Origin of the sequence: Bradyrhizobium algeriense, from assembly GCF_003062295.1 — a bacterium.
Classification (GTDB): domain Bacteria; phylum Pseudomonadota; class Alphaproteobacteria; order Rhizobiales; family Xanthobacteraceae; genus Bradyrhizobium; species Bradyrhizobium algeriense.
This window is the reverse complement of the sequence record NZ_PYCN01000001.1, coordinates 189801-247328: the sequence shown is the minus strand read 5'-3', so window position 1 is coordinate 247328 and position 57528 is coordinate 189801. Positions and strand designations below refer to the sequence as shown.

The following is a 57528-nucleotide window of genomic DNA, read 5'->3' as shown; positions in this document are numbered from 1 at the left end:
CGACGTCGCGGTATTGGCCTTGATCAATGCGCCATCCACCGCAGACGTGACGGCCTTGATGTGCTCGGGCGATCCCTTGGCGGGTGTCTGCGCCAGCGCGGCGCTGCAGGATAGCGTCAGGCCCAGCCCGATTGCGATCGCGGTCTGCGCAAGGCGCGCCGGTCGACGGGAAGTAACGGCAATTTCAGGAAACAAACGGCAAGCGGAATCAACGCGCGGCGAACGTGTCATCTCAATCCCCTCCCAGTGATCTCTAGCGGATCTGCCGGAATGCTATGCCGGTGAGAAGGATCGCGTCAATCAAAGCGAGGCGTGAAATGAAAAAGAGAAAATTCGTCTCGGCATGTTTCACCGAAACGAATGCAATCGGGCATACCGGCTGCAGCGCACCATCGGTCGTGAGGCAGGGAAGATCATGCAAAGAAAGCAGATTGTTGCCGACTGTCGCCGTGCAACATTTGCGCGCCGTCAGTCGGCGCGATCGGGTGATCAGTCGGCGGAGACAGCCAGATAGCTTACGACGAGCGGAGCCACAGGGTTGTTGCCCCCAGCGGCGAGCAGGGGAGAATCGGCGAATCGCATCACGCCGTGTTCGCCGATTGCAAATGTCGGCCGGTAGTTTCTGACGTGCGAATCCTCGACCATCGCCATGCGGCGGTTGTCGAGCATCAGCCATCGCCCGTCCAGCCGCGCGGCGGCCACCGCATGGTCCTCGCCGCGGATGGTATCGTGCAGCACCATGATCCTGAGATCGTCGGGCGCGAGGCCGGCGCGGCGCAAGGCGACGAATTTCGCAATCGCATAATCCTCGCAATCGCCGCCGCCCCGTTCGAGCGTGGCGAGCGGCGACGTCCAGACGTCGATCTGGCCGTGATGAGCGAGGTCGCTCATCGGCCGGATGGCGAGATTGATGGCGCGGTTGATTTCGCCGAGCCGGGCGCGACCTTCGCGCGACTGCGCGGCGTCGACGATGTCGAGGAATTTCAGCGCGGCCGGCGACACGCAGCCGTCGCGGTCGCCCTCGCAGAGCGCAAGCTGCACCATTTCGTCGTCGAGCCGGCGTTGCACGCCAAGCCATTTGTCGCGCAGTCCGCCGCTCGGGAGGAGAGATGCGGCAAGGCCGAACGGCTCGGCCGATCGCTGGATCAATTCCGCCGGCGCGGACGGCTCCGCTGTCTCGGCCCGCAGGTCGGCTGGTCCGAACCAGGCCAGACCGCACGCGACGATGCCCGCACGCCATGCGCGCGAGGTGACTGACAACCCCATCTGACGCCCCTTGTCCGGGCATCGGCGGGCGTATTCTGCCTGCGCGTGACCGGATCATTTTGCAGGGGCAGGATGGGCGGAGGTACTTTTAATCCGCTTAAAACGGGGGGAGGCTGGCCGCGAAGTGCGAAACAGCCCAAAATAACCACCGCCGATTTGGCGAGAATTTTATCGATCGAGTTAAGCAAGCTGCGCGCGCGGGCTGTTGGAAACAGCCTTTAACTGCGTCTTGTGGTTGATTTTCGGTTAATGTGACTTTTTTGCTGAAAATTGTATGATTTGTTAGCTGGTTCACAGTTTGAACTTCAAAAATCGCATCATAGTCCCCCGTGGAACCACGGGGAAACAGTGCCAAGTATATTTTTCAAATTTATACTTCGAATACATGAAGTAATGCTGTCCGGACTGGAGAATTCCGCCCGTATTGTTGCCAGGACAACCCCAAGACAACCCCAGGACAACCAGCGATATCTGCGATCTCTGGGGGAATTTCACGAAGACCAACCCGCCAGGCGTCGCTTTCCGCGATATTAAGATATTAACAAGCATTGGGTGGTTCCGCGCGGCACCTTCCAATGATATGCAAGCTTAGACATTTCAATATTGTATAAATATTAACCTTAGCGGCAACGGTGCCATTTTGAGCTTGGCCGGTAAATTTACCGATGTGCTGTCGGACGCCCATGGTTCGCACCCCCATGGTTCCGTCCGCGTCGACAGCGTTTCGACGCATGCGCCGGTCGACGCCATTATCGTTCCTGATGCCCACCTGCTGTTCACCGGCGACTTCAAGCGCTCGGGCGTCGACCTGGTCCTCACCAGCGGCGACCGCGAACTCGTCCTGCCCGATTACTTCAGGGGCGAGAAGCGCGCCGCGCTGGCCTCGCCCGATGGCGCCCACCTCACCGGTGACATCGTCAACGCGCTGGCCGGGCACATCCAGTTCGCGCAGGCCGACGGCAGCGCCAGCGCTGCTCCCGCTCTCATCGGCCATGTCACCAAGCTGACGGGCAGCGCAACCGCGATCCGCAACGGCGTGTCGATCATCCTGAACCAGGGCGACACCGTCCACAAAGGCGACGTCGTCCAGTCCGGCTCCGATTCGACGCTCGGCATCACGTTCATCGACGGCACCGTGTTCGGCCTCGCGTCGAACGCCAAGATGGTGCTGAACGAAATGATCTACGATCCCAACGGGTCGGACAACAAATCGCTGCTCAGCCTGGTGCAGGGGACGATCTCGTTCGTCGCCGGCGCCACCGCCAAGAAAGGCGACATGAAGGTCGACACGCCGGTCGCGACCATGGGCATCCGCGGCACCGCGGTGCTGGTCGAGATCGATTTCGAGGTGCCGTCGCACGGCGGTGCGCCGCCGGCGAAATTCCAGGTGCTGGTCGAACCCGACGGCACCACCGGCTCCTACATCCTGTTCGACAAGACCACGCTGACGCCGATCGCGACCGTCAACCGGGCCGGCACGCAGACGATCATCAACGGCCAGGGCTCGGTCAGCTTCCAGTCGTCGGTGCAACTGTCGCCCGAGACGCAGAAGCTCATCACCGACGTGTTCTCGCAGAAGTTCACCGACCTGAACAACCCGAACACCAAGCTGACGACCAACTTTACCGACTCGATCGTTCCGCAAACGTCGTTCCTCAAGCTGGCCAGCAATGACTTAGTCCCGGTTACGTTTCAGTTCGTCAACGTCCCGGACAAGCCTGCTCCATTGCCTGGCACGGGTCCCGGTCCCACGCCTGATCACATTCCCGGGCCGCCGGCGGCTGCCGCGCACGGCAGTTCGTTTACCGAGCGCACCGACATCACCGCCAGCGCCGCCGTGGACAGCGTGTCCGGCACGGTCAGCTATGCCGACATCAACCCCAACGACGTTCCGAGCGTCCAGGCCGCGTTTTCCTCCTTCACTTACGCGAACGCGCAGAAGGCCGACGTCACGGCGACGCTGACGGCGGAGCAATTGGCTGCGATCAAGGCGGTCGAAGTGCCGCTTTCCGTGGTGCAGGACCCCAACGGCAAGAACACCGGCCAGGCTACCTGGACCTACAATATTGCCGATGGCGCCTTCGACTTCCTCGCCTCCGGCGAGACGCTGACGCTGACCTATATGGCGCGGGTCGACAACAACTACGCGCCGAGCAACGAGACGACGTTCGTGCCGTTTACGATCGTTATCACCGGCACCAACGACAAGCCGACGCTCTCCGCAACCGGCGGCACGATCACGGAGCGGATCGGCACCGGCAATACGGCGGTCGATACCGTGACCGGTACCGTCACCTTCGCCGACGCCGACCTGACCGACCGGCCCGTCGTCAGCGCCGCGATCTCCACGACCGATCCGTTCCGCTATTACGATGCAGAGGGTAACGACGTCACCGCGACGCTGACGCCGGCGCAACTGGCGGCGATCCTGGCCGTCGAGGTGCCGCTCTCCGTGGTGCAGGCGGCCGGAAACACCCACAACGGTTCGGCGACCTGGACCTACAGCATCGAGGACAGCAAGTTCGACTTCATCGCCAAGGGCGAAACGCTGACGCTCAACTACGTCGCCCAGGTCGATGATGGCCATGGCGGCGTCATCTCCACGCCGATTACGGTCTCGATCCACGGCGCTGACGTCGTCGTCACCGGCACCAACGACCTGCCGACCATCGCCACGACGAGTGCCGCCTTTGCCGAGTTTTCGAACCTCGACCAGCCGAACCCGACGGGGTCAAATGCGCTCCATGTCGCAGCCGGCACCATCAGCTTCACCGACGTCGACCTGACCGACCGGCCGGTGGCGAGCACGGCCTTTACCGCGTTCAGCTACCTGAACGCCTACAGCGTCGACGTCACCTCACAGCTCACGGCCAAGCAACTCGCGGCGATCGCAGCGGTGGATGAGCCGCTGACGGTGGTGCAGAATTCTGGCAATACCAATAATGGCTCGGCGAGCTGGAGTTATAGCGCCGCCGACAGTGCATTCGATTTCCTTGCCGACGGCGAAATCCTCAACCTGACCTACACGGCAACCGTGAATGACGGGCATGGCGGCGTGGTGACCAAGCCGATCACCGTCACCGTCACCGGCAGCAATGATACGGCCGAAATTACCAGCGACGAGCAGGCGGCGACCATCTCTGAGCGTGCCGACACCCACGATTCGGCGACACCGGATACCGCAAGCGGTGCGATCACGTTCAATGATGCCGATCTGACCGATACGCATGATGTCGAGATCGCCAGCGTCAATGCCTCCGGCGTGTTGACGGGCCTCGCCAACGGCACGGTCCAGCTCAGTTGGCTGTCGCTCGGGCCGCTCGCCGATTCCACCGATGGCGTGCGGGGCTCGAAGAGCTGGTCGTTCTCGGCGCCGGATAGTTATTTCGACTACCTCGCCGATGGCGAGGCGGTCACGCTGACCTACACGGTAGAGGTCGACGACCACCATGGCGGCGTCACCTCGCAGGACATTGTCGTCACCATCAACGGCAGCAACGACGCGCCTTTGATCGTGGGTGAGGTGGATCCCCCCGTGCAGACCGTCATCCTAGCCGCTCCGACCCAGCCGATCGTGCTTGCTTCAGGCGTGAGCGTAAACTCGCTCGGCCTGAACACGGAGACGTTCGACAGCCTGTCGGCGGGCTCGCCATTCAACAACGGCGCCGGTTATGGCAATTTCCAAAGCACTGCGCTCGGCGCCACCTTTGCGGCGTCTGGAAATGCTGGAATCGTTAATGGCTTCCCCACAGCTACGACGACCCACGCACCGTCACCTGGGAACCAGCAGCCGACAAACTATCTGAGCATCGGCGGCGGTGGCACCGAGACCATCACCTTTGCTTCGGAGAAGAACGCCTTCGGCCTTTACTGGGGTTCGCTTGATTCCTACAACACCATCAAATTTTACGACGGAACGACGCCTGTCGCCTCCTATACCGGCAACGATATTTCCCCGCTGTTCCCGACCGGCAACCAGAGTTCATTCTCCTCGAACGGCTATGTGGAATTCTCCGGCCTGCCGCCCTTCAACAAGGTCGTGCTCAGCAGCAGCTCGAACGCATTCGAGATTGACAACATTTCCGCCGGGAACGTTCCGGGGCCCGATACCGGGCTTTCGGGGCCGATCAAGGGTACGCTCAGCGTCTACGATGGCGACATCGGCGACACGTTGACGGCCTTTGTGAAGGGCAATGCCACGATCGAATACAATGGATCGGCGTCAGTGCCGGGCAGCATCGACATATCGGCCTTGGTGGATGCCGCTGACGTGACGTTCGATACCGCGCCGAGCAACGGCGGAACGGTTGTCCTGAACTGGAGCTATCAGCCGATCAATGCCAATCTCGACTTCCTGCATGCCGGCGACATACTGAAGATCAAATTCGTCGCAGAGGTCAGTGACGGTCATGGCCATACCGGAAGCCAGCCGCTGACTATTACCCTCATCGGCGCCAACAGTACGACGAGCGGATCGGGCAGCCTCGCCGCCGGGCCGGTGATCGGAACCGACGCGTTCAGCATCACCGAGAATGGCGACGGGACGACGACGGTGTCGGGCCTGTATGTCTCCGACAGCGACGCCACCGCGCCGAATGATACGTTCACGATTCATGCGGCAGCCAACAGTGCCAGCGGTAGCGTGATCCCGCCGACGGGCGACGGCTCGCTCGCGGTCGTCAACGCAGCGCTGGATAACGGCATTGTTTACGATCCCGGCAACGATCCACCGCAAACCGACATGGTGACGCTGACCGTCTCCGACGGCCTCGGCCATTCCGATACGGTGCATTTCGTGTTCAACGAGGCCGCACAGAGACCCCTGACATTGACCGGCACATCCGGCAAGGACGTGATCTTCGCGACCGGTTCTAATGATACGCTCACCGGCGGAGGCGCTGGCGACCAGTTCGTGTTTGCGCCGGAGCTTACCATCAATAGCGATACGATCACGGATTTCGATGTCACTCGCGACAAGATCGATGTCAGGCAGTTCGGCAATATCAATTCCTGGACCGACATAACGGCCGTTCAGCAGGGCAACGATACGGTCATCACGCTCGACAATAACACCAGCGTATTGTTGAAAAACGTGGTTGCCAGTAGCCTGCATGCCAATGACTTCATCGTTCACGGCTAGTAGCGCCACCTGAAGCGGGCGTGCAGTCTCCCCGGCAATCCAAACGCGAGGTGCGCTCAATTGAATCACTCCGTCCGTCCGTGATATCCAAACAGAATGAAGCGATTGCGGGTATTGCGAAGGTGGTTCCAGCGGCGCTTTGGCTATGCCCGGCTGCTGTGCCTTGCGCTGCTGATCGGGTTCGCAGCGCTTCGCGCCGCCGACCCGGCCCCCGTCGAGGAAATTCGGGTCAGGACCTTTGATTTCTTCCAGCGCATCGATCCCCGCCAGAAGACAGCGAGGCCGGTAACGATCGTCGATATCGACGACAAGAGCCTGGAAAAGATCGGCCAGTGGCCATGGCCGCGGACGCGGATCGCCGATCTCATTACCGAGCTGACCAGGCTGGGCGCCGTCGTGATCGCGTTCGACGCGGTGTTTCCGGAGCCGGACCGACTCAATCCCTCCGATGCGGCCGATACGTTCCGCAACCTCGATGAGGACACCCGCGCCAAATTGCGGGCGCTGCCGAGCAACGACGAGGTCTTCGCCGAAGCCATCCGCAAGTCGCGCGTGGTGCTTGGTGAATCGGGGGCCGCGGAAGAACTGGCCGCGCTCGACAAGACACTTCCGGTGACGGGACTGGCGATGCTGGGCGAGGAGCCGCAACGCTTCATGTTCCAATTCCCGGGCCTGCTGCGCAACACCAAGGTGCTGGAACACGCGGCTGCCGGGCGCGGCCTGTTCACGATCAAGCCCGAGCGTGACGGCATCGTGCGGCGCGTGCCGATGATCATGCTGGCGCAGGGCCAGACCATGCCCTCGCTGAGTTTCGAGATGCTTCGCGTCGCCACCGGCTCGGGTACGATCCTGATCAAGTCCGAGAAGGCCGGTATCAAGAGCCTCGGCATCAAGGGCTTTCAGCTTCCGACCGATGGCAATGGCCAGCTTTGGGTTCACTATGCCCGCCAAGATCCTTCGCTCTACGTTCCGGTAATCAACGTGCTGCAAAAGACAGTTGCGCCCGAAATGATCGCGGGCAAGCTGGTCCTGATCGGCACCTCGGCCGTCGGTCTCAACGACATCAAGACCACGCCGGTTTCGCAGAACATGCCGGGCGTGGAGATCCACGCCCAGATTCTGGAAAGCGCGTTGACCGGGGCGGTGATCTCCCAGCCGATCTACGGCATTGCGGTCGAATTCGCGACCGCGCTGCTGTTTGGGCTTCTGGTGATCGCGTTCGCGCCGTTGTTCGGTCCGATCACGCTGGTCGCGCTTGGCGGGGCGTTTGCGACCGCCCTGATCGGAACGTCGGCATTTTTCTACACGCAGCACAGGCTCCTGATCGACTTCACCTACCCCTTGATGTCGACCACGGCGATCTACCTCACGCTGATCTTTTCCAGCTTCGTGCGCGAGCAGCAACAGCGCAAGCAGATCCGTGGCGCCTTTGCGCAATACATGTCGCCGGTGCTGGTGGAACAGCTCGCGCAGTCGCCGGAAAGGCTGGTGCTCGGCGGCGAGGAGCGCGAGATGACCATCATGTTCTCCGACATGCGCGGCTTCACCTCGATCTCGGAGACCTACAAGAACGATCCGCAAGGCCTCACCGCGCTGATGAATCGCTTCCTGACACCGCTCACCAACGCGATTCTCGCGCGCAAGGGCTATATCGACAAATATATGGGCGACGCCATCATGGCGTTCTGGAACGCGCCGCTGGACGACAAGGGCCACGAGCTCAACGCCTGCGAGGCCGCGCTCGACATGCTGGAGCATGTCGACGAACTCAATCAGGCGCGCGAGCAGGAGGCAAAGGAAGAAGGGCGTCCGTTCATTCCGCTCAATGTCGGCGTCGGTCTCAATACCGGCATCTGCGTGGTCGGCAACATGGGATCCGATCTCAAGTTCAATTATTCGGTGTTCGGCGATAGCGTTAATCTGGCCTCGCGCCTTGAGGGGCAGTCGAAGGAATATGGCTTCCCGATCATCGTCGGCTCCAGGACCGCGCTGGCGGTCAAGGACAAGTTCGCAATCCTCGAACTCGACTTCATCATGGTGAAGGGCAAGAAGGAGCCGGAGGTGATCTACGCCATCGCCGGCCGTGAGGACGTCGCGCAGTCCGGCCGCTTCCAGCGCCTGCGCAACCTGACCATCGAGATGCTCTCCTGCTATCGCACACGCGACTGGGATGGCGCGCTGGCGGCGATCGCACGCGGCCGCAAGACCGACGAGGCGCGCTCGCTGGAGCTGCTATACAATTTGTACGAAGCCCGCATCCGCGGCTATCTCGAAAATCCGCCGCCGGAAGACTGGAACGGCGCCTTTGCGCTGCTGACGAAGTAGTTCACTCGCAATCGTCATCACCCGCCTTGTGCGCAATTGCGCACTGGGGCGGGTGATCCAGTACTCCGGGGCGTCAGCGGGTTGACCGAGAGGCTGCGGCTCACTGGATACTCCGCCTTCGCAGAGTATGACGACTGTTGTGAGGGGCGCGACTGCCTCAATTAGCTCCTCACTCCAGCCCGATCTGCGTCAAATCCTGAAACCAGTGCTGCGCCTGCACGAACTTCTTCACTTTCGGCGACAGCGCGTGCGGGTTGGTGTCGTGCACGACCCAGACCAGCGTGGCGTCGTCGACGATCAGCGCATGGGCCTGCGCCAATAGCTCGTCCTGCTTTGCGACATCAAACGTCTGCTTGGCCTCGTCGATCAGCGCGTCGACCTTGGGGTTCTTGTAGCCGCCCCAGTTGACGCCGACCGGCGCGATCTGGCCGGAGTGGAAGAAGCGGACGATCGCGTAGAGCGGATCTGACGTGACATAGGCGATGTTGTTGGAGGTGATGCCGGCGTTCATCTCGTCGGCCGCGCCCTTGCGCCATGCCGTATAGAGCGTCTCGAGCTCGACCACCTTGAAGTCAACATCGATGCCGATTTCCTTAAAACTCTGCTGCAGGAATTCGTTCATCGGCAGCGACAGCATCTGCCCGGTGCCGCCCTGCGCGATGATGAAGGTCGCCTTCAGCGGCTTTTCCTTCGAATAGCCCGCTTCCTGCACCAGTTTCTTGGCGGCTGCGACATCGTATTTGATTTCAAAGGACGGCTTGCCGAACCACGGGCTCGACGGGTCGACCTGACCCTTGGCGGGCTTTGCCAGACCATTCATCAGCCCGACCACGGCCTCGCGGTCGATCGCGAGATTGAGCGCCTTGCGAAGCCTGACATCGGTCCAGGGCGAGCCGGGCAATACGCTCAAATGATAGTTCCAGACATGGGGCGTGACGTTGTCGACGATCTTCATGCCGGCGGATTTAAGCTGCGGCACCGCGTCCGGCGCCGGTGTCTCGATCAGATCGACCTGGCCTGCCAGCAGCGCATTGGTGCGCGTCAGCGCTTCCGGCATCGGGATCAGCACGATCTTGTCGGCCTTCGGAAGCCGCTTCTTGTCCCAATAGTCGGCGTTCCTGGTCAGTTCAGCCAGTTCGCGCGGGACAAGTTTGGTCAGCTTGAACGGTCCGGTGCCGGAAGGCTGGCTGGCGAACTTGTCCCAGTCCTTGCCGAGCTTTTCATATTGCGTGGGGCTGGAGACCAGGAACCACAGCATCTGGTAGGGGAAGAAGGAATCGACCGCCCTGGTCGTGATCTCGATGGTCGAATCGTCGATCTTGGCGTAGCTCGCCACAGAGGGTAGGCGGGTTTTCACCTGCGCGCTCTGGCGCTTGTCGAACTGCGGTGCCTTGTCATTGAGCACCTTGTCCAGATTCCAGATCACCGCGTCGGCATTGAATTCGCTGCCATCGTGGAATTTGACGCCCTTGCGCAAGGCAAAGCGCCATTTCTTCTTGTCGCCCTCGTCGACTTTCCACTCGGTGGCCAGGCCCGGCACCAGCTTGCCCGGCCGGTCCGACACGTCCATCTCCCAGGCGACCAGCGGATCGTAGATCGTATAGGCCGAGAACTGATAGGCGCCGGCGCCGCGATCCGGCTGGCCGGTGGTCAGCGGGATATCCGCCATCGAAATGCCGTAGCGCACAACGGTTTCCGCCCGCGCCGAAATCGTAGGCAGGCCTAAAGACAATCCGAGGATTGCCGCGGCAGCAAGAAGCATCGAATTTCGGGTGCGCATGAATTAAGCTCCATCGGGCGGGGTCTGGAGCCAGAAAATGCAAGGTTGGTGCCAGATTGAGCATAGAACCTGCGCGTGCATGCGCATTCACAGGGAGTTGTGCGGCTAATGGCCCCTCAACAAGCGCCTGCCTCAACGCCTGCCTTGGCACAGGCGTTGCATACCTTTGCATAAGAATTAGTCACCCAAGTCGAGAAGGAATTGCTGCATATGCGTAACGACAAATCGAAAAAGACGGCCACCGCGTGGCTGCTGGCAACGGCGCTGGTCGTGGGACTGCCGCAGATCGCCGGCGCCGAAACGGTGCTGCGGATCGGCATGACGGCTGCCGATATTCCGCGCACGCTCGGCCAGCCCGATCAGGGTTTTGAGGGCAACCGCTTCACCGGCCTGACCATGTATGACGGGCTGACGGCATGGGACCTCTCGTCGGCCACCAAGCCGAGCGTGATGATCCCGGGGCTCGCGACCGAATGGAAGGTCGACGAGGCCGACAAGAAGAAATGGACCTTCAAGCTGCGTCCCGGCGTCACCTTCCATGACGGCTCGCCGTTCAACGCCGATGCCGTGGTCTGGAATGTTGAAAAGGTGCTGAAGCAGGACGCGCCGCAATTCGACGCCAGCCAGGTCGGCGTCACCGCCTCGCGCATGCCGACCTTGGCCTCTGCCCGCAAGATCGACGAGATGACGGTCGAGCTGACCACGAAGGAGCCGGACAGCTTTTTGCCGATCAACCTGACCAACCTGTTCATGGCCAGCCCTTCGAAGTGGCAGGCGTTTTATGACAAGGCCGAAGGCGCCGACGCCAAGGCGAAGTCGCAGGCCGCCTGGGCGGCATTTGCGAAGGAAGCCTCGGGCACCGGCCCCTGGAAGATGTCGAAGTTCACGCCGCGCGAGCGGCTCGAACTGGTCAAGAACGAAGGCTATTGGGACAAGGGTCGCGTGCCCAAGGTCGACAAAATGGTGCTGCTGCCGATGCCGGAGGCCAATGCCCGCACCGCGGCATTGCTGTCCGGTCAGGTCGACTGGGTCGAGGCGCCGGCGCCCGACGCGGTCAAGGAAATCAAGCAGCGCGGCTTCCAGCTCCAGGCCAATGAATCGCCGCATGTCTGGCCGTGGCAGTTCTCGCGCATCGAAGGCTCGCCCTGGAACGACATCCGCGTCCGCAAGGCGGCTAATCTGTGCGTCGATCGCGAAGGCCTCAAGGAGGGCCTGCTTGCCGGCCTGATGGTGCCGGCCACCGGAACGTTCGAGGCCGGTCATCCCTGGCGCGGCAAGCCGACGTTTGAGATCAAGTACGACAAGGCCGCTGCCCAAAAGCTGATGCAGGAAGCAGGCTTTGGCCCGAGCAAGAAGCTGACGGTGAAGACCCAGACCTCCGCCTCGGGATCGGGCCAGATGCAGCCCTTGCCGATGAACGAATACCTGCAGCAGGCGCTGGCCGAATGCTATTTCGACGTCCAGCTCGACGTCATCGAGTGGAACACGCTGTTCACCAACTGGCGCCGCGGCGCCAAGGATCCCACCGCCAACGGCGCCAACGCCACCAACGTCACCTATGCGGCAATGGACCCGTTCTTCGCGCTGGTGCGCTTCCTGCAATCGTCGATGGCGCCGCCAACGTCGAATAATTGGGGTTACATCAACAATCCCAAGTTCGACGAGCTGGTGACGAAAGCGCGCCAGACCTTCGATCCCGCAGCGCGTGACGCGGCACTCGCCGAACTGCACGCGGCCTCGGTGGATGACGCGGCGTTCCTCTACGTCGCCCACGACGTCTCCCCGCGCGCGATGAGCCCGAAGGTCAAAGGCTTCGTGCAGCCGAAGAGCTGGTTCGTCGACTTCTCGCCGGTGTCGATGGCGCCGTAAGGTCAGGAGCGTGATGCTTGCTCACCCTCTCCCCTTGTGGGAGAGGGTGGCTTCGATGCGCAGCATCGAAGACGGGTGAGGGGTTCTCTCCGCGGATACGCGTCCCTCGTCTGAATGTCTGCGTCCGCGGATAGAACCCCTCATCCGGCGCGGACTACGTCCACGCCACCTTCTCCCACAAGGGGAGAAGGGAAGAAGAAAAAGTGACTCGTGTTTGCTTATATCGCCCGCCGTATCGTCTATGTGATCCCGATCGTGGCCAGCGTGGCGCTGGTGTGCTTCCTGCTGGTGCACATCACGCCCGGCGATCCGCTAGTAGCCGTGCTGCCGGCAGACGCATCGCAGGAACTCGCCGCGCAACTGCGCACCGCCTACGGCTTTGATCGTCCGCTGCCGGTGCAGTTCGGGCTTTGGCTGTGGCGCGCGCTCCATGGCGATCTCGGCAATTCGATCGCTACCGGGCGTCCGGTGCTGTCGGAAGTGCTGCGCGCGGTCGGCAACACCGTGACGCTCGCGATTGCTGCAGCCCTGATCGGCTTCACGCTGGGGCTCTTGTTCGGCCTGATCGCCGGCTATTTCCGCGACACCTGGATCGACAAGGTCGCGACTTCGATTGCGATCGCCGGCGTCTCGGTGCCGCATTACTGGCTCGGCATGGTGATGGTCATCATCTTCTCGGTGCAGCTCAACTGGCTGCCCGCAGTCGGCGCCGGTCCCGGCGGCTCCGGCGCCTGGGGGTGGGATTGGGAGCACATGAAGTATCTGGTCCTGCCCGCGATCACGACCTCGGTGATCCCCATGGGCATCGTCACCCGCACCGTGCGCGCGCTCACCGGTGACATCCTCTCGCAGGATTTCGTCGAGGCGCTGCGCGCCAAGGGCCTGCGCGAACTGGATGTGTTCAAACATGTCATCAAGAACGCCGCGCCAACCGCGCTCGCGGTGATGGGGCTGCAACTGGGCTACATGCTCGGCGGCTCGATCCTGATCGAGACCGTGTTCTCATGGCCCGGCTCGGGACTACTGCTCAATTCCGCGATCTTCCAGCGCGACCTGCCGCTGCTGCAGGGCACGATTTTGGTGCTGGCGCTGTTCTTCGTGGCCCTCAATCTCTTGGTCGATATCGCGCAGGCCGCGATCGATCCGCGCATCAAGCGGGGCTGATTCATGACCGTGATGTCGGATACCGCCCTGCAAGCCGCACCCGCCACCAAGGCGCGCGGCTATTGGGCGACCGTTGGCCGCCGCATCTCACGCGACAAGGTCAGCATGGTCTGCGCGTTTGTGCTGGTGCTGATCTTTCTTTCCGCGCTGTGCGCGCCTTGGCTGGGCCTTGCCGATCCCTACCAGGGCTCGATGATCCGCCGGCTTCGCCACATCGGCACGCCGAACTATCCGCTCGGCACCGACGAACTCGGCCGCGACATGCTGGCGCGGCTGATCTATGGCGGCCGGCTGTCGCTGATAATAGGCATTCTGCCCGTGATCCTTGCCTTCATGATCGGCACCTCGCTCGGGCTCGTCGCCGGCTATGTCGGCGGCAGGCTCAACACCGCGATCATGCGCACCATCGACGTGTTCTACGCGTTCCCGTCGGTCTTGCTGGCGATTGCGATCTCCGGCGCGTTGGGCGCGGGCATCGTCAACTCCATCGTGTCGCTGACCATCGTGTTCGTGCCGCAGATCACCCGCGTGGCGGAAAGCGTCACGACTGGCGTGCGCAACATGGATTTCGTCGAGGCCGCGCGCGCCTCCGGCGCCGGGCCCTTCACCATCATGCGGGTGCACATGCTGGGCAATGTGCTCGGTCCGATCTTCGTCTACGCGACGGGGCTCATTTCGGTCTCGATGATCCTCGCCGCCGGTCTCTCGTTCCTCGGCCTGGGTACAAAGCCGCCGGAGCCGGAATGGGGCTTGATGCTGAACACGCTGCGCACCGCGATCTATGTCAATCCATGGGTGGCGGCGCTGCCAGGCGTCATGATCTTCGCGGTGTCGATCTGCTTCAATCTGCTCAGCGACGGCATGCGCAGCGCCATGGACATCAGGAACTGACGCGATGAGTGAGACGAGCCCGTCAGTCGCACTACTGGAACCGGTCGCAGACGTCGGCGGCGCCGCGCAGCCGCTGCTGCAGGTCACCGGCCTCACCAAGCATTTCCCGGTGCGCGGCGATCTGTTCAGCCCTCGTAAAACCGTGCGCGCGGTCGATGATGTGTCCTTCTCCATCGCCAAGGGCGAAACCGTCGGGATCGTCGGCGAATCCGGCTGCGGCAAGTCGACCACTGCGCGGCTTTTGATGCATCTGATGAAGCGTGATGCCGGCGACATCGTCTATGACGGCATGCAGGTCGGCCGCGCGCTGTCGCTGCGCGAATTGCGCCGCGGCATGCAGATGGTGTTTCAGGACAGCTATGCCTCGCTCAATCCGCGCCTGACGATCGAGGAATCGATCGCGTTCGGTCCGAAAGTTCACGGCATGGCTGATGGCGCCGCGCGCACGCTGGCGCGCGAACTGCTCGGTAAGGTCGGCCTCCGCCCCGAAACTTTTGCCAACCGCTACCCGCACGAGATTTCCGGTGGCCAGCGCCAGCGCGTCAACATCGCACGTGCGCTGGCGCTGTCGCCGCGGCTCGTGATCCTCGACGAGGCGGTCTCGGCGCTGGACAAATCGGTCGAGGCCCAGGTGCTCAACCTGCTCGCTGATCTCAAGCGCGAGTTCGGCCTCACCTACCTGTTCATCAGCCACGATCTCAACGTGGTGCGCTATATCAGTGATCGCGTGCTGGTGATGTATCTCGGCGAGGTGGTCGAACTCGGCCCGGTCGATAAGGTCTGGGATGCGCCGGCGCATCCCTATACGCGGGCGCTGCTGGCGGCGATGCCGTCGTCCGATCCGGATAACCGCACCGAGACGCCGCCGATCTCGGGCGATCCGCCCAATCCGATCGATCCGCCGCCCGGTTGCCGGTTTCACACCCGCTGTCCGTTTGCGGAGCCGCTCTGCGCAAATGCGACGCCAAAACTCAGCGATGTCGATACAATGGGCCATCAGGCGGCGTGCTACATGGCCATTGCCGGCTCCGGGCACAGCCGCGCGCCGGCCAAACAAAATGATGAGGGAGCAACCGCCGCATGACAAGACCCGATCCCAAGCAGGTCAAGGTAATGACCGAAATCGCCGGCGTGCCGCAGGATTCTGAAGTCTCCGCGCGCATCGCCAATTCCATCGGCCCGGCGTTCGATGGTTTTGCGCCCGTCGCCGGCACGCTGCCGATGGATCTCGAGCCTGCGAGCTTTCTCGTGGTGCAGCGCGCGATGGTGTCGAAATGAGCGGCGAACCGGCCCTGATGTCGCTGGTATCGGTTGCGAAAGCGATCGCGGCTAAGAAATTGTCCTCGCGCGAGGTCACGCAATCCTGCCTCGACCGGATCGCGCAATGGCAGCCGCGCGTCAACGCATTCATGGCGATCGAAGCGGATGGGGCGCTCGCCGCTGCAGATGCCGCCGATGCCGCGCTCGCCAAGGGCAAGAATCTCGGCCCGCTGCACGGTGTGCCGATGGCGCACAAGGACATGTATTACGACGCCGGCAAGGTCGTGACCTGCGGCTCCAGGATACGCCGCGATTACGTCGCGACGACAACATCGACCGCGTTGCAACGCCTGAAGGACGCCGGTTCCGTCAGGCTCGGCTCGCTGCAGATGGTGGAATTCGCCTACGGCCCGACCGGCCACAACGTGCATTACGGCGCGGTGCGCAACCCCTGGAACGTCGATCACATCACCGGCGGCTCGTCGTCCGGCTCGGGTTCGGCGGTCGCGGCGCGGCTGACCTTTGCGGCGCTGGGCTCTGATACCGGCGGCTCGATCCGGATGCCCGCGCATTTCTGCGGCGTCACCGGATTCAAGACGACCGTCGGCCTGATCAGCCGTGCCGGCGCGATGCCCTTGTCGCAGTCGCTCGACACCGTCGGACCGCTCGCGCAAACGGTCGAAGACTGTGCGCTGCTGGTGGGGCTGATGGCGGGCGCTGACCCTGAGGATCCGACTACCTCATCGCACCCGGTGCCGAACTACATGGCCGCGACCACAGGCTCTCTGAAAGGCCTCAAGATCGGCGTGCCCACCGCCTTCTATGTCGATGATCTCGACCCCGAAGTGGCGCGGGTCCTCGACGAGACCATCGCCACCCTCGGGCGCGAAGGCGCCGAGATCGTCAAGGTCGAGCTGCCCGATCAGCGTCAGCTCACCGCCGCCTGCCAGATCGTGCTCGCCACCGAAGCCGCTGCCTTCCACAAGCGCTGGATGATTGAGCGGCCGCAGGACTACGGCGCGCAGGTGTTGATGCGGCTGCAGAACGGGCTTGCGATTCCCGCCGTGACCTATCTCGAAGCGATGCGCTGGCGCGGTCCCGCGCTTGCGGCGTATCTCGCAGCAGTGGCCGGCACCGATGCTGTGATCGCACCGGTCGCGCCGATGCCGGCGGCAACCATTGCCGAGAGCGATGTCGGCAACAGCCTCGATGCGGAGGCCGTGATCCAGCGCATCACAAAATTCACCCGCCCGATCAATTATCTCGGCCTGCCGTCGCTCTCGATTCCCACCGGCTTCACCGCAAAGGGCTTGCCGGTCGGCATGCAGCTGATCGGCCGCCCCTTCGATGAGGCAGGGCTAGTGCGGATCGGATCAGCATTCCAGCGCGCCACCGACTATCACCTCCAGGTACCGAAAGCTGTATGAGCAACCTCGTCGAAATTCGCGACCTCAACATCCGCTTCACCGGCGAGCGCACGGTTCATGCCGTCAACGACATCTCGCTCTCGCTTGGCGAGGGCGAGGTGCTCGGCCTGCTCGGTGAATCCGGCTCCGGCAAGAGCGTGACCTTGCGCGCGCTGATGCGGCTGCTGCCGAAGAAGCGGACGCAGATTTCGGGCACCGTGAACGTGCTGGGCCGCGACGTGCTGGCGATGAACGACGAACAACTTTCGGCGTTCCGCGGCCAGACCGTCTCCATGATCTTCCAGGAGCCCGCGCTGGCGCTCGATCCCGTCTACACGATCGGCCACCAGATCGCGGAAAGCGTGATACGCCATGAAGGCAAGAGCCAGAAGGAAGGGATGGCCCGTGCGCTGGAAATGCTGGAGGTGGTGCGAATTCCCTCCGCCAGGCGCCGTCTCGATGCCTATCCGCACGAAATGAGCGGCGGCATGCGGCAACGCGCAATGATCGCACTGGCGCTGGCCTGCAAGCCGAAGATTCTTCTGGCCGACGAGCCGACCACGGCGCTCGACGCCACCGTGCAGATCCAGATCCTGCTGCTGTTGCGCGAATTGCAGCGCGAGTTCGGCATGTCCGTGATTTTCGTGACCCATGATATCGGCGTCGCCATCGAAATCTGCGACCGTGTGGCCGTCATGTATGCCGGCCAGATCGTGGAGCAGGGCAGGTTGCGCGACATCGTCCGCACGCCGGTTCACCCTTATGCCAAGGGGCTGCTGGCCTCGACCGTGCACGGCGCCAAACGCGGCGCGCGGCTGGAGACCATTCCGGGCACACCGCCTTCGCTAGACAAGGCACCCTCAAGCTGCTCATTCGCGCCGCGCTGCAGTTACGCGCAGCCGCGCTGCAGCGAAGGATTGCCGCCCAATGTGCAGGTATCGCCGGATCGAACTGCGCGATGCGTGCTGGCGGAGGCGGCGGAAATTTCTGCTGCTAGCTGATATGATGAGGCTCGGCTCCGCGGGGCGTTCCCCGGATGCTGCGCAGCGTGCCGCACTTTGCGGCGTGGTACGCTGCTGGTCCGGGGTCCAGATGTCGCGGCGGTAGGTCCCGGCTCTGCGGTGCACCCGTTTCGCGCGTCCGGGACACGAGTGAATGATTCAGCCACCCAGTCCCGGATCGGCCCAGCGCTCGATCTGCGCCGGCCCCACGACCTGCTTCGGCTGATGGGGATTGAGCGTGCCCGCGCTGGCGGACCAGCCCTTGGCGAGAATTTGCATCGCAAAAAGCTTGGCGTCGATTTCAGATTTAAAGGTGCGGGTCGAGCGCGTCATGCTCTCCGCCGTCTCGTCCGTCTTGTCCGGACCAAAGGTCACATACCAAATGTCGCCATTCTTCATGCCGACATAACGCGGGTGACGCAAAAAAGTTTCACTTTGCAGGCGTTGTTGGAGGGCGTGCGGATTGCGGCTCGTCACATCGGACAATGATGGATAGGCTGTCGTCCGGCCTGCGCGTCGTGAACCTGGGGGACTTCAAATGCAGATTTCCAACGAAGGCATTCTCGTCATTCTCTTCGTCGGCCTGGTTGCCGGCTGGCTCGCCGGCAAGATCGTGCGCGGCACCGGCTTTGGCATCATCGGCGACATCCTCGTCGGCATCGCCGGCGCGCTGCTCGCAAGCCTGCTGTTTCCCAAGCTCGGCATCCGCCTCGGCACCGGGCTGGTGTCCGAGATCGTCTACTCCACCATCGGGGCCATCATCTTGCTGTTGATTGTGCGGCTGCTCCGCACCGGCGGGAGGTTATAGGTACAGCCCGATGGCTTGAAGTCATCTGCAGGGACTTGCGCAGGTCGCATGGCACCTTCGGAAAGCCCGGTCGGAGCGCTTAAGACGGCGGGCGGGTTCGGCGCCGGAAGTGGCGTGCGATCCCGGCCTCCATGTCGAAGTCGGCCGGGTCTCGATGTCCGTGATTCCAGTCCCGTTTCCGGGCAGCCTGAAGCCCCCAACCCGCCAAGTGGCTGGTGCCGGCGTCAAATTTGCAGCCCAAACAGGCGGTTTCCGTCTTCACCCCCTCTTCACGGGCATGAACCGGATTGGGGTTAACGTGACTTAAAATAGACGGTGCCCGAAAACATCGGTAAAACCAGCCCGTCACCTGATCCTTTTGAAGAGACACGCATTTATGGCAGTCGCTCCGGTCCGGCGGTCCGAACTCGGTGAAGCGCTGCGCGCCTGTCGCAACGCTTTTATCGGCGTCGGCGTCATGAGTTGCATGATCAATCTGCTGTACCTCACCGGCTCGATTTTCATGCTGGAGGTCTACGACCGCGTGCTGCCGAGCCGCAGCGTGCCGACCCTGGTTGGCCTCGTGATTCTCGCCGGCGGCCTCTACATCGCGCAAGGCGGCCTCGATCTGATTCGCGGTCGCATTCTCGGCCGCATTGGAACTGCACTCGACGAAGCCCTCAACACGCGCGTGTTCGAAACCGTGGTGCGGCTGCCGCTCTTGGTAGGCAGTCGCAACGAGGGCCTGCAGCCGCTGCGCGATCTCGACAATGTCAGGTCGTTTCTCGGCAGCATGGGGCCGGGCGCATTCTTCGATCTGCCGTGGCTGCCGTTCTACCTCTTGATCTGCTTTGCGTTTCACTGGCTGCTCGGCGTCACCGCTCTGGCCGGCGCCATCATTCTGGTGGCGCTGACGCTGATCACCGAGTTCCTGTCGCGGACGCCGGCGAAGGAGGCGATGACGCTGGCGGCGCGGCGCAATGACCTCGCCGCCACCAGCCGGCGCAACGCCGAAGTGCTGGTCGCGATGGGCATGTCCGGACGCCTGATGAAGCGCTGGAGCGAGGCCAACGAAACCTATCTGGCGGGCAATCAGCGCGCCAGCGACATCGCCGGCGGCCTGGGCGCGGTCGCAAAAGTCTTGCGCATGATGCTGCAATCGGCGGTGCTCGCGGTCGGCGCCTACCTCGTGATCCACCAGGAAGCCACCGCCGGCATCATCATCGCGGGCTCGATCCTCAGCGCCCGCGCGCTGGCGCCGGTCGACCTCGCCATCGCCCACTGGAAAGGTTTCGTCGCCGCGCGCCAGAGCTGGCATCGCCTCTCCAAGCTTCTGGAACAGGTCCCGGCTTCGAACCAGCAAACCCTGCTGCAGGCCCCGACCAAGCGGCTGTCGGTCGAGGCCGTCAGCATCGTGCCGCCGGGCGATCAGCGCGTCATCGTGCAGGACGTCAATTTTGCCGTCGAGGCCGGCAGCGGCGTCGGCGTCATCGGCCCGAGCGGATCGGGCAAATCGTCGCTGGTGCGGGCGCTGGTCGGCGTCTGGATGCCGGCCCGCGGCAAGGTGCGGCTCGACGGCGCGGCGCTCGACCAATGGTCGTCGGACGTGCTCGGCCGCCACATCGGCTATCTGCCGCAGGATGTCGAACTGTTCGCCGGCACCGTGGCGCAGAACATCTGCCGCTTCGATTCCGAAGCGAAGTCGGACGCGATCATCGCTGCCGCCAAGGAAGCCGGCGTGCATGAGATGATCATCAAGATGCGCGAGGGCTACGACACCCAGATCGGCGAGCAGGGCGCAGCATTGTCAGCCGGGCAGGCCCAGCGCGTGGCGCTGGCGCGGGCGCTCTACGGCAATCCGTTCCTGATCGTGCTCGACGAGCCGAACTCCAATCTCGACAGCGAGGGCGATGAGGCGCTGACGCGTGCCGTGCGCGGCGCGCGCGAGCGCGGCGCCATCGTGGTCGTGGTGGCGCACCGGCCGATCGGCATCGAGGCGGTCGATCAATTGCTGGTGCTGAAGGACGGCCGCATGCAGGCGTTCGGTCCGAAGGAAACCGTGCTCGGCCAGGTGCTGCAGCGGGTGCCATCGCCGCCGCCGATCAAGATCGTTTCCGACGCAGGAGCTGCGAAAAAATCATGACCGCCGAGCTGAACGCCGCGCACCGCTCGATACGCGGGCACCTGATCGTCGGCCTCTCGCTGATGCTGGTGCTGGCCGGCGGGTTTGGCGGTTGGGCCTCGACGGTGCAGATTTCGGGCGCGCTGATCGCGCCGGGCTCGGTGGTGGTCGATTCCAACGTCAAGAAGGTGCAGCACCCGACCGGCGGCGTGGTCGGCGAAGTTCGCGTGCGCGACGGCGATATCGTCAAGGCCGGCGATGTCGTGGTGCGGCTCGACGAGACCGTGGTCAAGGCGAGTCTGGCCATCGTCGTCAAGACGCTGAACGGATTGTGGGCGCGCGCGGCGCGGCTGGAGGCCGAGCAGCGCGGCCTCGACAAGATCAAATTTCCCCCACAGCTCACCGACCGCGCCGACGACCCTGACGTCCGTGACATCATGGCGAGTGAAACCAAGCTGTTCGAGGTGCGCGTATTCGGACGCGCCGGGCAGAAATCGCAGTTGCGCGAGCGGGTGGCGCAGCTCAATGAGGAAATCGCAGGGCTGACGGCGCAGGAGCAGGCCAAGGACAAGGAAACCGCGCTGGTGGAGAAGGAGCTGGTCGGCGTGCGCCAGCTCTATGAGCAGCGCCTGATCCAGATCTCACGCCTGACGGTGCTGGAGCGCGATCACGCCCGGCTGTCGGGCGAGCGCGCGCAATACATCGCCGCGCGTGCGCAGGCGAGGGGCAAGATCACCGAAACCGAGTTGCAGATCATCCAGGTTGACAAGGACGTGGTAAGCGAGGTCTCCAAGGATCTGCGCGAAACCAACGACAAGATCGGCGAGTTCGTCGAGCGCAAGGTCACCGCCGAGGATCAGCTCCGCCGCATCGACATCCGCGCGCCGCAGGACGGCGTCGTGCTGCAGTCGACGGTGCACACCGTGGGCGGCGTGATCACCGCCGGCGACGCCATCATGATGGTGGTGCCGCGGGCCGACGATCTCTCGGTCGAGGCCAAGGTCAATCCGCAGGACATCGACAAGCTGCAGATCGGCCAGAAGACGCTGCTGCGGCTATCCGCCTTCAACCAGCGCACCACGCCGGAACTCAATGGTGTGGTGACGCGCGTCTCCGCCGACGTCACCACCGACCAGCGCACCGGCCAGAGCTACTACACCATCCGCGTCTCGCTGCCGCCGGCCGAAGTCGCCCGCCTCGGCGACAACGTCAAGATCATCCCGGGCATGCCGGTGGAAGCCTTCGTCCAGACCGGCGACCGCACCATGTTCTCCTATCTGATGAAGCCGTTCAGCGACCAGCTGATGCGCTCGTTTAGGGAGAGGTGAGGGTGGTGCGCAAATCTCTCCGCTCGTCGTCCCTGCGAACGCAGGGACCCATAACCACCGGCTTTGGTTGTCGAACGAAAGCCGTCGAACAGCGTCTCTGAACACATGCGACACGGCGTATGGGTCCCTGCGTTCGCAGGGACGACAGTGCGCCCTGTGCCTCTATCTCCGATCGTACTCATCCGGGCCCATCGCCCACGCCCACTGCTCATGACCCGGCGCATACGTCCGGTTGGTCTCGGCCGGGTTGCGGTTGACCAGCGGGCGCATGAACATCGGGTGCGTGACGCTGCGCACCTCGTGCTCGACGGTGAACAGGTGCCTGCCGCCGTCGAGATCGATGATGTCGCGAAAGCGGTATTGATACTGGTTGTCTTCCTGCGAGATCAGGCCGCGCTCCCGCAGGCGATGGTAGGGACCTGAGAAGTCCGTGATGTAGATCTGCACGTGATGCCCGTCGAACTCCGGCTGCGCGCGGTCGGTCTCGCGGAACTGCAGATATTGATCCTTGCCGGCCTTGACCCGCGCCACGGCGTTATCGCCGTTCAAGAACTCGGCCTGCATCCCCATGATCGCGGGATAGAAGGCGCAGATCGCTTTCGCGGTGCCGACTGGTACGTCGAACTCGACATAGGGAATGCCGAGCGTGATGCGTCCGAAGCGGGCGGCGTCCGGCTCATAGCAGCGCACGCGGTTGCCCCAGGGGCAGATCGCCTCGACATGGTCGTTATGCTCGGTGAACGCGAACGACGTTCCTTCCAGCTTTTTCGCGACCGACGCCAGCCGCGCCAGCAGCGCTGCGCGGCCTGATATGACGATGCCGGTATGGCCGCGCAACACCTGCGGCGGGCCATCAGGCAGATGAAACTGGCTCCTGCCGACATTGACCCACATGTTGCTGTCCGACACCATCAGATAGGGATCGCGGGTCAGTCCGAGGCCGGCGATATAGAACAGCGTCGCCAGCCGCTGATCGGGGATGGTGACGTTGACATGCTCGAAATGGATCGAGTTGCCGAGATCTTCTGCGGCGCGGTCGAATTGTTGTGGCATGGATAGTCCTCGGGTCAATACCTGTAAAATCTCGGTCGTCGTCCCTGCGAAAGCAGGGACCCATACGCCGTGTCGTTTGTCGTAAGAGACGCTGTTCGACGCCTTTCATCCAACAACAAAGTGCGGTGGTTATGGGTCCCTGCGTTCGCAGGGACGACAGCTCACTTCAACAGATTCTCCAGCAGCAGATTTAGCGCCGTCTTCGCAAACGCCTGCATGTTGGCCTGCCGGTCGGCGCTGCCGGTTTCCAGCGTGAACACCGATTGTGACGGCCCCGCCACCGCCATGCAGCTATGGCCGGCGGCGTCGCCGTAACGGTTGCCGGTCGGTCCCGTCGCGCCCGTCTCCGACAAGCCCCAGTCGGTCGCAAAGCGCTGGCGGACCTGGCTTGCCAGCAGTTTCGCGTAGGGCTCGGACGCCGAGCGGATGCCCTTCATCGCCTCGTCAGGAATATCCATCAGCAGCCGCCGCGCATCGCGCGTGTAGACCACGGCGCCGCCGAGGAAATAGGCGGATGCGCCCGGCACCGAAAGTAATGCCGCCGAAACCAGGCCGCCGGTTGAGGATTCCGCAACCGCAATCGTCTGTTTGCGCGCGATCAGTTGAGCGGCAATCTTTTCGGCGATTGTCACGAGCTCTTTCATTTCAACTCCCTAAAAATTCCCGCCAGTCATGTCCTCCTAGCACAGGAGGTCCACATTTGCCGAGTTGCGGCGCAGCGGCCGCCCTGATTGAATACCTCAAACAACCGCGGTCCACGCGGGCCGAAGAGGAAACATCATGACGTCGCCGCTTCCCGGCGGCGTGGATTGCGATCTGCATCCCGCCGTTCCTCATCTGACCAGCCTGCTGCCCTACATGAACGACTACTGGCGCGACCAGGTGACGACGCGCGGCATGACTGACCTGGTCTCGCAGTCCTATCCGACCAATTCGCCGATCTCGTCGCGGCCGGACTGGCGACCGGGGCAGGGCAAGCCGGGTTCAGACCTCGCCGACATGCAGAAGCAGGCGCTCGACCGGTTCGGCACAGCTTACGGCATCTGCAATCCCTTGTACGGCGTGCAGATGGTGTTCTCCGAAGACATGCAGGACGCGTTCTGCCGCGCGCTGAACGACTGGCTGGCCAAAGAATGGCTCGACAAGGACGCGCGGCTGCGCGGCTCGATCGTGATCCCTGTGCAAAGCGTCGAAAAATCCGTTGCCGAGATCGAGCGCTGCGCCGCCGACAAGCGCTTCGTCCAGGTGCTGGTGCTTGTCATGGGCGACATGCCCTTGGGCAAGCGCGCCTACTGGCCGATCTATGCGGCGGCCGAACGGCTGGGCCTCACCATCGGCATCCACGCCGGCAGCGCCTATCATAACCCGCCGACCTCGGTCGGCTGGGGCTCCTATCACATCGAGGATTACGTAGCCCAAGCCACCGCGTTCCAGACCCAACTCACCAGCCTGATCGTGGAGGGCGTGTTCGCCCGCCACCCTGGTCTGAAGATGGTGATGCTGGAAAGCGGCTTCACCTGGCTGCCGGCCTATCTGTGGCGGCTGCACAAGTTCTGGCGCGGCATACGGATGGAAACGCCGTGGGTCGATCGCGCGCCGCTGGAGATTGTGCGCAGCAATATCCGCTTCTCGCTGCAGCCGGTCGATGCGCCGCCCGATCCCGCAACCCTGAACCGCCTGTTTGACCATATGCAGTCGGACGAATTGCTCCTATTCTCGACCGACTATCCGCATTGGCAATTCGACGGCGACGCGGTGCTGCCCGAGGGGATTTCCCCCGATCTTGTTCGCAAGATCATGATCGACAACCCGCTCAAGACCTACCGCCGATTGGAATTCGCAAAGGAGACGACGCCATGAACGTCCAGTTCCGCGACCGTCCGGGGCCATCAGCGTCTGTCAGCGTCAAGACCGCCATCGCCGATTGCGACATCCATCCGGCCCGTGCGACGGCGGACGAACTCTATCCTTTCCTGGAAAGACGCTGGCACGAACATCTCGAGACCTATGGCAAGCAGGCCTATCACGGCATGATGGAAGGCCCGCCCTATCCGAAGGCGCAGCCGAACGCCTCGCGCCGCGACGCCTGGCCGCCGGAAGGCGGGCCGCAGGGCTCCTCGCTGTCCTTCATGCAGAAGCAGCTTCTCGATCCCTACAACGTTGCGCTCGGCGTGCTCAATCCGCTCGCCAGCGGGCAGGGGTTGCGCAACCAGGATCTGGCCGGCGCGATCTGCTCCGCGATCAACGACTGGCAGATCGAGAAATGGACAGCCAGGGATTCTCGCCTGAAGGGCTCGATCGTCGTTGCCAATGAAGACGGCGTTTCCGCCGCCGCCGAAATCCGCAAGCGCGCCGGTGACAAGAACTTCGTTCAGGTGCTGCTGCTCTCGCGCAACGTCGAGCCGCTCGGCCAGCGCCGCTACTGGCCGGTCTACGAGGCGGCGCAGGAGATCGGCCTGCCGGTCGGCATCCACGCTTTTGGCTTCGGCGGCAATCCGCTCACCCCATCCGGCTGGCCGAGCTTCTACATCGAGGAGATGGTCGGCCATGCGCAGTGCCAGCAGACCGTGCTGGCGAGCCTGGTGCTCGAAGGCGTGTTCGAGCGATACCCTAAGCTGAAGATGGTGATGATCGAAGCCGGCTTCGGCTGGGCGCCGTCGCTTGGCTGGCGGCTGGACAAGAGCTTCGAGCGGCTGCACAGCGAGGTGCCGTATCTCAAGCGTAAGCCATCGGAATATATCCGCGACCACATCTGGTGGACCACGCAGCCGATGGAAGACCCGGAGCGCCGCGACCATCTGTTCCAGGTGATCGAATGGATCGGCTGGGACAAGCTGTTGTTCGCGACAGACTATCCGCATTGGGATTTCGACGAGCCGTCGCGCGTGTTGCCGGCCGGCGTCAGCGACGCCAACCGCGAAGCGTTCTATCTCGGCAATGCGAAGAAGCTGTATGGTTTGAGCTGATGGTTCGTCATGTGATTGCCCCGGTGGACGAGTTGCCGCCGGGTACGCGAAAATTCCTGACCATCGACGAGCGGCCGATCGCGATCTTCAATATCAAGGGCGAGTTCTTCGGCCTGTTGAACCGCTGCCCGCATCAGGGCGCGGCCTTGTGCGAGGGCCCGCTGATCGGGCTCGCGCAATCCTCCGATCCCGGCGAGATCGAATACACAAAGCTCGGCGAGATCATCCGCTGCCCCTGGCACGGCTGGGAATTCGACATCCGCACCGGCCAATCCTATTGCGACCCGAAGCGTTTTCGCGCCCGCGCCTATCCGGTCAATGTCGAACCGGGATCGGCGGTGGTGAAGGGGCCGTATGTGGCGGAGACCCTCGCTGTGTCGGTCGAAAGCGATTACGTCGTGGTCGATTTGTAGTGGCCGATCAATCCGGCGCGTCGAAGACGCAAACCTGGACGTGTAATTGCAGTCAGGAAATCCCAAGATTCCTGCGCGGGCCATGGTTGCAATGCACAAATCGGATGTCGGCACATTGCGTTATTCGCTGCGCTGCAAGCCGGTGCAACGCGACGCTTCCCCGAGGCTGATCAGCGAACCGGTCGCCGCGATCGTCCCGAGCACCTGCAATCCACGCTCCAGTGAGTGATGAGTTCCCCTCCGCGGCGGCGGTTCTTCGTTCTTCGGCCGCGGACAATACTTTGGTCCGCATCTTTCCCGGAGCATTGACCGGCCGTGGAACAGACTTCGCCTCGGCGGAATTTACCCTCGCGGTGGTTATCGCGCTGTTTCACGGTATGAGAAAGCAAGGTCCACCTGATTTCATTCGGTTTAGCATCGGCCTCGGCGGCAAGCTGTCGTCAGAATGGCCGCCGCAAGAAAAAGACGGGAGGCGCGGGACGGCACGCCGGCACAAAGCCGCAGGGAGGATGTGATGAAGAATTTGGCTGTGATCACGTGTGCTGCGCTCGGCCTGTGGGCGCTCGACTGTTCGAATGTTTTGGCTCAGGCACCGAAAACATTCACGCTAAAATTCAATCACGTGCTTGGCCCGAAGGAGCCATACCACGATGGCTTCCTGAAGTGGGCCAAAGCCGTCGAGCAGCGCACCAATGGCGGCCTCAAGATCGATGTCTTCCATTCCGCGCAACTGGGTCTCGAGGAAGACATCATCGAGCAGATCAGGCAGGGAGCCAATATCGGCCAGAACACCGACGCCGCGCGCATGGGAAACTACGTTCCCGGCATCGCCGTGATGAACGGACCTTATTTCGCCGAGACGCTGGAAGAGGTTGCCAAGCTGCGCAAAGCGCCGACCGTCGCAAAATGGCAGGAAGAACTCGCGACCAAGTTCGGGCTCAAGGTGGTGTCTTTCAACTGGGTGCAAGGCTATCGACATTTCTTTACGAACAAGCCGATAAAGACGCCGGACGATCTGAAGGGCCTGCGCATCCGCACGCCGCCGGCGCCAATTTGGCAAGAGTCGATACGCGCGCTCGGTGCCGTTCCGGTAGCGATGGCATTCGGCGATATGTACCCGGGATTGCAGCAGCGGGCGATCGATGGTGTCGAGCTGGTTTACAACAACATTCCAGGCGGCCGCTTCTACGAGGTGCTTAAAGTCGCGAATGAGACAAGGCACATCATGCTGATCAACTTCGAAGTCGTCAGCGCCAAATGGTTCGACAGCCTGCCGAAGGAGTATCAGGACGCGCTGGTGGAAGAGGCCGATCGAGCCGGAGAGGAGACATCGCGTCAGATCCTGAGGCTGGAGGAAGAAGTTGAGCAGCAATTGAAGTCTCGCGGCATGACGATCAACAAGGATGTCGATCTCGCCGCTTTCCGGAAGGCCGGCGACAAAGCGTTCGAGGTCCTGAAGATCACCGACGCCAGGAACGCGGTGCATAAGGAAATCGGCAAGTAGGTTCCGCTGAATGCAGAAAATCTACCAGCGTGTATGCGCCGCCGAGGCATGGATCGCCTCCGTGTTTCTTATCGTGATGGTAATCCTTATCTTTCTTGGCGGCGTCATGCGGATGCTGGGCCATCCGATCAACTGGTCGACGGATGTTTCGACCGCCCTGTTCGCCTGGGCCTGCTTTCTGTGCGCCGACATTGCCTGGCGGAAGAATAGCATGATGGCCATCGAAGTTTTCGCCAGTCGCCTGCCGGACAAGCTCCGGACGGCGCTGCGTATGGTGAACTACGCATTGATTACCGCGTTCCTGTTTTACCTCCTCGTGATGGGCGCCTATTTATCGTGGATCAGTCGGGTACGCAGCTTCCAGGGTATACCGGAAGTCAGCTACTCCTGGGTCACAATGAGCTTGCCGGTCGGCGCGGCGCTGCTGATCGTGACAACCGCGCTCAAGGTCCGCGGAGAGCTCCGGGGCGAGCGCACCGAATATCGCGCCGTCGACGTCATATGATCCGACGCGCATAGCCATGCTGATCGTAATCATTGCGTTCACAGTACTGATGCTGATCGGAATGCCAGTTGCCTTCGCGATTGGAATTGCCGGCGCGCTGTTCTTCATCCAGCATCCGGAACTGCCGGCAACAATCCCGATACAGGTAACGGTAACCGAGACGCAGAATTTCGCGCTGCTCGCGGTTCCGCTTTTTATCCTCGCCGGCAATTTTCTCAACAACTCCGGCATCACGACCAACCTGCTCAAGCTGGCCACGGTGCTGACAGGAAGAATGCACGGCAGTCTGGCGCAGACCTCTATTGCACTCTCAACGCTGATGAGCGGGGTGACGGGATCCTCGATTGCCGACGCCGCCATGAATGCCCGCATCATCGGTTTGCAGATGCTCAAGCGCGGCTATGCCCGCGGCTATGCGGCCGGCGTGGTTTCGTACGGTTCTCTGCTGGCGCCAATCATTCCCCCCGGGATCGGTTTCATCCTGTATGGCACAGTCGGCCAGGTCTCGATCGGACGGCTGTTTGCCGCCGGCATTATTCCGGGCCTCATGCTGTGGGCAGCTCTCGCCGTTGCGATTGCCATCACCGCCCACCGCCGCGGCTACGGGCCGGAACGCGAGACGCGGGCGACTGGGCGTGAAATCCTGCTGGCGTCGTGGGGTGGCATCTGGGCGATCCTGTTTCCCATCATGCTGTTGGCGGGATTGCGTTACGGCATCTTCACGCCATCGGAAATTGGAGCCTTCGCGGTCATCTATGCGGTGGCGGTGGGGTTCTTCGCTTACCGGATGCTGACGTTCGCGGGTTTCTGTGAAGCCATTGAGGGCAGCCTGGTCGATGTCGGGGCCGTGATGTTCCTGCTCGCGCTCTCGGCCATCTTTGGTTACGGCATCGTGTTTGAGCGAATACCCGAGGTGATTTCCGATTGGATGCTGGGTGTGACGGAAACCGCGCACGTTGTAATGGTGCTCATCGTGCTCTTCATCCTGATCGCCGGCACCTTCATGGAAGGCTCGGTGCTCATCATCATGCTGACGCCCATCTTCCTTCCGCTGGTGACGAAGTACGGGATTGATCCGGTCCATTTCGGGCTCGTGTTCATTATTGCTGCCACGATCGGAAACTACACGCCGCCCGTCGGCGCCGCCATGTTCGTCACCTGCCAGGTGCTGCGTTGTCCTATCAATGAGTACACCCGGGACTCGACGCCGTTCTTGATCGCCGTCACCGTGGTGACCTTGATACTGATCTTTGTCCCCTCACTGGTCTTGCTTGTCCCTGATATGATCTTCGGTGCCGATTTGCGATGAGATCGAACGGGCGGTCGCTCCTGGCCATCGCGTTATTCGCTGCGCTGCGGAATTTGACCGCGATCGGGGCGTGGCGGACATCGATCAAGCCGCATCGATCAAGCTCGATTGATAGGTACGCGTCCCTAACCCGTTGTACGACTCGCCTCGCTTGCAAACACGCTCGGCGTGCAAAACTGCCGGCCGTAGGCCGGCCTATTGGCTTCCGTGGCCTTCCGCGGAGTGCTAGCGTTCAGGCCGAACCCACTCATCTGGGGGAAAATATTCACATGAGTGGTTGGGCTTACATTGCTGTTTCCGACGGATCTGACCTCGTTCCTCGACCTCATACGTCAGCATGGCGATGCGGCCTACAGTTTCATGTTTGCCTATGCGGCCTCGCATAGCCTGCTGCTTGCGCTGTTCGCAGGCTATGCGGCGCATTCGGGCGCGCTGGGTCTTGGCACGCTCATCGTGATCTGCTGGTTCGGCAGTTTCGCCGGCGACGTCATTCGTTTCTGGATCGGGCGGCGCTACGGCGCCCGCTTGCTCCTTCGTTTTCCGCGGTTCGAGCGCCCCGTGAATACCGTCGTCCGCCTGACGGACCGCCACTATGTCTGGATGATCCTGTTTCATCGTTTCCCGCATGGCATCCGCGGGCTCGCGGGATTTGCCTACGGCATATCGCGGCTGCCCTGGTCCACATTCCTCGCGCTCAACTTCGCAGCTGCCGGCCTTTGGTCCGGCGTCGTTGTCTCGGCCGGCTATGCCTTCGGTCAATTCTCCGAGACGTCCATCAACAATGCCTCTTCGGGCCTGGGCATCGTGATGCTGGTCGCGTTCCTCGGCCTGTCCTGGTTGCTCAGCAGGAAGCTCGAGCAGATCGTGGAGCGATACTGAAGCGGGTGCGAGCGGTTGCGGATCGCCGGATGGCGATGCGCACAGCGTAGAAAAGCCACCGGGGCGCACGAATGCGCGCCCCTCGACGAGCGCAATTGCGCTCGCGCAGTGATGACGGGCTCCAGGCGCCCAGAGCGTATGCGCGATGGTGGAGCACGGCGCTTCTGCGCCCTTGCTCACCCTGCGCTTTCGCTTACTCCTCTATTGGGCCGGCAAGGGTGCGACGAAGCCGCTGCGTTTCGCGCCACGTTTCACCAACCTCGTTGCCAAAACGGGCGAGCTTGGTTGCCAAGTGCATGAGGATGAGTGTGACCATGGCTATTGGCCCGGCTTGACAAGCAAGCGACTGATTTGCCGCTCTGCATCATCAGACAGCTTCTGCAGCCCGTGGGCAGCAATATACGCCTCAACAACGCGGTCGGCCCGCCGCTGATTGGACTCGGCGTGGGCGCGCAATAATCGTGCAAAAAATGAGGGTTTTTTGGTCGGAGCAGAAAGCCAGGCCCCAGTGGTTAGAACATTCGCCATTAGATGGCTCCATTATAGGAGTTGTCCTTGGGGCGAATTTCCTTCCTGATTCACAGATAGGTACTGGTAAGCGCTAATGCCAGACCAAATAGCGCGCATTCGTGCATTAATTAGCACCTTCCCGTGCAAATGCGCGAAGCAGTCACGTTGCGGTGAATCGAATCAACGGCTGAGGATGGTGTGTGAGCGGATTGAGCAATGGATGTCGTCGGGTGGGCAAAGCGACTTGTCCGCCGTAGCTCAACGGGCGAAGGCGGAAGCGTGCCCACCATTCAAGGCAAACGCTGTTGATGGAATGGTGGGCACGGCGCAATTGCGCCTTTGCCCACCCTACGGCGCTAATCCGCCATCACGCATTGCGAGGTCGGTATTATTTATCGGCCACCGCCGCCGCCACCTCCGCCACCTCCGCCACCACCTCCGCCGGCATCACGCAGCGCCTGGTTTTCGCGCGGATCGAGATTCCTCATGTAGCTCAGTGAAATGTCGCGGCGGCTGCGGGCGCGAAGCTGCTCCACATAGATGATATGATTGCTGCAAGCCTGCCGCGACACCGCCTGCTCGCAGTACGGGCCCGCCACGAAAGCGGGGGCGGCCACGGCGCTCGTCGCGCCGAGCGCGACCAAGGCTGCCGCAGACAGCATTAACTTCATCGACATCTGTACTCTCCATTCCTTCATTGGGCGATGCCGGAATGGCTCGCACAGGAGTTCGACGACGCCAGACGAAAACCGGTTCGGGGGTGCGGCTGAAAAGTTCGGTCCCCGAGTAACCGCAATGTGAATGAACGTGCGCTTTGCTTGTTCTCGCTTCGCCCACCCTACGAACTCTCGCCGTCATTGCGAGCCAACGGGTCGCGCGAATGCGCGCCCGATGACAGGCTCCGCGAAGCAATCCACCTCTCCGCATGCCGCGCCATGGATTGCTTCGCTTCGCTCGCAACGACGAAGTCAGATATGCCCCATCGCCTTCCGCTCCATCGCATAACGCACCAGCGCGACGAAACGATAGATGCCGTGCACGAACTTGCCGTAGGGCATGGTGACGAACAGCGAGAACACCACGCCGAGATGCAGCGCCAGCAGCGGCCCCATTGCCGCCGTCTCGCGCAGGATCAGCAATGCCATGCCGGTCAGGCTGGTAAGAAACAGCATCACGATGAACGCGATATCCATGCCGTAGCGCGCTTCATCGACCAGCACGGGATCGCGCTTCCATCGTTCAGTGAGCAAGCCGACCGGCCCGATCAGCAGCCCGATACCGCCGAGCGTGCCGAGCACGACCGGCAGATCCCACCATGCATACGGCGCCTCGCGCGCCAGCAGATAATGATACAGCGTCGCGACGCAGGTCGCAGCGAAGCAAAGGACAAAACCGTAGAAGGTGAAATGGTGATAAAGCTTGCGGCGATCGGTCGGGCGGTCGTCCTCGTTGAAGCAGCCGACCCCGCCGCCGTCGAGGTAGCGCAACTCGCCGGCATCACGGATCGCTTGCAACAGAGCGCCGATATCGGTCTTCATGCCCACGGGCTCGCCGATGTCGCGCCAGAACGCGCGCACGCCCTTCACGAGCGCGACGATCGCGTACAGGAACGCCGCGCCGAACAGGGCCGCCATCGCATTGTGCGGCATCAGTTTGTAGAACGCGCCCGGCCCGGTGTGGGTGCCAAACAGCACCTGCCGGTCGTTCAGCGCCGCGAAGCCGAAGATGAACGCGGCGACGCTGAGCGCGGCAACGAGGCTGATGACGAGCCCGTTGCGCGCGAAGGCGCCGGAGAAGGCGCGGGGCCACGTATAGGCCGCGTAGGACTCGGCACGCGCCACGGCCAGCGTCTTCGGCACATTGACGTCGAATTCATGCGGCGGCGAGAACTGGCAGTCGGTGTAGCAGGCGCCGCAGGAATGGCAGAGATTGGCGAGGTAGTTGAGGTCGCCATCGGAAAACGCCCGGCGCATTTCCATCGCCGGAAATACCGCGCAGAGCCCCTCGCAATAGCGGCAGGAATTGCAGACCGTCATCAGCCGGTCGGCTTCCTCCAGAATTCGCGTTCCGTGCATCTGTTGCTTCCTGCGCTCGCGCCGGCCCGCTTACTTCGTCAGCCCCTTGCCCTCGAGCCATTTCTGGATCAGGGCGGCGACCTCGGCATTGTTCTTGTCCATCATCACCATGTGCGAATTACCCTTGATGCCGGCTTGCGGCAGGTCGACGACATCGACGCTACCGCCGGCGGCCTTGACGGCGTCCGCAAAGGCGATGCCGTTGGCGCGGATTTTCGGCCAGCGCGAATCCTTCTCGATGTAGTCGCCATAGACGATCAGCGTCGGGATGTTTTTCAAGGTATCGACCTTGGCGGGATCGCCGAGGCCGGCGGGCTCGATCGCAATCAAGGCCTTGACCTTGTCGGGCCGCGCCTGCGCCACCTTGAAGCCAAAACTGCCGGCCTGGCTGTGGAACAGGATGATGGAAGGGCCGACGCGGTCGATCTCGGCGATATAGGCGGCGATGATCGCGTCATCGGTGGTGGTCCAGCGCGGCACGTTCTGCTTGACGAAATTCTCGTAACCGTCGTTCGGAAACTGGCTGCCCGGCATCAGCGTGCGCTTGGCCGGATCGGGATCATAGGAGCCCGCGCCGTCGCCGATGCGAAAACGCTCGAACGGATTGGCGGTGGTGAGGAACACCGGCTCGCTCTTGAAGATGTCGGGGTATTGCGCCCAGCCGGCGCGGCCGCGCTCGACCGCGTCGGAATTATAGACGGCCCAGCCCTTGCGCAGGAAATAGTTCAGCCAGCCCTCGCGTCCGTCCGGCGTCGTCTCGTAGGTGACGCCAGTCAACCCGCCGCCGTGCCACATCAGCAGCGGATAGGCGCCCTTCTCGTTGGCGGGCAGAAAATACTGCACATACATCTGCTCGACCTGATAGGTGCCGTTGGGGTCAACCTTCGCCGGCACGCCGCCGGGCGTGAAGGTGACTTCCTTCACCGGCTTGCCGGAAATCTCGACCAGCCGCCCGCCGACATGGAACGAGCCCATGTCGCGCAGCGCAATCGGCTCGGCGGCGTTGGCGAGCGTCGTGCTGATCAGAACCGCTACTGCAGAAATAATCACAAGGCGTGTCATGAATCCTCCCTCAGGTCTCGAAGGCATCTAGTTCTTCGCATTCTTCGCCGCTTCCCGTCCCGCCACGCGGCCGAACACGCTGCCGATGGTCATGCCGATGCCGGCGGCATATCCCTTGCCGAGCACGTTGCCGGCCATGATCTCGCCGGCCGCGAACATGTTGGCGGAAGGCTTGCCGTCCTTCATCACCATGCGCGACTGCTTGTTCACGCGGGTGCCGAGATAGGTGAAAGTGATGCCGGGCCGCACCGGATAGGCGAGAAAAGGCGCCGTCTCGATCCTGCGCGCCCAATGGGTCTTCGGCGGCGTGATGCCTTCGGTGCGGCAGTCGTCGAGGATGGTGTGGTCGAAGGTGCCGGGCTGCACCGCGGCATTGAAATCGGTCACCGTTTTCTCCAGCCCGGCCGGTTCGAGCCCGAGCTTATCGGCGAGCTCGGCAAGCGTTGTACCCGCAATCGGCGGAAACAGCGTCGGCATGAAGCTGGTGACAACGGTGGAATCGAAAATGATGTAAGCGATCTGATCCGGCTGGGCGGCCACCAGCCGGCCCCAGATCGCGTAGCGCTTCGGCCAGATGTCTTCGCCCTCGTCGTAGAAGCGCTGGGCGTGCTTGTTGACGACGATGCCGAACACGACCGAGTCGTGCCGGGTGATGATGCCGCCGTCGAATTTCGGCGCGCGGGCGTCGATCGCGACCGCATGGCATTGGGTGGGATCGCCGATGTCCTGCACGCCCTTGTCGAGCAGGAGCTTAAGAATGGAGCCGCGGTTATAGGGCGTGCCGCGGATCAGGAAGTTGTCGGCGGCATCGCCCCAGTATTCCTTGAGCCATTCGATGTTGGCTTCAAATCCACCGGCGGCGGCGACCAGCGCCGAAGCGCGGATTTCGGAGGCGCCATCGATCGGCTGCTTCAGCTTTGCGGACAAGAACATGCCGTCCTCGATCTCAAGGTCAGTCACCTCGGCATCGTAGACGATCTCGACGCCGAGTTTTTCGGCAGTGAGATAAAGCGCATTCAGCATCGCCCTGCCGCCGCCGAGGAAGAACGAATTGGTGCGACCAAGGCTTAGCGTGCCGCCGAGCGAGGGCTGCCAGCGCACGCCCTGTTCGACGATCCAGTTCAGGATGTCCTTGGACTCGGCGATCATGAACTTTGCCAGTTCCTCGTCGGTCTGCCCGCCGGTCAGGCGCAACAGATCGTCCCAGAACTCCTCTTCCGTATAGGGGCCGGTGAGAATCCCGGTAGCGGCATCATGCGCGCAACGCATGTTGCGGGTGTGGCGGGTGTTGCCGCCGCGATAGAACTTTGGCGCGCCCTCCAGCACCAGCACGGAGGCGCCCGCGCGCCGTGCGCTGATCGCGGCGCACAAAGCGGCGTTGCCGCCGCCGATGACAAGCACATCGAATTTTTGAGTGAGATCGACCATGCGCTCTTGTTATCGTTGTTGGCATGGAAATCAAACCGGCGCCCGGCCGGGCAAGTCCATCCGCCCCGGCGTTTTTCTAGCCTGCTGAAGAGGCCGCGTCACGCGTCTCGTGCGTTCCGGAGGGTGGCGTCATGCGACGATGTCGCATGCAATTCGCATTTCGAAATATCTGTTGCGTCAGGGCTTGTTCTGCACGGACGCAAGCAGCCATTGCCGGAAGGCCGACAGCTTTGGCGGATCGGTTCGTCCCGCGGGCGAGACCAGATAGAACCCGGCGTCGGTCGGCAGCGCGATATTGAACGGAACCACCAGCCGGCCCTTGGCGATATCTTCCTGCACATAGGCGGTGCGGCCCATCGCGACGCCGAGGCCGTCAATCGCAGCCTGTACCGTCATGAAGATCAGGTCGAAAGTGACGCCCGGCTGTTTCGAAAAATCGGCCGGCAGTCCGGCCGCCGTCAGCCACAGCCGCCAGTCGTCGCTGTTGATGTTGCTGGTATGCAGCAGCACGTGATCCCGGAGGTCCTCGGGGCATTTCAGCGGTTTGTTGCCTTCAAGCAGCGCCGGGCTGCAGACCGGGAAGAGTTCGTCCGCCATCAGCCAGTCGGCGCGAACGCCCGGCCATTGGCCGCGGCCGTAGCGGATTCCGGCATCGACATTGTCGCGCTGGAAGTCGACCAGGTTGGTCGAGGTGGTGATGCGCACGTCGATGCCGCGATGGGCTTCCTGAAAGGCGGTCAGCCGCGGCAACAGCCATTTGGCGGCGAGCGAGGCCAGTGTCGAGACCGTCAGCACATGGTCGTCGTCCTTGCGCAGCAGGCGGTCGGTCGCAAGCCTGAGATCGTTGAACGCGGCGCGGATGCCGGGGAGATATTCCTGCGCCTGCTGCGTCAGCGTCAGCGAACGGTTCTGGCGGATGAACAGGCGAACGCCGAGCTCTTCCTCCAGCCGCTTGATCTGATGGCTGATCGCGGTCTGCGTGACATTCAGCTCGGACGCCGCCTGAGTGAAGCTCAAATGCCGGGCGGCGGCCTCAAATGCCCGCAATCCATTCAGCGACGGCAGCCTGGCGGTCATTCAGCGGTCCCCAGATACATGAGCTTATATCATCCGAAACGGTACAAAGTGTCGTTTGTGAATGGCTCTAATAGGACAGATATTCGCGGCAACAGATTACTATAGGAGCTGAGAATGTCCACTTACACGCATGAATCGATGATAAATCATCATGGTACTGGCTTTTTGACCCAGGTGGCCGAAACCCTAAATCTCTGGCGGCAGCGCTACCGGTCACGTCGCGAGCTGGCCCAGTGGTCCGAGCGGGAACTCCATGACATCGGCATCTCCTGGAGCGACATCGCCTACGAGACCGAAAAGCCGTTCTGGCGGGCCTAGATGGCAGCCAGGCCGGCGTCGCCTGATCACGGGGACGCCGGCCAATTTTCCTGAGCTCCGCGGGAGCGACCCATGAGCACGATGCGCCTCGACGATCTCAAACAATATTCTGACGTGCTGCGTTCACGGCACGGCGAGGCTGTGACCGTGCGCTTCGTCGAGCCGCGCGATGCCGGGGCGCTGCAGAACTATTTCCGCTCGCTGACGACGCGCTCCCGCTACAACCGTTTTCTCGGCGCGGCCAGCGAACTGCCGCCATCCGAACTCGATCGCTTCATCCATGTCGGCGAGGCTGACCGGTTCAGCGTGATCGCGACCATGCTAATTGACGGCCGCGAGACCATCGTCGGCGAAGCGCGGTATGCCTTTGACAGCGAAACCGCCTCGATCGAATTCGGCCTGTCGATCGACGACCGCTGGCAGGGTCATGGCATCGGCAAGGCGCTGTTGAAGAATCTGGAATGCCGCGCGGCTTCATTCGGTGCCGCGCGCGTGTTCGGCGACACGCTGCGCTCCAATGACGCGATGATCGCGCTCGCTCGCAAGGCCGGCTACGCCTTCACCAATACCCCCGGCGACTGGAAGCTGACGCGCTTCCAGAAGCAGGTCCATGTCGAACCGCAGGAAATCCCATGCGCCAGTTGGCGGCTTGCCGCCGTCTCTCCCAGCGCAATGTCCTCGCTTGCGGCTTGACGACTGAGCCCGGTTCTGGCCGTACCAGAACCGGGCTATTTTCTCCTGACAGCGCGCTCCGCTTCATCCGGGCTACGGCGCCGCTCAACTTCCCCTGAACACCGGTTTGCGCTTGTCGATGAAGGCCTGCGCGGCCTCCCTGTGGTCGGCTGTCACCTGGGCTCGGATCATGCGCTCGGCCTCATGATCGCGCGCTGTGGCGAAATCGAACATCAAGGCTTCGTCCAGATTGTCCTTCATGTAGCGGATCGCGATCGTCGGTCCTTCGGCGATCGATTTAGCGAGCGCGAAGGCCTCCGCGTGCAGCCTGTCGTCGGGGACCACGCGGTTCACCAAGCCGATCGCCTCGCACCTGGCCGCATCGACCCTGTCGCAAGTGAACATCAATTCTCGTGCCCGCGACGTGCCGACCAATCGTGTCAGGAGCCAGGCGATACCATAATCGCCGCTCAGACCCACCTTGAGGTAGCCGGTGGAAAGGAATGCCGATTGCGCGGCGATTCGCATGTCGCAGGCCATCGCCAGAGCGAGCCCGGCGCCGACCGCGGGGCCGGGCAGGGCGGCAATGGTCGGCTTGCGCACCGAGACTAGCGCGCCGGTCAGGAGACGCTGTCGCTCCTGCAGATCGGCGACCCGCTCGTCATGGGACATTGCGAGCTTAGTCTTGTCGCGATTCGCCCCCATGCCCTTGACGTTGCCGCCGGCGCAGAACGCGGTGCCCGCGCCAGTGAGCAGCAACACGCCGACATCGGGATTCTCACCGCAGGCCTTGATCATGTTGCGCAAGGCCGGGGTCAGATTATCCGACATCGCGTTGCGCGCCTCGGGACGGTTCAGCGTGATGATGGCGACGCGGTCGCGGATCACGCAGAGCAGTTCGTCGGTGCCGGTGTCGATTTTGGTTTCGGTGGTCATGTGTCCCCCAGTTGTTGTTAGCCCCGTCATTCCGGGATGGTCCGAAGGACCAGACCCGGAATCTCGAGATTCCGGGTTCGATGCTTCGCATCGCCCCGGAATGACGGCATTGGTTGTTAAAACTTCTCCACCCACGGACGCAGTTCGACCTCCCAGGTCCAGGCGCTGCGCGGTTGCTGCAGTACGCTCCAGTAGCTCAATGCAATCGCATCCGGATCGAGCATCGAGTCCGGCCGGTCGGCCGGCTCGCTACGCGCCGCGCTGCGGATGCCGCCGTCGATGACGAAATGCGCGACATGAATACCCTGCGGCGACAATTCGCGCGCCATGCTCTGGGCGAGCCCGCGTAGCGCGAATTTGCCCATCGCAAACGGCGCCGATTGCGGATAGCCCTTGACGCTGGCGGAGGCGCCGGTGAACAGGATCGCGCCGTGCTTGTTCGGCAGCATACGGAGCGCCGCCTGCTGCGCCACCTGGAAGCCGCCGAAACCGGAAACCGCAATCGCCTGCGCAACATCCGCCGGCACCAGATCAGTAAAGGCGCCGCGCACCCGCCCGCTGGCGTTGTAGACGACGATATCGGGTGTGCCGATCTCACGCTCGACCATGCCGAACAGACGCTCGACCTCCTCGGCTTCGGTCGCATTGCAGGCAAAGGCGCGAGCGCCCGTCTCGGTGCAGAGCGCGCCGAGCTTTTCGATTTTGCGTGCGGCGAGGGCAACCTTAATGCCTTCGCGCGCGAGCAACCGCGCCAGCGATGCGCTCAATCCTTCGCCGGCACCGACGATCAGGGCAATCTTGTATTTTGGCGATTCCATGGGCGCGGTCCTCCGGTGGTCAAGACTTGGTATCTAGGCGCGCAATCTCGCAAGGCAACCCGAGGAGGCGAGGATAGGCTCGAGATCGCACCCGTCGGCTGCGTTTCGCAAAAATCCATTGGAGCCGAATGTCCTTGCAGCGGAAATAGCAACGACATCCCGGTGCCGATGATGCGGTATCCGTCCGCCATGGGGCGGTCCTCCAATGATGGTTGTTGACGGCGCGTCCGCCTGCGCTATCGGTAGATGATCAATATGGGGCGGAACGGACAAGGGCTAAAAATGCATCCACTTATGCAGGACCGTGCATCAGCGGCAGTCAATCAGCCGGGATTGCTCGCGCCTGATACGACGGGAATGAATTTCTACCGGGCCGATCCGGCATTGACGGATCTGCTTCGCTTGCATCTCCCTGATGCATTGTTCCGCCATATCGAGCCGCATCTCGATCGCCTCGGCGAGCTGGCCGGCGGCTATCTCGACGAATGCGCGCGGCTCGCCGACCGCCACACGCCGGTGCTGCACCAGCGCGACAAGTTCGGCCGCGATACCCAATACATCGAATATCACCCGGCCTATCGCGAACTGGAAAAAGCCGCGTTCGGCGAGTTCGGCATTCACGCGCTGTCGATCCGCAAGGGCATCATGGGCTGGCCGGACAAATACCCTGTGGTGGCCAAGCACGCCTTCACGTTCCTGTTCAATCAGACCGAGTTCGGCATGGGCTGTCCGATCAACGTCACCGACGGCTGTGCCAAACTACTCAACAATTTCGGCAGCGAAGCGCTAAAGGCGAAGTATCTGGACGGCCTGACCCAGACCGACATGAGCAAACTCACCCAGGGCGGCCAGTTCATGACCGAGAAGGAGGGCGGCTCCGACGTCGGCACGCTGACGACGAAAGCCGTGCAGGAAGGCGACCACTGGCGGCTCTATGGCGAAAAGTGGTTCTGCTCCAATGCCGATGCCAAGGTGGTGATGCTGTTGGCGCGGCCCGAGGGAGCAGGTCCCGGCACGCGCGGCGTCGGGCTGTTCCTGATGCCGCGGCACCTCGACGACGGCTCGCAAAACCACTATCGGATCGTTCGCCTGAAGGACAAGCTCGGCACCCGTTCGATGGCATCCGGCGAGATCAAGTTCGAGGGTGCGATTGCCTATGCGGTCGGCAAGCTCGATCGCGGTTTTGTACAGATGGCCGAGATGGTCAATTCCTCGCGGCTTAGTAATGGCGTCAAATCCACCGCGCTGATGCGGCGCGCGTATCATGACGCGATGACGGTCGCGAAAAATCGCGTGGTGTTCGGCCAGCGTATCGTCGACTTGCCGCTGGCGCGCCGGCAATTGATGAAGATCATGCTGCCGACCGAGCAGGCGCTGTCGGTGAGTTTTCTCACGGCAGATGCGCTCGATCGGGCGGAGGCCGGCAGCCAGGATGCGGCGGCGCTGCTGCGGATCCTGACGCCGACCCTGAAATTCCGCGCGACGCGCGATGCACGAAAAGTCTGCGGCGATGCCTTGGAGATGCGCGGTGGCATCGGCTATATCGAGGAATTCGCCACTGCGCGGCTGCTGCGCGATGCCCATCTCGGATCGATCTGGGAAGGCACCGGCAACATCGTCGCGATCGATGCGCTGACGCGCGCGGTCGGTCGTCACGGTGCCGATGCGGCGTTGGCGGCGGACCTGCACGCCCGTCTCGACGACAGCGCCAACGTGCCGCAGGCCTGGCGCGACCGCCTGCGGGACTTGACCGACCGCGCCGTCGGCTTCGCGCGCGAAGTGGCCAGCCGGAGCGACAATGAGGGCGATGCGCGGCGCGCCACCAGCCTGCTCTATCATGTCGCCAGCGCGGTCGCGCTGGCCTGGGAGGGCGGTCGCATCCACGAAATGCGCGGCGATGCCAAGCGGCTATTGCTGTCGCGCATGGTGGTTGACCACCGCGTTGCGGCGGGCGACCCGTTCCGGCTTGCGGAAAACGCGACGCAGCGCGCCATCACCGATCATTTGCTCGGCGAGCGCAACGTCGGCATGGCCGAGGTTGGCGAATTGCTCGTCGCGGCGTAGGCTGCCGTTAGTTCTGGTTCAAAATAACATAAATTACAGGGAGTACCCGATGAAGGCCGCCGTCCTGCATGAAGTCAACAAGCCGCTGGTGATCGAGGATGTCAGCGTGCCAAATCCCGGCCCGCGCGAAGTCCTGATCCGCACGCGCGTCGCCGGCCTCTGTCATTCCGACCTGCATTTCATGGAGGGTCTGTATCCGCATCCGCTGCCGGCCGTGCTTGGCCATGAATCCGCCGGCGTCGTCGAAATGGTCGGTTCCGACGTCACCTATGTGAAACCCGGCGATCACGTCGTGACCTGCCTGTCGGTGTTCTGCGGCACCTGCGACAACTGCACCACCGGCCGCACGGTGCTCTGCACCGACACGACAGTAAAAATGCTGCCCGGCCAGTCCAACCGGCTGTCCTGGGCGCGTGATGAGAAGCTCCATCAGTTCCTCAACCTCTCGTCCTTCGCCGAGCAGATGCTGGTGCACGAAAACGCCATCGTCAAAATCCGGAAGGACATGCCGCTGGAGCTGGCGGCGCTGATCGGCTGCGGCGTCATCACCGGCTATGGCGCGGTGGTGAACACCGCCAAGGTCCAGGCCGGAGAGACGGTCGCCGTGATCGGTTGCGGCGGTGTCGGCATGGCCGCGATCAATGGGGCTGCGATCGCGGGCGCCGGCCGCATCATCGCGATCGATACCAACCCGGTGAAATTGCAGCTTGCCACCAAGCTCGGCGCTACTGATATCGTCGATCCCTCCCGCGGCGACGTCGTGCAGCAGGTGCGCGAACTCACCGGCGGCGGCGTGCATCACTCCTTCGAGGTGCTGGGCCGCAAGGAAACCGCCGAGCAGTCCTTTGCCATGCTGGCGGCCGGCGGCACCGCGACCATCGTCGGCATGATCCCGTTCGGCCAGAAGATCGAGCTGCATGGCTTCGACTTCCTCAGGGAGCGCCGGATCCAGGGGTCGTCGATGGGCTCCAACCATTTCCGCGTCGACATGCCCCGCCTGGTCGAATTCTACATGCGCGGCAAGCTGCATCTGGAAGACTGGATCTCGGCCAAGCTGAAGCTCTCCGAGATAAATGAGGGCTTTGCCAACATGAAGGCCGGCAAGACGCTGCGCAGCGTGATCATGTTTGATAGTTGACGGTCGTCATTCCGGGGCAGCCCGCAGGGCTGAACTATGGTGCGCAATTGCGCACCTGAGAATCTCGCGCCACGACCTCTGGATTCCCCAATGCGCAATTGCGCATCTGAGGTTCGCGCTGGCGCGCGCCCCGGAATGACGGGCGTTATTACCGCGTCACATGCGCTGACACTGCGAGCCACTTGCCGTTCTGCTTGGCCCAGCAATCGGTATAGCGGCCGTGCGCCTGTTGGCCATCCGGCGTGGTGTAGCTCGTCGCTGCGTGAATGATGGCGAAGTCGCCGAGGATTCTGATCTTCACGTCTTCCGCGCGCAGGTTCTTGATCGCGACCGGCTTTGCGGTCTGTCGTAGGAACGCGGCGCGATCGACCAGCGACTTGTCGGGATTAGAGCAGTAGAAATCGGCTGCGAGGATTTCGTCAAAGCGCTTGACGTCGGAATTCTGCACGGACGCGACATAGTCGTGGTTGAGCTCTGTCAGCTCGGCGAGGTCGTTGTTCATGATTTCCTCCGGTTCTTGTTCCTCAACTGCAGAGCATCCGTCACGCCGTTCTCGGCGAGCGATTGATCGCGACGCGGGCGAGCGAACCAAGCACGTAACCCGCAAGCGAGAATGCGACTGGCGGCAAGAGCCCCTTGAGATCAAAGATGGCTCGAGACAGGAATTGTTCAAGCGCCGGTGGTGCCAGCAGAAGATCCAGGTTCAGGAAAACAAGCGGTGATATCACGAGCAACGCCAGGCGGAGCCGGTGTTTGGCAAAGGTGCAGAGTACTGCAACGACAACGGTCGTGGCGCCGAACAGGCCATAGGCGATCTCAAAGCCGAGAGCATGGCGGATGTTGAAAGCGCTGGCCAGCAACAGACCCCAAACAAGGCCGGCGATCAGAAGCGCTGTGTCGTCGATGCGCCGGAAAAGCGGCAGATACCCCAGTGACAAGAATGCCAGGATCGACAGGGTCGGCCAAGCCGCGACAAAGGTGCCATGCATCAGCCCCCACAAGTGGAATGTTGGCCAGCTGAGTGTGGCATAGGCATAGCCAAGCGGCCACATCAGCAGGAAGCCGGCAACAACGGCGATGACGCTTCGTATGAAAGTCCGCATGGCGCTATCAACGATACCGCTTCACCCTCACGGCGAGGAGGTGTATTTTCGCGCACCTCCCGGCCCGGGGAATCTCTAATCATCAAACATCGGCGGCGGCTTGAACCCGCCGAATTCCTGCTCGATCAGTTCCGCCAGCTTCAAGGGCGTGCGGTCTTCCAGCCAGGGGCCGACGATCTGTACGCCGACCGGCAGTCCATCCGGCGCAAAGCCGGTCGGGATCGCGGTGGAGGGCAGGCCGGGCAAGGTGGCGATGCCGGGCCAGGAAAGCTGGTCGGGATAGACGTAATCCTTGCCGTCGATCCTGATGCGGCGCTTCTCCTGGTCGTCGGAATGATCGTGCGGATAGGCCGGCGTCGGCATGATCGGGCAGATCACCACGTCATAGGTCTTGAAAAGTTCGCGCCATTGCGCGCGCAGCCGGGAGCGTCCGCCATCGGCCATCAACCAGTCGCGGTGGCTGAGCGTAATGCCGCGCAGGCGCTCGGCGGCGAGGCTTATGTCTTCGGCGGGCAGCGACGCGGCGGCCGCCAGCGCGCCGGCGTAGGCTTCTGGCGCAAAGGAGGCCGCAAGGAACGACATCAGCATCCGCATGTAGAGCCGGCTTGATGCGGCGAAATCAGGCAGCAGCGGACTGGTGCGGTCGATCTTGACGCCGGCCTTGGTGAGATTTCCGGCAAGCGTTTCCAGCGTGCCGCGCACCACACTGTCGGTCGGCATTACCGGATCGGTGTCGAGCAAGAGCACGCGGAAATTCTTCATCTCCGTGTGACGCGGCGGCGGCAGCGTGAGGCTATAGGCCTTGCCGGATTCGAGCGGGTCGGGCCCCGCGATCACGTCGAGCAACAGCGACAGGTCGGCCGCGCCGCGCGCCATCGGCCCGATCACGCTGAGGTCGCGCGTGGAGGGTAGCGGCGGCAGTGGCGGCGGCGTGTGGCCGCGCATGGCGACGAGGTCGAACGTCGGCTTGTGCGCGTAGACACCGCAATGAAACGCCGGCACGCGCAAGGAGCCGCCGATGTCGGAGCCGAGCGACAGCGGTCCATAGCCCGCCGCGAGCGCCGCCGACGATCCACCGGAGGAGCCGCCGGGCGTGCGGCCGAGATCAAAGGGGTTGTTGGTGGTGCCGTAGATCTCGTTGTAGCTCTGCCAGTCGGCGAGCCCAAGCGGGACGTTGGTCTTGCCGAGGATGACCCCGCCGGCATCCTTGACCCACGAGACCGGCAACGCGTCTTCCCTCGGCGTAAAATCCTTCTGCGTCGGAATCCCCCATGTCGTCGGCAATCCCGCGACGTTATAGGATTCCTTGAGCGTCACGGGCAGGCCGAGCAACGGCTTCTTCACGCCGCGTGCGAGTTCGGCATCGGCGGCGCGGGCCGCGGCAAGGCCGCGCTCGAAATCGCGAACGCAAATCGCATTGATCTTCGCGTCGTGCCGCTCGATCCGGGCGATGGCGTCCTCTGCCAGTTCGACGGCTGAAACCTTTTTGGCAGCGAGGGCTGCCGACAATTCAACGGCGGTCTTGAAGCTCCATTGCGATTTGGCCAAGGCGTACTCCCGCTCTGTCTTTCGATGCGGCGCGGATGATGCTCAGTTTGTGCACGCGCGGCAAGAGCAATGGCTGTACAGCGGCGAGCACGCCATGTTGCTAGCCGCTTGGCGAAGGCGGCGTTTGCACGCTAGTCTCCCGATCAACGAAAATGAAAACAGCGCGGGCCGATGAGATCAATCGTCTGGAACGTCTGCGAAGTAAATTGACGAGAGGAAACCATGCCACCTACGGCGCGCCGGAGATTTCCCGTGTTGTCCACCAGGCGTCTGACCTTGCGGGCCGCGACGCCAAAGGATGTCCCCGCGTTTCGGGCGCTATTGTCGGTTCCCGACGTAACGCGTTTTTCCAATTGGCCCGATGCGCCGTCCATGACGCAGGTCGAACGTTTCGTGCGCTGGATGTCCAAGGCCCACGGGTCCGGCAAGGGTTGCGCCTGGATCATCGAGATCAGCGGCTCAAAGGCGCTGGCCGGTGCGATCCGTTTCAACAGTTTCGAGAAGAAATGGCGGTGCGGCCAAATCGGCTACGAACTGCATCCGGATTATTGGGGCAAGGGCCTGATGACGGAAGCGGTGCGGGCCGTGGTCGCGTGCGGGCATGAGACCTTCAGGCTCAATCGCATCGATGCCTGGACGATGCCCGGTAATGCCGCGTCCGACCGCGTGCTGGAAAAGTCAGGCTTTCAGTATGAAGGCACGTTGCGGCAAAAGGCATGGTTCAAAGGTGCGTTCCATGATTTTCGGATGTTCGGCCGGATCTCGGAAGACCCCGCAACCGCGAACGGAGATGCGGCCTAAGCCCCGCCGATCAATATCCCGACCGCCAGCACGATGCCGCCGCCAAGCACGATCTGGAATGCCGCCTGCAGGAATGGCGTGTCCATGTAACGTGCGCGGATGAAGGCAATCGCCCATAGTTCGAAGAACACCACGACGCAGGCGATGGCGGTGGCGATCCAGAATGCGTTCGGCCAGGAATCCGGCACCAGATAGGGAAAAGTGTGGCCGAGCCCGCCGAGCGTCGTCATCAACCCGCAGATGATGCCGCGCAGCCATGGCGAGCCGCGCCCCGTCAGCGAGCCATCATCCGAGAGCGCTTCGGCAAAGCCCATGCTGATGCCGGCGCCGATCGAGGCGGCTAGTCCCACCAGAAACGTCTGCCAGTTCTGATGCGTGGCAAAGGCGGCGGCGAACAATGGCGCCAGCGTCGAGACCGAGCCGTCCATCAATCCGGCTAACCCCGGCTGCACATATTGCAGCACGAACATACGCCGGCGCGTCTTGTCTTCCTCGGCGCGCACATCCGGGCTGAGGATCTCGCCGGTCAGCTTCACTGCGAGCTTCTCGTGGCCCCTTTCTTCCTCGGCGAGGTCGCCGAGCAAGCGGCGCACGCCGACATCGTCGGCCTGCTCTGCGGCCTTGATGTAGAATTGCTCGGCCTGGAGCTCCATCGTCTCGACTTCCTTGCGGATGGTGTCGAGCGACAGGTTCTTGGTCAGCCAGATCGGGCGACGCCTCAGGAAGCCCTTGACGTCCTCGCGGCGGATCGGCGGCAGATGCGCGCCAAAGCGCTGCTCGTACAGTTCCAGCAGCCGATGGCGGTGGCCGCGTTCCTCCTCGGCCATCTCCTCGAACACCTTGGCCGAATCCGGATAGCGTTCCACGAGGTCTTCCGCGAACGTCATGTAGATGCGGCTGTCCTCCTCCTCGGAAGAGATCGCGACAGCCAGCACTTCGCGTTCGGTCAGATCGGCGAAATTCTTCACGGGACAGCGCCTTTTCTCAATTTAGAATAGTTCTAATATTGGCTGCCGCCGCGGTCAATTGCCGGGCGTGGCCTGGTTCGCCTTCGTCTAAGCGTTCGCCTTCGTCCCTCGCAAGAATTGCACCAGCAGCCAGCTCACTTCGTTGGGCTGCTCCTGCTGCACCCAGTGGCCCGCGCCATCGACGAGATGGCTGCCGATCATGTTGGTGCAGGCCTTCTGCATGGCCTCGTACACGCCGGGGCGCTGATAGGTGCCCCAGTCCTGCTTGCCCGAGATGAAGGCAGAGCGCACGTCGATGGTGCGGCCTGACCAGGTCTGCAGTTCCGGCAAAAACGCGCCCGAGGTGCCGCAGCGATACCATTGCAGCCCGCCCTGGAATCCGTTGCGTTCGTACTCGGCGCTGTAGAAGGCAAGCTCGCTGTCCGGCAGCCATTTGTTGGCGGCAATTTCGGCGGCCGAGGGCATTTCTGCCGCAACCGTCGCGGCCATGTCCTTGGCGAGGTCCATCACATAATAGGTCGGCAGTTTTGCGATTTCGTCCGCCGACCATGACTTCAGCGGATAGGGCTGGTTGTCCTTCCAGTCCGCGCTCTTGTGATGATAGTAGGCGCGCAGGAAATCGTGCACGCCTTGCGGCGCATGGTGCATGTCGGCATTCGCCTCGCGCGTCGAGTAGTACCATTGGTAATGTTTTCGCGGGCGCGGCAGCGCTGCAAGGTCGCGGTGAATGGGATCATCGACGGGCCTGGCGGGTTCGTGCACCGTGTTGAAGGGTAGGGATGGCGGGCCGGCGAACGGCGCGCTCATCATGAGGACCGAGCGAAACACGTCGGGCCGGATCAGCGCGCACCAGGCGGCGACCGAAGAGCCGAAATCATGCCCGATGACGGCGTCAACGCTGCGATAGCCGAACGCCGACACCAGCCCGAGCGTGTCGCGCACCAGGTTGGTGAGCCGGAACGAGGCGAGATCGCCGTCGTAATCCGGGTCCCATCCGGTGGTGCGGCCATAGCCGCGCTGGTCCGGCGCGATCACGTGGTATCCGGCTTCTGCGAGAACCGGCATCACCTTGCGCCAGGAGAAGGCGAGTTCGGGGAAACCATGCAGCAGCAGCACGCAGGGCCGGCCACGCGTCTCGAAACCGGCTTCGAGCACGTGCATGCGCAGGCCGTTGATGTTGTCGACGTATCGGGAGCGGATGGAGGAGGGGAGCGGGATCTCGGGGAGGATGGTCATTGTGTTTCCTCGTCATGGCCGGACTTGTTCGGGCCATCCACGTCTCTTTGCCGTCAGACTCTAAAGACGTGGATGCCCGGGACAAGCCCGGACTTGACGATCATTGTTCGCGATGCGCGCTCCCCCTCCAGGGCCCTCCAAGGGAGGATAAGACATCTACCCCTTCACCGCCGGCTTCGGCCAGTACCGGTCCCGCAGATGCCGCTTCACCAGTTTCCCGGTCGGCGTCCGCGGCAACTCCGCCTCGAAGTCGATGCTTTTCGGGCATTTGATCGGCGACAGATGCTTGCGGCAGAACACGATCAGTTCGGCCTCGAGCTCCTTGCCGGCTTTTGCCATGTCGTGCGGCTGCACCACGGCCTTGACCTCTTCGCCCATTTCCTCGTTCGGCACGCCGAACACGGCGACGTCGGAGACGGCGGGATGGGTGATCAGGACGTCCTCGGTCTCCTGCGGGTAGATGTTCACGCCGCCCGAGATGATCATGTAGCTCTTGCGGTCGGTGAGGTAGAGAAAACCTTCCGCGTCGAGATAGCCGACGTCGCCGAGCGTCGACCAGCCTTTTTCATTGTAGGCCTTCTTCGTCTTCTCGGGATCGTTGTGGTAGGCGAAGGCAGGCGCATCGGCGAAATAGACCGTGCCGATTTCGCCCACGGGACGCTCCTCGTCGTTCTCGTCCAAAATCTTCACCTTGCCGACCACGGCGCGGCCGACGGTGCCGCGGTGCGTCAGCCATTGCTGCGAGGTCGAGACGGTAACGCCGTTGCCTTCGGAGCCGGCGTAATACTCGATCAGGATCGGTCCCCACCACTCGATCATTTTTGCCTTCACGTCGACCGGGCAGGGCGCAGCGGCGTGAATCGCGCCTTTCAGCGAGGAAACATTGTAGCGCGTGCGCACCTCGTCCGGCAGCTTCAGCATGCGCACGAACATGGTCGGCACCAGTTGCGACTGCGTGGCCTTGTATTTCTCGACCAGTTTTAGAAATTCCTCGGCGTCGAAATGCTCCATGATGATGGAGGTGCCGCCGAGCGTGATCGCCATCATGTTGAAGCGCAAGGGGGCTGCGTGATAGAGCGGCGCCGGCGACAGATAGATGCTGTCGGACGACATACCGCACATGTCGGCGCAGAGAATTTTCAGGAGCGGGTTCGGCACGTCGATCGCCTTGCCCTCGAACTCCTTCTTGATGCCCTTTGGCCGCCCGGTAGTGCCGGACGAATACAGCATGTCGTAGCCCGCCACTTCATCCGGTATCGGCATGGCCGGCTGCGCGGCGACTTCCCTGTCAAAGGAACGGAAGCCCGGCTCGGGCTCATCCATCATGTAGAGCAGCGGTCCATCTACCTGGCCAACGAGGCCCCTGACCTGGTCGGCGCATTTCGGCGTGGTGATGAAGACTTTTGCGCCGCAGTCTTTCACGATGTAGGCGATCTCGTCCTGCGTCAGATAGCGGCTGATCGCGGTGTAATAGAGACCTGCGCGCTGCGCCGCCCAGCAGATCTCCATGAAGGCGAGGCGGTTTTCCATCAGGAGTGCGATGTGGTCGCCGGCCTTCAGACCGAGCGAACGAAACAGATGCGCGCCCTGGTTCGAGAGCTCGTCGAGTTCGCGATAGGTGATCGCCTTGCCGGTCGTCGCCATCTGATAGGCGATCTTGTTCGGATAGGTGCGGGCGTGGACGAAGGGATGGGTCATGGTGTTTCCTCAATAAGAAAATGGCGAGCAGGAAGCGCACTCCCTGCTCGCCAGTCGCCAAACGCTTTTCTTGTTTTTAAAGCCGCTCGACGATCGTCACGTTGGCCATGCCGCCGCCTTCGCACATGGTCTGCAGGCCGTAACGCTTGTTGTTCTGCTTGAGGGCATTGACCAGCGTGGTCATCAGCTTGGTGCCGGAGCCGCCGAGCGGATGACCGAGCGCGATCGCGCCGCCATTGACGTTGAGCCGTGCCGGATCGGCGCCCGTCGTCTTCAGCCACGCCACCGGCACGGCCGCGAAGGCCTCGTTGACTTCGAACAGGTCGATGTCGTCGATCGACATCCCGGCCTTCTCCAGCGCCCGCTTGGTGGCGTGCAGCGGGGCATCCAGCATGATCACGGGATCGCCGCCCATCATGGTCATGTGATGGATCCGCGCCAGCGGTTTGACGCCGAGCGACTTGAGGCCCCGTTCGTTGACCACCAGGACGCCGGACGCGCCGTCGCAGATCTGGCTGGCGCTGGCCGCGGTATGCTTGCCGTTCTCGGCGATCAGCTTGACGCCCTTGATGCCGTCGAGGCTGACGTCGAAGCGGATGCCTTCGTCGACGTGATGGGTATCGGTCGAGTTGTCGGCGCGGGTGATCTGCAGCGGAACGATTTCGTCCTTGAACTTGCCGGCTTGCGTTGCGGCAATCGCGCGCTGGTGGCTCTCATAGGAATAGGTGTCGAGCTGGTCCTTGGAGAGCCCGTACTTCTCGGCCATCATTTCCGCGCCGGTGAACTGGCTGAACACGATGTTCGGATATTTCTGCTCGAGGCCCGGGCTCTTGTAGTGGCCAAAGCCGTTCTTGGCGGGCAGCTGCGAGGCCAGACCCATCGGCACCCGCGTCATCGATTCCACGCCGGCGGCGATCACGATGTCCATCGAGCCGGCCATCACGGCCTGGGCGGCGAAATGCAGCGCCTGCTGCGAGGAGCCGCACTGGCGGTCGACCGAGGTGGCGGGCACGCTCTCGGGAAGCCTGGAGGCCATCACCGCGTTGCGGGCGATGTTGTTGGACTGCTCGCCGGCCTGCATCACGCAGCCCATGATCACGTCCTCGATCTGGGCGGGATCGACGCCTGAGCGATCGACCAGCGTATTCAGCACGGAAGCGGCCAGATCGGCCGGATGCCAGCCTGCGAGACGTCCCCCCTTGCGGCCGCCCGCGGTACGCGCGGCGGCGACGATATAGGCCTCGGCCATGTCTGTTCTCCCTGATTTGTTGTTGGTGGTGTTTGAAAGATGGGCCGGATTTAAGGGGCGCTTCGGGATTTAGTCAATCAATCAATTAACTCTTGAGTGCAGCCGCGGCATGCGCTTATGTGCGGCCAGATTTCCGGCCTTAGGCAGTGATGGGATCACCGTTGAATACCAGCGTACCGACCAGGCTCCCGAGCGGTAAAAATACCACCGCCGAGAAGCTGCTTGTCGCGGCGAGCGAGCTGATGATCGAGCGCGCCTCGATCGAGGTGTCGCTGTCCGACATCGCACAGAAGTCGGGCGTCAACGCCGCCCTGGTAAAATACCATTTCGGCAACAAGGACGGGCTGTTGCTGGCGCTTCTGGCGCGCGACGCCGCCACCGAGATGTCGGGACTCGAATACCTGATCAGCCAGCCGATCTCGCCGACCGCAAAACTCAAGCTGCATATCGGCGGCATCATCCGCGCCTATTATCAGTTCCCGTATATGAACCGGCTGATCCACTACCTGCTGCATGAAAGCAGCACGGAAGCGGCCGACGAGGTGTCGAAGTTTTTCGTGGCGCCGCTCCTGGAATTCCAGCGGCGGCTGCTCGCGGAGGGCATCAAGGCCGGCGAATTCCGCAACATCGATCCTGTCATGTTCTACACCAGCCTGGTTGGCGCCTGCGACCACCTGTTTTTCGGCCGCCACGCGATGTCGCGCGCGACCGGCGTCGGCCCCGTCACCGACGAGGTCTGCCGCGAATATATCAAGCATATGGAAGCGCTGATCTGCGGCGGGATGCTCAACGAAAGTAAGATGCGAATGGTGAGTAGCGAATAGATATCCATTCGCTACTCCGTGTTCGCCGATCTAGAGAAGAAAACACCCAAGGAAAGGTTCAAAAAATGCAGTTGCAAGACGTAGCCGTTCTCATCACCGGCGGTGGCTCCGGCCTCGGCGCCGCGACCGCCCGCGCCATGGCCGCCAAGGGCGCGAAAATCGGCGTCATCGACCAGAACAAGGAAAACGCCGAAAAGGTCGCCGCCGAAGTGAAGGGCGTTGCCCTCCATGCCGACGTGACTGACGAAGAGGCGATCAAGGCGGCGATTGCCAAGGCCGAAGCCGCCCACGGCATTGCGCGCGTCTTGATGAACTGCGCCGGCATCGGCGGCTCGCAGCGTACCGTCGGCAAGGACGGCGTCTATCCGTTGGCGAAGTTTGTCCGCATCATCAATGTCAATCTGATCGGCACCTTCAACGTGCTGCGCCTGTTCGCTGAGCGCCTCGCGACCGCGCCGCCGATCGGTGAAGAGCGCGGCGTTGCCATCAACACGGCTTCGGTCGCAGCCTATGAAGGCCAGATCGGCCAGATCGCCTATTCGGCATCGAAGGGGGGCGTTGTCGGCCTCACGCTGCCGGCCGCGCGCGATCTCGCCAGTCTCAAGATCCGCGTCAACACCATCGCACCCGGCCTGTTCCTGACGCCGCTCCTGATGGGTCTGAACGAGGAGGCCCGCAAGAGCCTTGGCGCCCAGGTGCCGCATCCGGCCCGCCTCGGCGATGCCGCCGAATACGGCGCGCTCGCGGTCCACATCGTCGAGAACCCGATGCTCAATGGCGAAACCATCCGTCTCGACGGCGCCATCCGCATGGCGCCGCGGTAGGCACTACTGCTCTTCCTTCTCCTCTTGTGGGAGAAGGTGGCGCGGATGAAATCCGCGCTGGATGAGGGGTTCTCTCGGCTGGCAACCCCTCACCGCAGTGAATGCGCGGCTTATACCGGTGTAGCCCTCTCCCACAAGGGGAGAGGGCGCAGCAATTGGCGCCGCATCGGCGAATGCAGGGAGCGCTTCGTGACTCAACCGCTGCTGATCGAACATCGTGACGGCGTCGATTGGGTCACGCTCAATCGCCCGGACAGTCTCAACGCACTCGATCCTTCACTGATCGACGCACTCAACGCCTACTTCGAAGGCTTGCAGCGCAATCGTTCCACCCGCGTCGTGGTGCTGAAGGGCGCGGGCGCATCGTTCTGCGCCGGCCTCGACCTCAAACACGCGATGAAGCGCCGCGCCGGCCAGCAGGAGCCGCCCGGCGTAACGGAGTCGCTGGACTCGCAGCGGCGCATTGCCGACATCGTGATGCTGATGCGGCGCTGTCCGCAGCCGATCATCGCGCTGATCCAGGGTGCGGCGGCCGGCGGCGGCTTTGCGCTGGCGCTCGCTGCCGATATCCGCATCGCCACCAAGTCCGCGCGGATGAACTGCGCCTTCATCAAGCTGGGCCTCGGCGGCTGCGACATCGGTACGTCCTATTTTCTGCCGCGGCTGGTCGGCGTGTCGGTCGCGTCCGAACTGATCCTCACCGGCCGCTTCATCGGCGCCGAGCGCGCGCTGGCCGTCGGTCTCGTTTCTGAACTCGTCGAGGAAGGCGGGCTTGATGCGGCGGCCGAGCCTTACGTCGATGCGATGATGACGGCTTCGCCGGTGGGCTTAAGGCTGTCGAAAGAATGCCTCAACATGAGCGTCGATGCCGGCTCGATCGAGGCCGTGATCGCGATGGAAGACCGCAATCAGGTGTTGTGCAGCCGCTCGGAAGATTTCAACGAAGGCATCAGGGCCTTTCTCGAAAAGCGAAAGCCTGTCTATATCAAGCGATAGAACTTGAAGATCCGCAAAGGACTGAATTCCGGGAGACGCAATATGAGTGGGAGTGCTGCCGCAGTGTTGACCAAGCCGGCCTTTCGCAAGATTGAATGGCTGGCGCGCGACATCGCGGTCGAGCGTCGCCCGGACGGCGTCATCATCCTGAAGTCGCGCATCCCGCTGCAGCCTTACGAGAAGCATATTCCGGCTTCGCTTTCGAAATGGGCGAAGCAGGCGCCCGAGCGTATCTGGCTGGCGCAGCGCGGCGGTGCGGACCGACAATGGCGCAAGGTCTCCTACGGCGAAGCCAAGCGCATCGTCGACGGGCTGACGCAGGGCCTGCTCAATCTCGGTCTCGAAGACCGGCCCGTTGCGATCCTGTCCGGCAATTCGATTGAGCATGCGCTGATGACGCAGGCCGCGATGCAGGCGCGCCTGCCGGCGGCGCCGGTGTCGCCGGCCTATTCGCTGATGAGCCAGGATCATCTCAAGCTCAAATACCTCTTCGACCTGATCAAGCCTGCCGTGGTGATGGTGCAGGACGGGCCGACCTTCGAGAAGGCGCTCAGGGCGATCGACCTAACCGACGTCACCATCGTTCACGTCGCGCGACCCTGCGACGGTATCAAGAGCGTGTCCTTTGCCGATCTCGCGGCAACGCCGGTCAGCAAGGACGTCGAGGACTCGGTTTCGAAAATTACGCCTGACACCATCGGCAAGCTATTGTTCACATCGGGCTCGACCGGCATGCCCAAGGCCGTCATCAACACGCAGGAGATGATGTGCGCCAATGCGGCGATGATGATGCAGGTGCGCCCGCGCGACCCGAACGGGCCGATCGCGACCGTGCTGGACTGGATGCCGTGGAACCACACCATGGGCGGCAACGCCGCGTTCCATCCGATCCTGGTCGATGGCGGCACGCTCTATATCGACGACGGCCGGCCGATGCCCGGCCAACTCGAAGAGACCATCCGTAATCTGCGCGAAGTGTCTCCGACCTATTATGCCAACGTGCCGGCCGGTTACGCGGCGCTGGCGGCCGCGATGGAGAAGGACGACGCGCTGTGCCGCAGCTTCTTCAGGAATTTGACCGTGATGGCCTACGGTGGCGCGCGGCTGCCTGATGATCTCCACGACCGCATGCAGGCGCTGGCGGTGAAGACCACCGGCGAGCGCATCGTGTTCTATACGGGGTGGGGCTCGACCGAGACCGCGCCGACCTCGACCGGCACCTATTGGGACACCGAGCGCGTCGGCCTGATCGGCCTGCCGTTCCCCGGCGTCGAACTGAAGCTGGTGCCGTGCGGCTCGAAATACGAGCTGCGCCTGCGCGGCGTCAACGTCACGCCGGGCTATTTCGGCCAGCCTGACCTCACGAAGAAGATGTTCGACGAGGAAGGCTTCTACTGCATCGGCGATGCCGGCGTCTTCGTCGACGACAACGATCCGCTGCAGGGCATCATCTTCGCCGGCCGCGTGGTCGAGGACTTCAAGCTCACGACCGGCACCTTCGTCCATGTCGGCTCGCTGCGCACCGATGCGATCGCCGCCGCGACGCCTGTTGTGCACGACGCACTGGTGGCTGGGCAGGACCGGGAATTCATCGGGCTGTTAGCCTGGCCCAATCTGCACGCCTGCCGGCAGATCGTCAGCAGTCCCGATGCGACGTTTGAAGACGTGGTCAAGCATCCCGAGGTGATCGCCTGCCTGAAGCGCGGGCTGGAAGCGCACAACGCGTCCGCCACCGGCAGCAGCATGCGGATTGCCCGCGCGATGCTGATGGCCGAGCCGCCCTCGATCGACGGCAACGAGCTCACCGACAAGGGCTACATCAACCAGCGCGCCGGCCTCGAACGCCGCGCCGCGCTGGTGGAGAAGCTTTACGCCGAGAAGCCGGGCAATGATGTGATTGTGCTGCAATGAAGATCGCTCTCACAGTGACCGTCATTCCGGGGCGATGCGAAGCATCGAACCCGGAATCTCGAGATTCCGGGTCTGGTCCTTCGGACCATCCCGGAATGACGGTCTCCCTTATCCATCCTTAACGCGAGTAACCCGCCATGAACTTCGATTTCTCCGACGAACAAAAACAGATGCGTGATGAGGCGAGGAAGTTTCTCGCCGAAAAGTGCCCGCCGAAGGCTGTGCGTGAGGTGCTCGACGGCAAGGCGCCGTATGACAAGGCGCTGTGGCAGGGGCTCGCCGAAATGGGTTTTCTCGGCGTCGCGATCCCCGAAGCGTTCGGCGGCGCGGGCGCTGGCCATCTCGAACTCTGCGTGATCGCGGAAGAAATGGGCCGTGCGAATGCGCCGGTGCCGTTCTCTTCCACCGTCTATCTCGCCGCCGAAGCGCTGCTGTTGGCAGGTTCCGACGCGCAGAAGCAGAAATGGCTGCCGAAGATCGCGAGCGGCGAGGCGATCGGCACGCTGGCGCTGTTCGAGGGCAAGGGCAATCCGTCGCCGAAGGCGATCAAGCTGCAGGCCTCCGGCGGCACGCTCAGTGGCGTGAAGAAACCGGTGCCGGATGGCGCGATCGCTGATTTCGCCGTGGTTGCTGCGCGCACCGGCTCCACGGGGCGCGATTCCGATATCTCGCTGTTCCTGGTCGACCTGAAGGCCGGCGGCGTCGAAGCCAAATCGCTGATCAATGTCGATCCGACCCGGGGCCAAGCCGAACTCACCTTCAAGAACGCCAAGGCCGAGCCGCTCGGTGCCGCCGGTGACGGCTGGAGCATTTTGACCCAGGTGCTCGATCGCGCGGCAGTGCTGCTGGCGTTCGAACAGGTCGGCGGCTCCGACCGCGCGCTCGAAATGGGCCGCGACTATGCGCTCGACCGTATTGCCTTTGGCCGGCCGATCGGTTCGTTCCAGGCGGTGAAGCACATCCTCGCCGACATGTATGTCTCGGCGACGCTGGCGCGCTCGAATTGCTACTACGGCGCCTGGGCGCTCTCGACCAACGCATCGGAACTGCCGGAAGCAGCAGCCGCTGCGCGCATCAGCGCGACGCAGGCGTTCCAGCACTGCTCCAAGAACAACATCCAGGTTCACGGCGGCATGGGTTTCACCTGGGAGTTCGACTGCCACATGTACTACCGCCGCGCCAACGCCACCGCGCTGACGCTGGGCAGCCTGTCGTACTGGGAAGATCAGTTGATCGACCGCATGCGCAAGAAGAACGCGGCGTGAGGTTGATGTGTAGGATGGGTAGAGCGCAGCGAAACCCAT

Annotated in this window: 50 protein-coding genes (1 of these 50 cut by a window edge); 29 read left to right on the top strand and 21 right to left on the bottom strand. The window is 62.7% G+C overall.

What is annotated here, in order from left to right:
• On the bottom strand, positions 1-231 hold the beginning of the coding sequence (locus C7G61_RS01180) for a PQQ-dependent dehydrogenase, methanol/ethanol family (RefSeq protein ID WP_108512245.1). Its footprint begins 1950 nt before the window's first position; only the first 231 of its 2181 coding nucleotides appear in the window; its start codon is at positions 229-231; its stop codon lies off the left edge, out of view.
• Between the two features lie 258 nt (positions 232-489).
• On the bottom strand, positions 490-1266 hold the full coding sequence (locus tag C7G61_RS01175; protein WP_108512244.1) for a transglutaminase-like cysteine peptidase: 777 nt from the start codon (positions 1264-1266) through the stop codon (positions 490-492).
• Positions 1267-1912: 646 nt separating this feature from the next.
• Here C7G61_RS01175 and C7G61_RS01165 point away from each other — a divergent pair.
• A complete protein-coding gene (locus C7G61_RS01165; protein WP_108512242.1) occupies positions 1913-6406 on the top strand; it encodes an Npun_F0296 family exosortase-dependent surface protein in 4494 nt (1497 codons plus the stop codon).
• 96 nt (positions 6407-6502) lie between these two features.
• Positions 6503-8731, top strand: a complete 2229-nt coding sequence (locus C7G61_RS01160; RefSeq protein ID WP_108512241.1) for a CHASE2 domain-containing protein — start codon at positions 6503-6505, stop codon at positions 8729-8731.
• A gap of 169 nt (positions 8732-8900) precedes the next feature.
• On the opposite strand, the gene C7G61_RS01155 is transcribed toward C7G61_RS01160, so the two are convergent.
• Positions 8901-10511, bottom strand: coding sequence for an ABC transporter substrate-binding protein (locus tag C7G61_RS01155; RefSeq protein WP_108512240.1), 1611 nt, complete (start codon positions 10509-10511; stop codon positions 8901-8903).
• 210 nt (positions 10512-10721) lie between these two features.
• Between C7G61_RS01155 and C7G61_RS01150 the strand changes: the two genes are divergently transcribed.
• The 7 genes from C7G61_RS01150 (at position 10722) to C7G61_RS01120 (ending at position 18102) form a co-directional block, all read left to right on the top strand.
• Complete coding sequence (locus C7G61_RS01150) at positions 10722-12380, top strand: ABC transporter substrate-binding protein (protein WP_108512239.1); 1659 nt, start codon at positions 10722-10724, stop codon at positions 12378-12380.
• 210 nt (positions 12381-12590) lie between these two features.
• Positions 12591-13544, top strand: a complete 954-nt coding sequence (locus tag C7G61_RS01145) for an ABC transporter permease (protein ID WP_108512238.1) — start codon at positions 12591-12593, stop codon at positions 13542-13544.
• Positions 13545-13556: 12 nt separating this feature from the next.
• A complete protein-coding gene (locus C7G61_RS01140) occupies positions 13557-14435 on the top strand; it encodes an ABC transporter permease (RefSeq protein WP_374226588.1) in 879 nt (292 codons plus the stop codon).
• Positions 14436-14439: 4 nt separating this feature from the next.
• Positions 14440-15519, top strand: coding sequence for an ABC transporter ATP-binding protein (locus C7G61_RS01135; protein WP_108512236.1), 1080 nt, complete (start codon positions 14440-14442; stop codon positions 15517-15519).
• Positions 15516-15713, top strand: coding sequence for a hypothetical protein (locus C7G61_RS01130; RefSeq protein WP_108512235.1), 198 nt, complete (start codon positions 15516-15518; stop codon positions 15711-15713). The genes C7G61_RS01135 and C7G61_RS01130 overlap by 4 nt, the downstream gene beginning before the upstream one ends.
• Positions 15710-17122, top strand: coding sequence for an amidase (locus tag C7G61_RS01125; RefSeq protein ID WP_108512234.1), 1413 nt, complete (start codon positions 15710-15712; stop codon positions 17120-17122). The genes C7G61_RS01130 and C7G61_RS01125 overlap by 4 nt, the downstream gene beginning before the upstream one ends.
• A complete protein-coding gene (locus C7G61_RS01120) occupies positions 17119-18102 on the top strand; it encodes an ABC transporter ATP-binding protein (RefSeq protein ID WP_108512233.1) in 984 nt (327 codons plus the stop codon). Before C7G61_RS01125 ends, C7G61_RS01120 begins: the two co-directional genes overlap by 4 nt.
• 159 nt (positions 18103-18261) lie before the next feature.
• Here C7G61_RS01120 and C7G61_RS01115 read toward each other — a convergent pair whose 3' ends face one another.
• Positions 18262-18588, bottom strand: coding sequence for a hypothetical protein (locus C7G61_RS01115; RefSeq protein WP_145963538.1), 327 nt, complete (start codon positions 18586-18588; stop codon positions 18262-18264).
• Between the two features lie 52 nt (positions 18589-18640).
• Between C7G61_RS01115 and C7G61_RS01110 the strand changes: the two genes are divergently transcribed.
• The 3 genes from C7G61_RS01110 (at position 18641) to C7G61_RS01100 (ending at position 22339) form a co-directional block, all read left to right on the top strand.
• Positions 18641-18910, top strand: coding sequence for a GlsB/YeaQ/YmgE family stress response membrane protein (locus C7G61_RS01110; RefSeq protein WP_108512231.1), 270 nt, complete (start codon positions 18641-18643; stop codon positions 18908-18910).
• A gap of 376 nt (positions 18911-19286) precedes the next feature.
• Positions 19287-21032, top strand: a complete 1746-nt coding sequence (locus C7G61_RS01105) for a type I secretion system permease/ATPase (RefSeq protein WP_108512230.1) — start codon at positions 19287-19289, stop codon at positions 21030-21032.
• Entirely contained in the window at positions 21029-22339 is a 1311-nt protein-coding gene (locus C7G61_RS01100) for an HlyD family type I secretion periplasmic adaptor subunit (RefSeq protein WP_108512229.1), read from the top strand. The genes C7G61_RS01105 and C7G61_RS01100 overlap by 4 nt, the downstream gene beginning before the upstream one ends.
• A gap of 162 nt (positions 22340-22501) precedes the next feature.
• Here the strand turns inward: C7G61_RS01100 and C7G61_RS01095 are convergent, their stop codons facing one another.
• Both C7G61_RS01095 and C7G61_RS01090 read right to left on the bottom strand, forming a co-directional pair.
• Positions 22502-23392, bottom strand: coding sequence for a hypothetical protein (locus C7G61_RS01095; RefSeq protein WP_108512228.1), 891 nt, complete (start codon positions 23390-23392; stop codon positions 22502-22504).
• 161 nt (positions 23393-23553) lie between these two features.
• Complete coding sequence (locus C7G61_RS01090) at positions 23554-24036, bottom strand: CinA family protein (RefSeq protein WP_108512227.1); 483 nt, start codon at positions 24034-24036, stop codon at positions 23554-23556.
• A gap of 136 nt (positions 24037-24172) precedes the next feature.
• Here C7G61_RS01090 and C7G61_RS01085 point away from each other — a divergent pair, with 136 nt between their 5' ends.
• The 7 genes from C7G61_RS01085 to C7G61_RS01055 all read left to right on the top strand — a co-directional run bounded on the left by C7G61_RS01085 (position 24173) and on the right by C7G61_RS01055 (position 30968).
• Complete coding sequence (locus tag C7G61_RS01085; protein ID WP_108512226.1) at positions 24173-25252, top strand: amidohydrolase family protein; 1080 nt, start codon at positions 24173-24175, stop codon at positions 25250-25252.
• Entirely contained in the window at positions 25249-26358 is a 1110-nt protein-coding gene (locus C7G61_RS01080; protein WP_108512225.1) for an amidohydrolase family protein, read from the top strand. The genes C7G61_RS01085 and C7G61_RS01080 overlap by 4 nt, the downstream gene beginning before the upstream one ends.
• Positions 26358-26771, top strand: coding sequence for a Rieske (2Fe-2S) protein (locus C7G61_RS01075; RefSeq protein ID WP_108512224.1), 414 nt, complete (start codon positions 26358-26360; stop codon positions 26769-26771). The genes C7G61_RS01080 and C7G61_RS01075 overlap by 1 nt, the downstream gene beginning before the upstream one ends.
• A 514-nt stretch (positions 26772-27285) precedes the next feature.
• Positions 27286-28275 carry a C4-dicarboxylate TRAP transporter substrate-binding protein gene (locus tag C7G61_RS01070; RefSeq protein WP_108512223.1) on the top strand — a complete coding sequence of 330 codons (990 nt, stop codon included), beginning with the start codon at positions 27286-27288 and terminating at the stop codon, positions 28273-28275.
• 10 nt (positions 28276-28285) lie between these two features.
• Positions 28286-28780 carry a TRAP transporter small permease gene (locus C7G61_RS01065; protein WP_108512222.1) on the top strand — a complete coding sequence of 165 codons (495 nt, stop codon included), beginning with the start codon at positions 28286-28288 and terminating at the stop codon, positions 28778-28780.
• Between the two features lie 16 nt (positions 28781-28796).
• Positions 28797-30089: a TRAP transporter large permease gene (locus C7G61_RS01060; RefSeq protein WP_108512221.1), complete on the top strand. Its 1293-nt coding sequence runs from the start codon at positions 28797-28799 to the stop codon at positions 30087-30089.
• Positions 30090-30362: 273 nt separating this feature from the next.
• On the top strand, positions 30363-30968 hold the full coding sequence (locus C7G61_RS01055; protein ID WP_145963536.1) for a DedA family protein: 606 nt from the start codon (positions 30363-30365) through the stop codon (positions 30966-30968).
• A gap of 318 nt (positions 30969-31286) precedes the next feature.
• Here C7G61_RS01055 and C7G61_RS43745 read toward each other — a convergent pair whose 3' ends face one another.
• From C7G61_RS43745 to C7G61_RS01030, 6 genes are all read right to left on the bottom strand, one after another.
• Positions 31287-31496 (bottom strand): hypothetical protein, encoded by a 210-nt coding sequence (locus C7G61_RS43745; protein WP_145963535.1) that lies wholly within the window; start codon positions 31494-31496, stop codon positions 31287-31289.
• A 374-nt stretch (positions 31497-31870) separates the two neighbouring features.
• Positions 31871-32155: a hypothetical protein gene (locus tag C7G61_RS01050; RefSeq protein WP_108512219.1), complete on the bottom strand. Its 285-nt coding sequence runs from the start codon at positions 32153-32155 to the stop codon at positions 31871-31873.
• Between the two features lie 291 nt (positions 32156-32446).
• Positions 32447-33553: a tricarballylate utilization 4Fe-4S protein TcuB gene (tcuB, locus tag C7G61_RS01045; protein WP_108512218.1), complete on the bottom strand. Its 1107-nt coding sequence runs from the start codon at positions 33551-33553 to the stop codon at positions 32447-32449.
• A 30-nt stretch (positions 33554-33583) separates the two neighbouring features.
• The gene (locus C7G61_RS01040; protein WP_108512217.1) at positions 33584-34615 is read right to left on the bottom strand and encodes an alpha/beta hydrolase; all 1032 of its coding nucleotides are present in this window, start codon (positions 34613-34615) and stop codon (positions 33584-33586) included.
• Positions 34616-34642: 27 nt separating this feature from the next.
• Entirely contained in the window at positions 34643-36043 is a 1401-nt protein-coding gene (gene tcuA, locus C7G61_RS01035) for an FAD-dependent tricarballylate dehydrogenase TcuA (protein ID WP_108512216.1), read from the bottom strand.
• A 177-nt stretch (positions 36044-36220) separates the two neighbouring features.
• Positions 36221-37120, bottom strand: a complete 900-nt coding sequence (locus C7G61_RS01030) for a transcriptional regulator GcvA (RefSeq protein ID WP_108512215.1) — start codon at positions 37118-37120, stop codon at positions 36221-36223.
• A gap of 114 nt (positions 37121-37234) precedes the next feature.
• Between C7G61_RS01030 and C7G61_RS01025 the strand changes: the two genes are divergently transcribed.
• On the top strand, positions 37235-37438 hold the full coding sequence (locus tag C7G61_RS01025; RefSeq protein ID WP_190241609.1) for a DUF1127 domain-containing protein: 204 nt from the start codon (positions 37235-37237) through the stop codon (positions 37436-37438).
• A gap of 72 nt (positions 37439-37510) precedes the next feature.
• Positions 37511-38131 (top strand): GNAT family N-acetyltransferase, encoded by a 621-nt coding sequence (locus C7G61_RS01020; RefSeq protein ID WP_108512214.1) that lies wholly within the window; start codon positions 37511-37513, stop codon positions 38129-38131.
• A gap of 84 nt (positions 38132-38215) precedes the next feature.
• Here the strand turns inward: C7G61_RS01020 and C7G61_RS01015 are convergent, their stop codons facing one another.
• Together C7G61_RS01015 and C7G61_RS01010 are read right to left on the bottom strand one after the other, a co-directional pair.
• A complete protein-coding gene (locus tag C7G61_RS01015) occupies positions 38216-39046 on the bottom strand; it encodes an enoyl-CoA hydratase (RefSeq protein ID WP_108512213.1) in 831 nt (276 codons plus the stop codon).
• 116 nt (positions 39047-39162) lie between these two features.
• Positions 39163-39864 (bottom strand): SDR family NAD(P)-dependent oxidoreductase, encoded by a 702-nt coding sequence (locus C7G61_RS01010; protein ID WP_108512212.1) that lies wholly within the window; start codon positions 39862-39864, stop codon positions 39163-39165.
• A 282-nt stretch (positions 39865-40146) separates the two neighbouring features.
• Here C7G61_RS01010 and C7G61_RS01005 point away from each other — a divergent pair, with 282 nt between their 5' ends.
• Entirely contained in the window at positions 40147-41928 is a 1782-nt protein-coding gene (locus C7G61_RS01005; RefSeq protein ID WP_108512211.1) for an acyl-CoA dehydrogenase family protein, read from the top strand.
• 49 nt (positions 41929-41977) lie between these two features.
• Positions 41978-43066 carry a Zn-dependent alcohol dehydrogenase gene (locus C7G61_RS01000; protein ID WP_108512210.1) on the top strand — a complete coding sequence of 363 codons (1089 nt, stop codon included), beginning with the start codon at positions 41978-41980 and terminating at the stop codon, positions 43064-43066.
• Positions 43067-43214: 148 nt separating this feature from the next.
• On the opposite strand, the gene C7G61_RS00995 is transcribed toward C7G61_RS01000, so the two are convergent.
• From C7G61_RS00995 to C7G61_RS00985, 3 genes are all read right to left on the bottom strand, one after another.
• On the bottom strand, positions 43215-43568 hold the full coding sequence (locus tag C7G61_RS00995; protein ID WP_108512209.1) for a nuclear transport factor 2 family protein: 354 nt from the start codon (positions 43566-43568) through the stop codon (positions 43215-43217).
• Between the two features lie 40 nt (positions 43569-43608).
• Positions 43609-44118: a hypothetical protein gene (locus C7G61_RS00990; protein WP_145963534.1), complete on the bottom strand. Its 510-nt coding sequence runs from the start codon at positions 44116-44118 to the stop codon at positions 43609-43611.
• 126 nt (positions 44119-44244) lie between these two features.
• Complete coding sequence (locus C7G61_RS00985) at positions 44245-45717, bottom strand: amidase (RefSeq protein ID WP_108512207.1); 1473 nt, start codon at positions 45715-45717, stop codon at positions 44245-44247.
• A 252-nt stretch (positions 45718-45969) separates the two neighbouring features.
• On the opposite strand from C7G61_RS00985, the gene C7G61_RS00980 reads away from it, so the two are divergent.
• Positions 45970-46518 (top strand): GNAT family N-acetyltransferase, encoded by a 549-nt coding sequence (locus tag C7G61_RS00980; protein WP_244608088.1) that lies wholly within the window; start codon positions 45970-45972, stop codon positions 46516-46518.
• Here the strand turns inward: C7G61_RS00980 and mbfA are convergent.
• The 4 genes from mbfA to C7G61_RS00960 all read right to left on the bottom strand — a co-directional run bounded on the left by mbfA (position 46515) and on the right by C7G61_RS00960 (position 51669).
• Positions 46515-47486 carry an iron exporter MbfA gene (gene mbfA / locus C7G61_RS00975; RefSeq protein ID WP_108512205.1) on the bottom strand — a complete coding sequence of 324 codons (972 nt, stop codon included), beginning with the start codon at positions 47484-47486 and terminating at the stop codon, positions 46515-46517. The two genes, C7G61_RS00980 and mbfA, sit on opposite strands and share 4 nt — an antisense overlap.
• A gap of 87 nt (positions 47487-47573) precedes the next feature.
• A complete protein-coding gene (locus C7G61_RS00970; protein WP_108512204.1) occupies positions 47574-48722 on the bottom strand; it encodes an alpha/beta fold hydrolase in 1149 nt (382 codons plus the stop codon).
• A gap of 156 nt (positions 48723-48878) precedes the next feature.
• A complete protein-coding gene (locus C7G61_RS00965; protein ID WP_108512203.1) occupies positions 48879-50420 on the bottom strand; it encodes an acyl-CoA synthetase in 1542 nt (513 codons plus the stop codon).
• Positions 50421-50496: 76 nt separating this feature from the next.
• Positions 50497-51669: an acetyl-CoA C-acetyltransferase gene (locus tag C7G61_RS00960; protein ID WP_108512202.1), complete on the bottom strand. Its 1173-nt coding sequence runs from the start codon at positions 51667-51669 to the stop codon at positions 50497-50499.
• Positions 51670-51818: 149 nt separating this feature from the next.
• Here C7G61_RS00960 and C7G61_RS00955 point away from each other — a divergent pair, with 149 nt between their 5' ends.
• From C7G61_RS00955 to C7G61_RS00935, 5 genes are all read left to right on the top strand, one after another.
• On the top strand, positions 51819-52493 hold the full coding sequence (locus C7G61_RS00955) for a TetR family transcriptional regulator (RefSeq protein ID WP_108512201.1): 675 nt from the start codon (positions 51819-51821) through the stop codon (positions 52491-52493).
• A gap of 65 nt (positions 52494-52558) precedes the next feature.
• Positions 52559-53317, top strand: coding sequence for an SDR family NAD(P)-dependent oxidoreductase (locus C7G61_RS00950; RefSeq protein ID WP_108512200.1), 759 nt, complete (start codon positions 52559-52561; stop codon positions 53315-53317).
• Positions 53318-53506: 189 nt separating this feature from the next.
• Entirely contained in the window at positions 53507-54313 is an 807-nt protein-coding gene (locus tag C7G61_RS00945; RefSeq protein ID WP_108512199.1) for an enoyl-CoA hydratase/isomerase family protein, read from the top strand.
• Positions 54314-54355: 42 nt separating this feature from the next.
• Positions 54356-56224 carry an AMP-binding protein gene (locus tag C7G61_RS00940; protein ID WP_108512198.1) on the top strand — a complete coding sequence of 623 codons (1869 nt, stop codon included), beginning with the start codon at positions 54356-54358 and terminating at the stop codon, positions 56222-56224.
• Positions 56225-56361: 137 nt separating this feature from the next.
• Positions 56362-57489 (top strand): acyl-CoA dehydrogenase family protein, encoded by a 1128-nt coding sequence (locus C7G61_RS00935; protein WP_108512197.1) that lies wholly within the window; start codon positions 56362-56364, stop codon positions 57487-57489.
• Positions 57490-57528 lie beyond the last annotated feature (39 nt).

What these genes read in the sequence shown, in the direction of transcription:
- C7G61_RS01175 (WP_108512244.1), bottom strand. Translation starts at nt 1,266, where the DNA reads ATGGGGTTGTCAGTCACCTCGCGCGCATGGCGTGCGGGCATCGTCGCG.
- C7G61_RS01160 (WP_108512241.1), top strand. Translation starts at nt 6,503, where the DNA reads ATGAAGCGATTGCGGGTATTGCGAAGGTGGTTCCAGCGGCGCTTTGGC.
- C7G61_RS01155 (WP_108512240.1), bottom strand. Translation starts at nt 10,511, where the DNA reads ATGCGCACCCGAAATTCGATGCTTCTTGCTGCCGCGGCAATCCTCGGA.
- C7G61_RS01150 (WP_108512239.1), top strand. Translation starts at nt 10,722, where the DNA reads ATGCGTAACGACAAATCGAAAAAGACGGCCACCGCGTGGCTGCTGGCA.
- C7G61_RS01140 (WP_374226588.1), top strand. Translation starts at nt 13,557, where the DNA reads ATGTCGGATACCGCCCTGCAAGCCGCACCCGCCACCAAGGCGCGCGGC.
- C7G61_RS01135 (WP_108512236.1), top strand. Translation starts at nt 14,440, where the DNA reads ATGAGTGAGACGAGCCCGTCAGTCGCACTACTGGAACCGGTCGCAGAC.
- C7G61_RS01130 (WP_108512235.1), top strand. Translation starts at nt 15,516, where the DNA reads ATGACAAGACCCGATCCCAAGCAGGTCAAGGTAATGACCGAAATCGCC.
- C7G61_RS01125 (WP_108512234.1), top strand. Translation starts at nt 15,710, where the DNA reads ATGAGCGGCGAACCGGCCCTGATGTCGCTGGTATCGGTTGCGAAAGCG.
- C7G61_RS01120 (WP_108512233.1), top strand. Translation starts at nt 17,119, where the DNA reads ATGAGCAACCTCGTCGAAATTCGCGACCTCAACATCCGCTTCACCGGC.
- C7G61_RS01110 (WP_108512231.1), top strand. Translation starts at nt 18,641, where the DNA reads ATGCAGATTTCCAACGAAGGCATTCTCGTCATTCTCTTCGTCGGCCTG.
- C7G61_RS01105 (WP_108512230.1), top strand. Translation starts at nt 19,287, where the DNA reads ATGGCAGTCGCTCCGGTCCGGCGGTCCGAACTCGGTGAAGCGCTGCGC.
- C7G61_RS01100 (WP_108512229.1), top strand. Translation starts at nt 21,029, where the DNA reads ATGACCGCCGAGCTGAACGCCGCGCACCGCTCGATACGCGGGCACCTG.
- C7G61_RS01095 (WP_108512228.1), bottom strand. Translation starts at nt 23,392, where the DNA reads ATGCCACAACAATTCGACCGCGCCGCAGAAGATCTCGGCAACTCGATC.
- C7G61_RS01090 (WP_108512227.1), bottom strand. Translation starts at nt 24,036, where the DNA reads ATGAAAGAGCTCGTGACAATCGCCGAAAAGATTGCCGCTCAACTGATC.
- C7G61_RS01085 (WP_108512226.1), top strand. Translation starts at nt 24,173, where the DNA reads ATGACGTCGCCGCTTCCCGGCGGCGTGGATTGCGATCTGCATCCCGCC.
- C7G61_RS01080 (WP_108512225.1), top strand. Translation starts at nt 25,249, where the DNA reads ATGAACGTCCAGTTCCGCGACCGTCCGGGGCCATCAGCGTCTGTCAGC.
- C7G61_RS01075 (WP_108512224.1), top strand. Translation starts at nt 26,358, where the DNA reads ATGGTTCGTCATGTGATTGCCCCGGTGGACGAGTTGCCGCCGGGTACG.
- C7G61_RS01070 (WP_108512223.1), top strand. Translation starts at nt 27,286, where the DNA reads ATGAAGAATTTGGCTGTGATCACGTGTGCTGCGCTCGGCCTGTGGGCG.
- C7G61_RS01065 (WP_108512222.1), top strand. Translation starts at nt 28,286, where the DNA reads ATGCAGAAAATCTACCAGCGTGTATGCGCCGCCGAGGCATGGATCGCC.
- C7G61_RS01060 (WP_108512221.1), top strand. Translation starts at nt 28,797, where the DNA reads ATGCTGATCGTAATCATTGCGTTCACAGTACTGATGCTGATCGGAATG.
- C7G61_RS43745 (WP_145963535.1), bottom strand. Translation starts at nt 31,496, where the DNA reads ATGGCGAATGTTCTAACCACTGGGGCCTGGCTTTCTGCTCCGACCAAA.
- C7G61_RS01050 (WP_108512219.1), bottom strand. Translation starts at nt 32,155, where the DNA reads ATGTCGATGAAGTTAATGCTGTCTGCGGCAGCCTTGGTCGCGCTCGGC.
- tcuB (WP_108512218.1), bottom strand. Translation starts at nt 33,553, where the DNA reads ATGCACGGAACGCGAATTCTGGAGGAAGCCGACCGGCTGATGACGGTC.
- C7G61_RS01040 (WP_108512217.1), bottom strand. Translation starts at nt 34,615, where the DNA reads ATGACACGCCTTGTGATTATTTCTGCAGTAGCGGTTCTGATCAGCACG.
- tcuA (WP_108512216.1), bottom strand. Translation starts at nt 36,043, where the DNA reads ATGGTCGATCTCACTCAAAAATTCGATGTGCTTGTCATCGGCGGCGGC.
- C7G61_RS01030 (WP_108512215.1), bottom strand. Translation starts at nt 37,120, where the DNA reads ATGACCGCCAGGCTGCCGTCGCTGAATGGATTGCGGGCATTTGAGGCC.
- C7G61_RS01025 (WP_190241609.1), top strand. Translation starts at nt 37,235, where the DNA reads ATGTCCACTTACACGCATGAATCGATGATAAATCATCATGGTACTGGC.
- C7G61_RS01020 (WP_108512214.1), top strand. Translation starts at nt 37,511, where the DNA reads ATGAGCACGATGCGCCTCGACGATCTCAAACAATATTCTGACGTGCTG.
- C7G61_RS01015 (WP_108512213.1), bottom strand. Translation starts at nt 39,046, where the DNA reads ATGACCACCGAAACCAAAATCGACACCGGCACCGACGAACTGCTCTGC.
- C7G61_RS01010 (WP_108512212.1), bottom strand. Translation starts at nt 39,864, where the DNA reads ATGGAATCGCCAAAATACAAGATTGCCCTGATCGTCGGTGCCGGCGAA.
- C7G61_RS01005 (WP_108512211.1), top strand. Translation starts at nt 40,147, where the DNA reads ATGCATCCACTTATGCAGGACCGTGCATCAGCGGCAGTCAATCAGCCG.
- C7G61_RS01000 (WP_108512210.1), top strand. Translation starts at nt 41,978, where the DNA reads ATGAAGGCCGCCGTCCTGCATGAAGTCAACAAGCCGCTGGTGATCGAG.
- C7G61_RS00995 (WP_108512209.1), bottom strand. Translation starts at nt 43,568, where the DNA reads ATGAACAACGACCTCGCCGAGCTGACAGAGCTCAACCACGACTATGTC.
- C7G61_RS00990 (WP_145963534.1), bottom strand. Translation starts at nt 44,118, where the DNA reads ATGTGGCCGCTTGGCTATGCCTATGCCACACTCAGCTGGCCAACATTC.
- C7G61_RS00970 (WP_108512204.1), bottom strand. Translation starts at nt 48,722, where the DNA reads ATGACCATCCTCCCCGAGATCCCGCTCCCCTCCTCCATCCGCTCCCGA.
- C7G61_RS00965 (WP_108512203.1), bottom strand. Translation starts at nt 50,420, where the DNA reads ATGACCCATCCCTTCGTCCACGCCCGCACCTATCCGAACAAGATCGCC.
- C7G61_RS00960 (WP_108512202.1), bottom strand. Translation starts at nt 51,669, where the DNA reads ATGGCCGAGGCCTATATCGTCGCCGCCGCGCGTACCGCGGGCGGCCGC.
- C7G61_RS00955 (WP_108512201.1), top strand. Translation starts at nt 51,819, where the DNA reads ATGGGATCACCGTTGAATACCAGCGTACCGACCAGGCTCCCGAGCGGT.
- C7G61_RS00950 (WP_108512200.1), top strand. Translation starts at nt 52,559, where the DNA reads ATGCAGTTGCAAGACGTAGCCGTTCTCATCACCGGCGGTGGCTCCGGC.
- C7G61_RS00940 (WP_108512198.1), top strand. Translation starts at nt 54,356, where the DNA reads ATGAGTGGGAGTGCTGCCGCAGTGTTGACCAAGCCGGCCTTTCGCAAG.
- C7G61_RS00935 (WP_108512197.1), top strand. Translation starts at nt 56,362, where the DNA reads ATGAACTTCGATTTCTCCGACGAACAAAAACAGATGCGTGATGAGGCG.